This is a genomic window from Streptococcus sp. F0441 (assembly GCF_000314775.2).
In the GTDB taxonomy this organism is placed as follows: Bacteria; Bacillota; Bacilli; order Lactobacillales; family Streptococcaceae; genus Streptococcus.
On sequence record NZ_KB373321.1, the window covers coordinates 1175876 to 1233546 of the forward strand.

Annotated in this window: 56 protein-coding genes and 1 tRNA gene (2 of these 57 running past the window's edge); 19 read left to right on the top strand and 38 right to left on the bottom strand. The window is 41.0% G+C overall.

The window, feature by feature from the left end:
• The 7 genes from HMPREF9188_RS05655 to HMPREF9188_RS05685 form a co-directional block, all read left to right on the top strand.
• Nucleotides 1-389: the 3' portion of a CYTH domain-containing protein gene (locus HMPREF9188_RS05655; RefSeq protein ID WP_009730198.1), read on the top strand. The gene continues 181 nt to the left of window position 1, outside the view; only the last 389 of its 570 coding nucleotides appear in the window; its start codon lies beyond the left edge, outside the window; its stop codon occupies nt 387-389.
• A 67-nt stretch (nt 390-456) separates the two neighbouring features.
• Nucleotides 457-1416: a ribose-phosphate diphosphokinase gene (locus HMPREF9188_RS05660; protein ID WP_009730199.1), complete on the top strand. Its 960-nt coding sequence runs from the start codon at nt 457-459 to the stop codon at nt 1414-1416.
• A 9-nt stretch (nt 1417-1425) separates the two neighbouring features.
• The gene (locus HMPREF9188_RS05665) at nt 1426-2568 is read left to right on the top strand and encodes a cysteine desulfurase family protein (RefSeq protein ID WP_009730200.1); all 1143 of its coding nucleotides are present in this window, start codon (nt 1426-1428) and stop codon (nt 2566-2568) included.
• Complete coding sequence (locus HMPREF9188_RS05670) at nt 2546-2893, top strand: DUF1831 domain-containing protein (protein ID WP_000863520.1); 348 nt, start codon at nt 2546-2548, stop codon at nt 2891-2893. Before HMPREF9188_RS05665 ends, HMPREF9188_RS05670 begins: the two co-directional genes overlap by 23 nt.
• Nucleotides 2894-2899: 6 nt before the next feature.
• A complete protein-coding gene (locus HMPREF9188_RS05675; RefSeq protein ID WP_009730201.1) occupies nt 2900-3109 on the top strand; it encodes a DUF4649 family protein in 210 nt (69 codons plus the stop codon).
• Between the two features lie 88 nt (nt 3110-3197).
• Nucleotides 3198-3842, top strand: coding sequence for a redox-sensing transcriptional repressor Rex (locus HMPREF9188_RS05680; protein WP_009730202.1), 645 nt, complete (start codon nt 3198-3200; stop codon nt 3840-3842).
• A gap of 15 nt (nt 3843-3857) precedes the next feature.
• Nucleotides 3858-4547, top strand: coding sequence for a gamma-glutamyl-gamma-aminobutyrate hydrolase family protein (locus tag HMPREF9188_RS05685; protein ID WP_009730203.1), 690 nt, complete (start codon nt 3858-3860; stop codon nt 4545-4547).
• Here HMPREF9188_RS05685 and radC read toward each other — a convergent pair.
• The 4 genes from radC to HMPREF9188_RS05705 form a co-directional block, all read right to left on the bottom strand.
• On the bottom strand, nt 4544-5224 hold the full coding sequence (gene radC / locus HMPREF9188_RS05690; RefSeq protein WP_009730204.1) for a RadC family protein: 681 nt from the start codon (nt 5222-5224) through the stop codon (nt 4544-4546). The genes HMPREF9188_RS05685 and radC overlap by 4 nt on opposite strands.
• 42 nt (nt 5225-5266) lie before the next feature.
• Entirely contained in the window at nt 5267-7558 is a 2292-nt protein-coding gene (gene pcrA, locus HMPREF9188_RS05695; protein ID WP_009730205.1) for a DNA helicase PcrA, read from the bottom strand.
• Between the two features lie 88 nt (nt 7559-7646).
• Nucleotides 7647-8159 (bottom strand): GNAT family N-acetyltransferase, encoded by a 513-nt coding sequence (locus HMPREF9188_RS05700; RefSeq protein WP_009730206.1) that lies wholly within the window; start codon nt 8157-8159, stop codon nt 7647-7649.
• A gap of 71 nt (nt 8160-8230) precedes the next feature.
• Nucleotides 8231-9901 (bottom strand): formate--tetrahydrofolate ligase, encoded by a 1671-nt coding sequence (locus HMPREF9188_RS05705; protein WP_009730207.1) that lies wholly within the window; start codon nt 9899-9901, stop codon nt 8231-8233.
• A gap of 229 nt (nt 9902-10130) precedes the next feature.
• Here HMPREF9188_RS05705 and coaB point away from each other — a divergent pair, with 229 nt between their 5' ends.
• From coaB to HMPREF9188_RS05730, 5 genes are all read left to right on the top strand, one after another.
• Nucleotides 10131-10820 carry a phosphopantothenate--cysteine ligase gene (gene coaB / locus HMPREF9188_RS05710; RefSeq protein ID WP_009730208.1) on the top strand — a complete coding sequence of 230 codons (690 nt, stop codon included), beginning with the start codon at nt 10131-10133 and terminating at the stop codon, nt 10818-10820.
• Nucleotides 10821-10831: 11 nt separating this feature from the next.
• Complete coding sequence (coaC, locus tag HMPREF9188_RS05715) at nt 10832-11383, top strand: phosphopantothenoylcysteine decarboxylase (RefSeq protein WP_009730209.1); 552 nt, start codon at nt 10832-10834, stop codon at nt 11381-11383.
• On the top strand, nt 11367-11930 hold the full coding sequence (locus HMPREF9188_RS05720) for an ECF transporter S component (protein WP_009730210.1): 564 nt from the start codon (nt 11367-11369) through the stop codon (nt 11928-11930). The genes coaC and HMPREF9188_RS05720 overlap by 17 nt, the downstream gene beginning before the upstream one ends.
• A 178-nt stretch (nt 11931-12108) precedes the next feature.
• Nucleotides 12109-12636: an ECF transporter S component gene (locus tag HMPREF9188_RS05725; protein ID WP_000354636.1), complete on the top strand. Its 528-nt coding sequence runs from the start codon at nt 12109-12111 to the stop codon at nt 12634-12636.
• 11 nt (nt 12637-12647) lie between these two features.
• Nucleotides 12648-13163, top strand: a complete 516-nt coding sequence (locus tag HMPREF9188_RS05730) for a transcription repressor NadR (RefSeq protein ID WP_009730211.1) — start codon at nt 12648-12650, stop codon at nt 13161-13163.
• Here the strand turns inward: HMPREF9188_RS05730 and HMPREF9188_RS05735 are convergent.
• The 4 genes from HMPREF9188_RS05735 to HMPREF9188_RS05755 all read right to left on the bottom strand — a co-directional run bounded on the left by HMPREF9188_RS05735 (nt 13160) and on the right by HMPREF9188_RS05755 (nt 17677).
• Entirely contained in the window at nt 13160-13627 is a 468-nt protein-coding gene (locus tag HMPREF9188_RS05735) for an 8-oxo-dGTP diphosphatase (RefSeq protein ID WP_009730212.1), read from the bottom strand. The two genes, HMPREF9188_RS05730 and HMPREF9188_RS05735, sit on opposite strands and share 4 nt — an antisense overlap.
• Nucleotides 13628-13646: 19 nt before the next feature.
• Nucleotides 13647-14081, bottom strand: coding sequence for a hypothetical protein (locus HMPREF9188_RS10620; protein WP_009730213.1), 435 nt, complete (start codon nt 14079-14081; stop codon nt 13647-13649).
• A 577-nt stretch (nt 14082-14658) separates the two neighbouring features.
• Entirely contained in the window at nt 14659-16647 is a 1989-nt protein-coding gene (gene uvrB, locus HMPREF9188_RS05750) for an excinuclease ABC subunit UvrB (RefSeq protein WP_009730215.1), read from the bottom strand.
• Nucleotides 16648-16723: 76 nt separating this feature from the next.
• Complete coding sequence (locus HMPREF9188_RS05755) at nt 16724-17677, bottom strand: CPBP family intramembrane glutamic endopeptidase (protein ID WP_009730216.1); 954 nt, start codon at nt 17675-17677, stop codon at nt 16724-16726.
• A 172-nt stretch (nt 17678-17849) separates the two neighbouring features.
• On the opposite strand from HMPREF9188_RS05755, the gene HMPREF9188_RS05760 reads away from it, so the two are divergent.
• The 3 genes from HMPREF9188_RS05760 (at nt 17850) to zwf (ending at nt 22391) form a co-directional block, all read left to right on the top strand.
• Nucleotides 17850-20015, top strand: coding sequence for an ABC transporter substrate-binding protein/permease (locus HMPREF9188_RS05760; RefSeq protein ID WP_009730217.1), 2166 nt, complete (start codon nt 17850-17852; stop codon nt 20013-20015).
• Entirely contained in the window at nt 20015-20755 is a 741-nt protein-coding gene (locus HMPREF9188_RS05765) for an amino acid ABC transporter ATP-binding protein (protein WP_009730218.1), read from the top strand. The genes HMPREF9188_RS05760 and HMPREF9188_RS05765 overlap by 1 nt, the downstream gene beginning before the upstream one ends.
• Before the next feature lie 148 nt (nt 20756-20903).
• Nucleotides 20904-22391, top strand: a complete 1488-nt coding sequence (gene zwf / locus HMPREF9188_RS05770) for a glucose-6-phosphate dehydrogenase (protein ID WP_009730219.1) — start codon at nt 20904-20906, stop codon at nt 22389-22391.
• A gap of 45 nt (nt 22392-22436) precedes the next feature.
• On the opposite strand, the gene ftsY is transcribed toward zwf, so the two are convergent.
• Genes ftsY through HMPREF9188_RS05785 form a run of 3 tightly spaced genes read right to left on the bottom strand, consistent with a single transcriptional unit; the run spans nt 22437 to nt 25345 of the window.
• Nucleotides 22437-23732 (bottom strand): signal recognition particle-docking protein FtsY, encoded by a 1296-nt coding sequence (ftsY, locus tag HMPREF9188_RS05775; RefSeq protein WP_009730220.1) that lies wholly within the window; start codon nt 23730-23732, stop codon nt 22437-22439.
• Between the two features lie 3 nt (nt 23733-23735).
• Nucleotides 23736-24554, bottom strand: coding sequence for a Cof-type HAD-IIB family hydrolase (locus HMPREF9188_RS05780; protein WP_009730221.1), 819 nt, complete (start codon nt 24552-24554; stop codon nt 23736-23738).
• Nucleotides 24554-25345, bottom strand: a complete 792-nt coding sequence (locus HMPREF9188_RS05785; protein ID WP_009730222.1) for a Cof-type HAD-IIB family hydrolase — start codon at nt 25343-25345, stop codon at nt 24554-24556. Before HMPREF9188_RS05785 ends, HMPREF9188_RS05780 begins: the two co-directional genes overlap by 1 nt.
• A gap of 205 nt (nt 25346-25550) precedes the next feature.
• On the opposite strand from HMPREF9188_RS05785, the gene HMPREF9188_RS05790 reads away from it, so the two are divergent.
• Entirely contained in the window at nt 25551-26246 is a 696-nt protein-coding gene (locus HMPREF9188_RS05790) for a VIT1/CCC1 transporter family protein (protein ID WP_000136040.1), read from the top strand.
• 39 nt (nt 26247-26285) lie between these two features.
• Here HMPREF9188_RS05790 and HMPREF9188_RS05795 read toward each other — a convergent pair whose 3' ends face one another.
• The 5 genes from HMPREF9188_RS05795 to HMPREF9188_RS05815 form a co-directional block, all read right to left on the bottom strand.
• The gene (locus HMPREF9188_RS05795; RefSeq protein ID WP_009730223.1) at nt 26286-28274 is read right to left on the bottom strand and encodes an FtsX-like permease family protein; all 1989 of its coding nucleotides are present in this window, start codon (nt 28272-28274) and stop codon (nt 26286-26288) included.
• Nucleotide 28275: 1 nt separating this feature from the next.
• Nucleotides 28276-29034: an ABC transporter ATP-binding protein gene (locus tag HMPREF9188_RS05800; RefSeq protein WP_009730224.1), complete on the bottom strand. Its 759-nt coding sequence runs from the start codon at nt 29032-29034 to the stop codon at nt 28276-28278.
• Between the two features lie 359 nt (nt 29035-29393).
• On the bottom strand, nt 29394-29666 hold the full coding sequence (locus tag HMPREF9188_RS05805) for a PspC domain-containing protein (protein WP_009730226.1): 273 nt from the start codon (nt 29664-29666) through the stop codon (nt 29394-29396).
• 59 nt (nt 29667-29725) lie between these two features.
• On the bottom strand, nt 29726-30169 hold the full coding sequence (locus HMPREF9188_RS05810; protein WP_009730227.1) for a SprT family protein: 444 nt from the start codon (nt 30167-30169) through the stop codon (nt 29726-29728).
• On the bottom strand, nt 30156-32285 hold the full coding sequence (locus HMPREF9188_RS05815) for a Tex family protein (RefSeq protein ID WP_009730228.1): 2130 nt from the start codon (nt 32283-32285) through the stop codon (nt 30156-30158). Before HMPREF9188_RS05815 ends, HMPREF9188_RS05810 begins: the two co-directional genes overlap by 14 nt.
• A 130-nt stretch (nt 32286-32415) precedes the next feature.
• On the opposite strand from HMPREF9188_RS05815, the gene HMPREF9188_RS10660 reads away from it, so the two are divergent.
• The 3 genes from HMPREF9188_RS10660 to HMPREF9188_RS05830 are packed head-to-tail and all read left to right on the top strand — an operon-like array spanning nt 32416 to nt 34265.
• Nucleotides 32416-32547, top strand: a complete 132-nt coding sequence (locus tag HMPREF9188_RS10660) for an SPJ_0845 family protein (protein WP_000268697.1) — start codon at nt 32416-32418, stop codon at nt 32545-32547.
• Nucleotides 32548-33453 (top strand): permease, encoded by a 906-nt coding sequence (locus HMPREF9188_RS05825; RefSeq protein WP_009730229.1) that lies wholly within the window; start codon nt 32548-32550, stop codon nt 33451-33453.
• Nucleotides 33450-34265 (top strand): TIGR03943 family putative permease subunit, encoded by an 816-nt coding sequence (locus HMPREF9188_RS05830; protein ID WP_009730230.1) that lies wholly within the window; start codon nt 33450-33452, stop codon nt 34263-34265. The genes HMPREF9188_RS05825 and HMPREF9188_RS05830 overlap by 4 nt, the downstream gene beginning before the upstream one ends.
• 91 nt (nt 34266-34356) lie before the next feature.
• On the opposite strand, the gene HMPREF9188_RS05835 is transcribed toward HMPREF9188_RS05830, so the two are convergent.
• The 22 genes from HMPREF9188_RS05835 to lepA form a co-directional block, all read right to left on the bottom strand.
• Nucleotides 34357-34770: a type II toxin-antitoxin system death-on-curing family toxin gene (locus HMPREF9188_RS05835; RefSeq protein WP_009730231.1), complete on the bottom strand. Its 414-nt coding sequence runs from the start codon at nt 34768-34770 to the stop codon at nt 34357-34359.
• Nucleotides 34767-35003 carry an AbrB family transcriptional regulator gene (locus HMPREF9188_RS05840; RefSeq protein WP_000260600.1) on the bottom strand — a complete coding sequence of 79 codons (237 nt, stop codon included), beginning with the start codon at nt 35001-35003 and terminating at the stop codon, nt 34767-34769. Before HMPREF9188_RS05840 ends, HMPREF9188_RS05835 begins: the two co-directional genes overlap by 4 nt.
• Before the next feature lie 362 nt (nt 35004-35365).
• Nucleotides 35366-36292, bottom strand: a complete 927-nt coding sequence (locus HMPREF9188_RS05845; RefSeq protein ID WP_009730232.1) for a bifunctional riboflavin kinase/FAD synthetase — start codon at nt 36290-36292, stop codon at nt 35366-35368.
• Nucleotides 36293-36435: 143 nt separating this feature from the next.
• Nucleotides 36436-39975 carry a chromosome segregation protein SMC gene (gene smc, locus HMPREF9188_RS05850; protein ID WP_009730233.1) on the bottom strand — a complete coding sequence of 1180 codons (3540 nt, stop codon included), beginning with the start codon at nt 39973-39975 and terminating at the stop codon, nt 36436-36438.
• Nucleotides 39966-40664: a ribonuclease III gene (rnc, locus tag HMPREF9188_RS05855; protein ID WP_009730234.1), complete on the bottom strand. Its 699-nt coding sequence runs from the start codon at nt 40662-40664 to the stop codon at nt 39966-39968. Before rnc ends, smc begins: the two co-directional genes overlap by 10 nt.
• 184 nt (nt 40665-40848) lie before the next feature.
• A tRNA-Arg gene (locus HMPREF9188_RS05860) sits at nt 40849-40920 on the bottom strand.
• A gap of 67 nt (nt 40921-40987) precedes the next feature.
• Nucleotides 40988-41974, bottom strand: coding sequence for a GMP reductase (locus HMPREF9188_RS05865; protein WP_000931163.1), 987 nt, complete (start codon nt 41972-41974; stop codon nt 40988-40990).
• Nucleotides 41975-42146: 172 nt separating this feature from the next.
• A complete protein-coding gene (locus HMPREF9188_RS05870) occupies nt 42147-43451 on the bottom strand; it encodes an McrC family protein (protein ID WP_009730235.1) in 1305 nt (434 codons plus the stop codon).
• The gene (locus HMPREF9188_RS05875; protein ID WP_009730236.1) at nt 43438-45363 is read right to left on the bottom strand and encodes an McrB family protein; all 1926 of its coding nucleotides are present in this window, start codon (nt 45361-45363) and stop codon (nt 43438-43440) included. The genes HMPREF9188_RS05870 and HMPREF9188_RS05875 overlap by 14 nt, the downstream gene beginning before the upstream one ends.
• Nucleotides 45364-45514: 151 nt before the next feature.
• A complete protein-coding gene (locus HMPREF9188_RS05880) occupies nt 45515-46294 on the bottom strand; it encodes an L-threonylcarbamoyladenylate synthase (RefSeq protein ID WP_009730237.1) in 780 nt (259 codons plus the stop codon).
• A gap of 25 nt (nt 46295-46319) precedes the next feature.
• Nucleotides 46320-46913 (bottom strand): 3-isopropylmalate dehydratase small subunit, encoded by a 594-nt coding sequence (leuD, locus tag HMPREF9188_RS05885; RefSeq protein WP_000410641.1) that lies wholly within the window; start codon nt 46911-46913, stop codon nt 46320-46322.
• A 9-nt stretch (nt 46914-46922) separates the two neighbouring features.
• A complete protein-coding gene (gene leuC, locus HMPREF9188_RS05890; protein ID WP_009730238.1) occupies nt 46923-48305 on the bottom strand; it encodes a 3-isopropylmalate dehydratase large subunit in 1383 nt (460 codons plus the stop codon).
• Between the two features lie 3 nt (nt 48306-48308).
• Nucleotides 48309-48578, bottom strand: coding sequence for a DUF1294 domain-containing protein (locus tag HMPREF9188_RS05895; protein WP_009730239.1), 270 nt, complete (start codon nt 48576-48578; stop codon nt 48309-48311).
• Nucleotides 48575-49612: a 3-isopropylmalate dehydrogenase gene (gene leuB, locus HMPREF9188_RS05900; protein WP_009730240.1), complete on the bottom strand. Its 1038-nt coding sequence runs from the start codon at nt 49610-49612 to the stop codon at nt 48575-48577. The genes HMPREF9188_RS05895 and leuB overlap by 4 nt, the downstream gene beginning before the upstream one ends.
• 11 nt (nt 49613-49623) lie before the next feature.
• Entirely contained in the window at nt 49624-51186 is a 1563-nt protein-coding gene (locus tag HMPREF9188_RS05905; protein ID WP_009730241.1) for a 2-isopropylmalate synthase, read from the bottom strand.
• Nucleotides 51187-51500: 314 nt separating this feature from the next.
• Entirely contained in the window at nt 51501-52157 is a 657-nt protein-coding gene (locus HMPREF9188_RS05910) for an MmcQ/YjbR family DNA-binding protein (protein ID WP_000461562.1), read from the bottom strand.
• Nucleotides 52158-52200: 43 nt separating this feature from the next.
• The gene (locus tag HMPREF9188_RS05915; RefSeq protein ID WP_009730242.1) at nt 52201-52833 is read right to left on the bottom strand and encodes a copper homeostasis protein CutC; all 633 of its coding nucleotides are present in this window, start codon (nt 52831-52833) and stop codon (nt 52201-52203) included.
• Nucleotides 52834-52926: 93 nt separating this feature from the next.
• On the bottom strand, nt 52927-53286 hold the full coding sequence (locus HMPREF9188_RS05920) for a YbaN family protein (RefSeq protein ID WP_009730243.1): 360 nt from the start codon (nt 53284-53286) through the stop codon (nt 52927-52929).
• A 107-nt stretch (nt 53287-53393) separates the two neighbouring features.
• Nucleotides 53394-55481, bottom strand: a complete 2088-nt coding sequence (gene topA / locus HMPREF9188_RS05925) for a type I DNA topoisomerase (RefSeq protein WP_009730244.1) — start codon at nt 55479-55481, stop codon at nt 53394-53396.
• A 118-nt stretch (nt 55482-55599) separates the two neighbouring features.
• The gene (gene dprA / locus HMPREF9188_RS05930) at nt 55600-56448 is read right to left on the bottom strand and encodes a DNA-processing protein DprA (RefSeq protein WP_009730245.1); all 849 of its coding nucleotides are present in this window, start codon (nt 56446-56448) and stop codon (nt 55600-55602) included.
• Nucleotides 56449-56528: 80 nt separating this feature from the next.
• Complete coding sequence (locus HMPREF9188_RS05935; RefSeq protein WP_000734764.1) at nt 56529-57152, bottom strand: hypothetical protein; 624 nt, start codon at nt 57150-57152, stop codon at nt 56529-56531.
• A gap of 138 nt (nt 57153-57290) precedes the next feature.
• Nucleotides 57291-57671, bottom strand: the end of a protein-coding gene (gene lepA / locus HMPREF9188_RS05940) for a translation elongation factor 4 (protein WP_009730246.1). 1443 nt of this gene lie beyond the right edge of the window; the window shows 381 of its 1824 coding nt (coding positions 1444-1824); its start codon lies off the right edge, out of view; its stop codon occupies nt 57291-57293.

Consider the following 57671-nt stretch of genomic DNA (forward strand, 5'->3'; position numbering starts at 1 on the left):
AATTGACCTTGAAAGTGCCTCAAACTGTAGGAAATATGGAATACAACCAGAAACTAACTCTTCCAGAAGCTGAATCGTACCTAGAAAAACAAAAACTACCTCAAGGGCTCGTTCTAGAAAAGCTCGCTAAGATTGGTATTGAAAGTCATGACTGGCTTGTTTTAGGCTGCCTTTCGACTCTTCGTTATGAAACGAAAACAGAAATCGGCTTAATGGCCTTAGATGAAAGCCACTACTTTGATCATACAGACTACGAACTGGAGCTAGAGGTCACTGATCACGAGAAAGGAAAACGAGATTTTCAACAATTTCTTTCAGAAAATAATATCACTTACCAAAAAGCTCCTTCAAAATTAATTCGTTTTATTAAAAGCATGAAAAAAAGCTGAAATAATCTCCATTTTCTGGTAAAATAATGGAGATAAAATATTTAGAGTTTACAGAGGACGGTCTATAATGTCAGATAGAAACAACATGAAACTTTTTGCACTTAATTCCAATCATGAAATTGCACAAAAAATCGCAGAAACGGTTGGGGTACCTCTCGGAAAATTATCTTCACGCCAATTTTCTGATGGTGAAATCCAGGTCAACATTGAAGAGAGTGTCCGTGGTTACGATGTCTACATCATCCAATCAACCAGCTACCCCGTTAGCAACCACTTGATGGAGTTGTTAATCATGGTCGATGCTTGTGTTCGTGCCAGTGCTCATAGTATCAACGTTGTCCTTCCTTACTTTGGTTATGCTCGTCAGGATCGTATCGCTTCTTCTCGCGAACCTCTCACTGCAAAACTGGTTGCCAATATGCTTGTCAAGGCTGGTGTAAGTCGTGTTCTAACGCTTGACCTCCACGCTGTTCAGGTTCAAGGTTTCTTTGATATTCCGGTAGATAACCTCTATACAATTCCTCTCTTTGCTAAACACTACAGCGATAAAGGGTTGCTGGGATCAGATGTCGTTGTTGTTAGTCCAAAAAACTCTGGCGTCAAACGTGCCCGCAGCTTAGCTGAATATTTAGATGCACCAATCGCAATAATCGACTATGCTCAAGACGATTCAGAGCGTAGCCAAGGTTATATCATCGGTGATGTTGAAGGCAAGAAGGCCATCTTGATTGACGATATCCTAAATACTGGACGTACTTTCTCAGAAGCAGCAAAAATCGTCGACCGCGGAGGTGCTACTGAGATTTATGCCGTATCTAGTCACGGACTCTTTGTAGAAGGAGCTGCTGAGCTTCTTGACACTGCTAACATTAAAGAAATCCTTGTGACAGACTCTGTAGCAACCAAAGAAAGAACTCCGGAAAATGTATGTTATATCACCGCTAGCGAATTGATTGGTGATGCCATCGTCCGTATCCACGAAAGAAAACCAGTTAGCCCACTCTTTGCATATAATAAAAAGGAATAAGGTGATTCTTTGATTTATTTGGACAATGCTGCCACTACTCCTATGTCAGCAGTAGCTATCGCAGAAATGACCAAGGTCATGCAGGAAACCCATGGGAATCCTTCAAGTATTCACAGTCATGGTCGCCATGCTGGCAAATTGCTCCGTGAAGCCCGTCAGGAGTTGGCTCACTTACTTGGAACTAAGCCACAACGAATCTTTTTCACATCTGGCGGTACAGAAAGTAACAATACCGCTATCATCGGCTATTGTCTCCGTCATCAAGAGCGTGGAAAACACATCATCACGACAGCTATTGAACACCATTCTGTCCTTGAGACCATTGATTATCTGGTTCAACATTTTGGTTTTGAAGCGACCATCATCCAACCAGTAAATCAAGAAATCACTGCCCAGCAGATTCAAGAAGCGTTGCGTGACGATACCATCCTAGTTTCTACCATGTATGCCAATAATGAAACGGGCAGTCTCTTGCCAATCGCTGAGATTGGACATATTTTAAAAGAGCATCCTGCTGCTTATCATGTTGATGCTGTTCAAGCTATCGGAAAAATCCCTGTCCATCCAGAAAAATTAGGAATTGATTTCCTCAGTGCTTCTGCTCATAAATTCCATGGACCAAAAGGAATTGGTTTTCTTTACGCTTCGTCTATGGACTTTGATTCCTATCTTCACGGTGGGGACCAAGAACAAAAGAAACGGGCTGGAACAGAAAACCTTGCTGCCATAGTCGGTATGGTTGCTACCCTCAAAGAAGATCTGGATCATCAGGCTGAGCATTACCAAAAACTAGAAAGATTAAAAACTGCTTTTCTAGAAGGAATTGCAGGTCTCAACTACTATCTCAATGAAAGCAAACACCAACTTCCTTATGTTTTCAACATTGGCTTCCCTGGTCAAAAAAATGATTTGCTCTTACTCCAGTTAGACCTTGAAGGAATTTCAATCTCAACTGGTTCAGCCTGTACTGCTGGTATTGTGCAAACGAGCCATGTCCTAGAAGCTCTTTATGGACCCTATTCCCATCGTTTAAAAGAGTCTGTCCGTATCAGTCTTTCTCCCCTTAATACCGAGAAAGAACTGAAACAACTGGCTCAAACCTTAAAAAATATTATTGGAGATTTACCTAATGGCATTCGAAAAAACCATTAAACTACAAAACTGCCGCTACGACTATACACTTAGTCCATCTGTAAAAAAGTTTACACTAAAAGACAATACTTTCTTTGAAACAAAGGTCGGAAACTACGAACTGACTCGTCTACTTGAAAAAGTTCCTAATAGTGGTGAAGGCTTCCTACTAAAAATTATCATCAACAAAGAGCTTACAGGTGTTAAAATTAATATCACTGACAAATCAGGTCTTCGTTTGGTGAATATCTTTAAATCTGAAGAACACCATATCCACCAAGAGAAATTCTACTTCCTCATGGACAGTCTTGTAGAACGCGGAATCTTCACAAAAGAAGAGAGATGATTGGCTATGTTTCGTTTGACTTATAAAGATAGCTATCAAGTAGAACGTACACTTGAATTTGCCGATTACGAAGAGCTTATGCTATCACTATCAGGCTGTGTTACCCTGCCCGACACTCTCCTAATCAGCTCCTTAACACTGAATGATAACGTGATTTATCAAGGATTAGTTGGCGATCTCTACCGTTTTTTATCACAAACTAATTTTTCAGATTAAAACTAAGAATTCTCTTAGTTTTTTCTTGTTTTTGTTGATTTTTTCACAAACTTTCTATAAAATAGAAGCATAGAAAGGTTGTGATTTTGTGAAAGATAAACAGTCTGCTACTATTCCAAAAGCAACAGCAAAACGACTCTCTCTTTATTATCGAATTTTCAAACGATTTAACACAGAAAAAATTGAAAGAGCAAATTCTAAACAAATTGCTGAAGCTATCGGTATTGACTCTGCTACTGTTCGACGTGATTTTTCTTATTTTGGTGAACTAGGCCGTCGTGGATTCGGTTATGATGTTAAAAAACTGATGACGTTTTTTGCTGAACTCCTAAATGATAACTCCATCACCAATGTAATGTTGGTTGGAATTGGTAATATGGGGCATGCTCTTCTTCACTACCGCTTCCATGAGCGCAACAAGATGAAGATTATCATGGCCTTTGACCTAGATGACCATCCAGAAGTTGGCACCCAGACACCTGACGGGATTCCAATCTATGGCATCTCTCAGATTAAAGAAAAGATCAAAGAAGCAGATGTCAAAACTGCTATCCTAACTGTTCCAAGTGTTAAATCACAAGAAGTTGCCAATCTTTTGGTTGATGCAGGTATAAAAGGTATTCTTAGTTTTTCACCCGTCCACCTTCACCTTCCAAAAGATGTGGTCGTTCAGTATGTCGATTTGACAAGCGAACTCCAAACCCTCCTCTATTTTATGCGTAAAGAGGATTAGAAAGCGAAAGCATTTATGAAAAAACCAGTTATTGGGATTACAGGAAATGAAAAAGCTCATCCAGATGATGACATCATGATGAGCTATGCAGCAAAGGGCTTTGTTGAAGGAGTCAAGGACGCTGGCGGAATTCCGATCATCCTACCGATTGGTGATCAAGAAATGGCAAGCCATTACGTCGCTATGATTGACAAACTCATCCTAACAGGTGGGCAAAATGTTGATCCAAAATACTATGGTGAACCAAAGGCTATTGATAGTGATGACTACCACCTTCAAAGAGATATTTTTGAACTAGCACTTATCAAAGAAGCGATTAAGCAAAAGAAACCAATTTTCTCTGTTTGTCGAGGTACTCAGCTTTTCAACGTCGCCATGGGCGGCACGCTTCACCAAGATATTGAGGATCATTGGCAGGACTGTTCAGCCGAATACACGACCCAACGCCTCGTAACGGAACCTGATACCATTCTCCGAGAAATCTATGGAGAAATCTCTCACATCAACTCCTTCCACCACCAGAGCATTAAAGATCTAGCTTCAAATCTTAAGGTTGTAGCACATGATCCTAAAGATGGAATCATTGAGGCTGTGACAACTACGGACGGCTTCCCTTATCTTGGTGTTCAATGGCATCCTGAATTTCTCTTTGAGAACCGCCCCAAGGATAAAACACTATTTGACTATGTTGTTAACGAACTCTAGATTAAATCTGTCTTTTCACGGTAACTAAAGTAATCCGAGTGCGAGACAATTAGGTGGTCTAAGAAAACGATTCCCATCAGCTCACAGGCTTCCTTGACTAGCTTAGTGACATGGTCATCATTTCGACTAGGAGATACAGCACCAGATGGATGATTGTGAACGAGAATCACAGAGGTGGCCATATGCTTAATGGCATAGTGAAGGATTTCCCTTGGTTCAGCAATACTACGTGTCGCAGATCCGATAAAGATGGTTTGCTGATGAATGATTTGATTTTGAGTATTGAGATAGAGCGCCACTAGGTGCTCTTGTTTTTTGTCGCCAAGTTCCTGTTGCATTTTTTTAGCTAGCTTTTGACTACTGAGAATACTTTCCATCTCAAGGGTTTCATGTTTGTGAATGCGATTCCCCAGTTCAATCACTGCTTGTAGTTCAATAGCTTTGATACGTCCAATACCAGACAGACTCTGCAATTCCTGCAGGGTCATTTTTTTCAAATCAGTTAGACTGGTCAAACTGTTCAAGATTTTCTGGGAAATTTCAAAAACATTGGCCTGACGCGTTCCGGTTCTGAGTAGTATAGCTAGCAATTCTTGATTGCTCAGAGCCTCTACTCCTTCTTTAACTAGTCTTTCTCTAGGTAAGAGTGAATCTTCTTGGAATGAAATACTGTACATAAAAATCCTCCTCACTATATTATTCGTGAGAAGGATGAAAAATTAGATTTTTTTCTCAATTGGGGCAACACTGGCTAAGAGTTTTTTCAGACCCACTTCTGGGAAATTGATTTTCAATTCCTGCGTATCGCCACTACCTGAGACTTCAAGGACTGTTCCCTCTCCCCACTTCTTGTGAAGAGCAATGTCCCCAATAGACCAATTTGTCTCGCTAGACGCTGATTTTGCGCCAGCTGCAAATTGACCAAACGGGAGAGCACTTGACTGGATAGAGCTTGGAGCAGCACTGCGTTTACGGTCTTGAAGCGCCTGAGCCAAACTCATTCCTTGACCGAAAACAACGCCACCACTGCTATAAGAAGCCTTGAAACTGGTATTAGCTGGTCGAGCCAAACCTTGATACTCAAGCAAATCCGAGCTAATTTCATTGATGAAACGTGTTGGACGGTTATAGCTTGTACGACCGAAAAGCAAGCGAGAGTTGGCATTGGTCAGATAGAGGATTTTTTCAGCGCGTGTGATACCTACATAGGCCAAACGGCGTTCTTCTTCCAGCTCATCGGGATCCTCAGCTGCTCGACTAAGAGGAAAGACATTTTCCTCCATCCCAATGATAAAGACAACCGGAAACTCCAGTCCTTTAGCTGCGTGGAGTGTCATCAAAGTTACTTCAGATGTCTCCTGACTGCTTGAATCAGTGTCTGCAATCAAGGCCAGATCATTCAAGAAACGACTGAGTTTATCCAAGCCAGTTTCCTCCTCTTGGCTTTCAGGATTATCATCAAATTTTTTGGTAACAGAAAGGAATTCCTCGATATTTTCAACTCGAGCCTTGCTCTCTAAGGTCGCTTGAGCATTGAGAATATCTACATAACCTGTTTTTTCTAGAACAGCCTCAACCAGCTCGGTGATGGTTAATTGGTCCAGTTGCTCCCGCAAATCCAAAATCATATTGGCGAACTCCCAGATAGACTGGGCTGCCTTGCCTTTGACACCTGATAACATGATATTAGCTGAAGCATCTAGCATAGACATGTCTTGCATATTCGCAAAATCACGAATTTTTTCAACAGTTCCTGGTCCGATTCCACGTTTCGGCTCGTTGATAATGCGCTCAAAACTGATATTGTCACTCAAATTAGCAATGAGGTTGAGGTAGGCGATAATATCACGGATTTCCTTACGGCTGTAGAACTTGGTCCCTCCAACCATGGTATAAGGAATATTGGACTTGAGCAGGGCTTCCTCAATAGTACGGGATTGCGCATTAGTCCGATAAAGAACCGCAAAATCCTTGTGGAGGAAGTTTTGAGAGCGACCAAGTTCATCGATGGTTTTTGCTACAAAAACAGCTTCGTCTTGTTCGTCATTTGCACGATAATAAACGATTTGCTCCCCATCGGCATTCTGGGTCCAGAGATTCTTGGGGCGGCGATTTTTATTGTTTTTGATGACGTCGTTTGCGGCTTGGAGAATGGTTTTGGTTGAACGGTAATTTTCTTCTAATAAAACCACCTTGGCGTTAGGGTAATCTTTCTCAAAATCCAAGATATTCTGCATATCAGCCCCACGCCAACCGTAGATAGACTGGTCCGCATCTCCAACTACGCAGATATTTTTAAAGCGTGAAGCCAAGAGTTTGACTAGTTGGTACTGGGCATGGTTGGTATCTTGGTACTCATCAACGTGAATGTACTGGAATTTCTGCTGGTAGTAGGTCAGAACGTCAGGATTCTGATCAAAGAGACGCAAGGTCAGCATAATCAAATCATCAAAGTCAAGGGACTCAGACTGACGAAGCTCTTTTTGATAGGCTGTATAACACTGAGCTACGATTTGCGTGTACATATCTCCAGCTTGGGCAGCATAAGCCACATCATCAATCAGGTCATTCTTAGCATTGGAAATACTTCCCAAGATTGTCCGTTCATTCCATTTCTTCGGATCCAAGTTTAATTGCTTTAGGATTCGTTTCATAAGGGTACGTTGTTCACCAGGGTCTACAATGGTGAAATTACGATTGTAGCCGATATGATCCGCATCGCGACGCAGAATACGAACACACATAGAGTGGAAGGTCGCAATCAGACAGTCTTGAGTTGCTGGATTGAGGCTATATGCACGCTCCTTCATCTCACGCGCAGCCTTATTGGTAAAGGTAATGGCCAAGATATTCCAAGGATTGACCAGCTTTTCATCAATCAAATAAGCGATACGGTGGGTCAAAACCCGGGTCTTCCCAGAACCAGCCCCCGCCATGATCAATAATGGACCTTCTGTCGTTTTTACCGCCTCAGCCTGACTGTCATTCATTCCATTCAATAATGCGTTCATTTTCTCTTCCTTACTCTTGAAGTCAATGTTTCTATTATATCAGAAAACAGGGAAAATATCTTTACCTAGATTGGTTGTGAGTTGAATTCTATTCTCTCATATCATCAGGAGGAGTCAATGACTTTTGCATCCAAACGATATCATGCCATTTTCCAAACTTATAGCCTATCTTAGGGAAATGAGCCACTTGTTCATAGCCCCTCTTTCGGTTAAGAAAAATGCTCCTATCATTTGGCAAAGCGATACAAGCTAAGAAGCGTAAGTAACCCCTAGACACTAGTTCTTCCTCCAGACAGTCATAGAGTAGACTCCCTAACCCTCGACCTTCGGCTTCTTGATGCAAGTAAATTGACACTTCAACTGACCAATCATAAGCTCTCCTATCATAATAGGTGGAAGCATAGGCATATCCCAAAATTTTGCCTTCTTCCTCTAGCACTAGATAAGGATATTTAAGCAAGGTCTTTTGGATTCTTCTTTGAAATTCTTCAACACTTGGCACCTCATATTCAAATGTAATGGCTGTATTAAGGACATAAGGAGCATAAATATCAAGCAGGTCTGGAATATCAGACTCCCCTACTGTTCGAATCTTTGGCATATATTCCTCTCTCTAAAATCGAAAATGAGCTTGGATAGCTTTTCCAAACTCATTTGAATTCAATCAAACTATTAGAACAATCCTAGAACGGTTCCGTCACTTTCAACATCCATGTTGAGAGCGGCTGGACGTTTTGGAAGTCCTGGCATGGTCATGACATCACCTGTTAAGGCAACGATAAAGCCTGCACCCAATTTTGGTACTAACTCACGAATGGTAATTTCAAAGTTTTCTGGAGCTCCAAGTGCATTTGGATTGTCAGAAAAACTGTACTGAGTTTTAGCCATACAGATTGGCAATTTATCCCATCCGTTTTGAACGATTTGAGCGATTTGCGTTTGAGCTTTCTTCTCAAAGTTCACTTTGCTACCACGGTAGATTTCAGTGACAATCTTTTCAATCTTTTCTTGAACAGAAAGGTCGTTGTCGTAAAGACGTTTATAGTTTGCTGGATTTTCAGAGATAGTCTTGACAAGCGTTTCGGCAAGCGCTACGCCTCCTTCTGCGCCATCAGCCCAGACACTTGCTAGTTCAACTGGCACATCAATAGAAGCACAGAGTTCTTTTAAAGCTGCAATTTCAGCTTCAGTATCAGAAACAAATTCGTTAATCGCAACAACTGCTGGTACTCCAAATTTACGGATATTTTCAACGTGGCGTTTCAAGTTAGCAAAACCTGCACGAACTGCCTCCACATTTTCCTCTGTGAGAGCGTCTTTAGCTACGCCACCATTCATCTTAAGGGCACGAAGGGTTGCAACAATAACTACTGCATCTGGAGATGTTGGCAAGTTTGGCGTCTTGATATCAAGGAATTTCTCAGCTCCAAGGTCCGCACCAAAACCAGCTTCAGTGACTGTATAATCAGCCAAGTGAAGGGCTGTTGTTGTTGCCAAGACAGAGTTACATCCATGAGCGATATTGGCAAATGGACCACCGTGTACAAAGGCAGGTGTACCGTAAATTGTCTGAACGAGATTTGGCTTAATAGCATCCTTCAAAATCAATGCTAAAGCTCCCTCAACCTGTAAATCACCAACAGTAACTGGTGTACGGTCATAACGATAACCGATAACGATATTCGCCAAACGGCGTTTCAAGTCCTCAATGTCTGTTGCCAAGCAAAGAATCGCCATGATTTCAGAAGCAACTGTAATATCAAAACCATCCTCACGAGGAATACCATTTAGAGGGCCACCAAGTCCAACGGTCACATGACGAAGTGCGCGGTCGTTCAAGTCCACAACACGTTTCCAGAGAATACGACGTTGGTCAATTCCCAACTCATTTCCTTGGTGCAAGTGATTGTCAATCAAGGCAGAAAGAGCATTGTTGGCAGTTGTGATAGCATGCATGTCTCCAGTAAAGTGGAGGTTGATGTCTTCCATTGGCAACACTTGCGCATAACCACCACCAGCGGCACCACCCTTAATCCCCATTACTGGTCCAAGAGACGGTTCGCGGATAGCAATCATGGTTTTCTTGCCGATTTTGTTTAAGGCATCTGCAAGACCAATAGTAATGGTTGACTTCCCTTCACCAGCAGGTGTTGGGTTGATGGCAGTAACCAAGATCAATTTCCCAACTGGATTGTTCTCAACCGCACGAATTTTATCAAAACTAAGCTTAGCCTTGTATTTTCCGTACAACTCCAAATCATCGTAAGAAATCCCAAGTTTCTCCACAACATCCACGATTGGCTTTAACTCAATGCTCTGTGCGATTTCAATATCTGTTTTCATAGCAAACTCCTCTAACCTCTAATATGATAACTCATTATAACACAAAAAAAGTTTTTTCACATACAAAAAGCTTAGTAAAGTTTATAAACATAAAGTTTTAAGGCCGATTTTAGTCGTCTTTTTTACTTTTTATAAGTTTTTATAGCCAAAAACTATAATCTTGCTGGAAAATTAGAAAAAAACAAACGCTTTCTTTTGATTCTATTTTATTTTTTGGTACAATAGTCCTATGAAAATTTTAGTTACGTCAGGCGGTACCAGTGAAGCAATCGATAGCGTCCGCTCTATCACTAATCACTCGACTGGTCGCTTGGGGAAAATCATCACCGAAGCCCTACTTGCTGCTGGTCATGAGGTTTGTTTGATTACTACTCCTAGTGCTATTAAGCCAGAACCTCATCCCAACCTAAGCATTCGAGAAATTAAGAACACCAATGATCTCCTTTTTGAGATGAAAGAGCGAGTTCCAAATTACCGGGTCTTGATTCATTCAATGGCTGTATCTGACTACACACCTGTTTATATGACGGGGCTTGAGGAGGTTCAGGCTAGCTCTAATTTGGAAGATTTTTTAAACAAGCAGAATCATCAAGCTAAGATTTCTTCAACTGACGAGGTTCAGGTTTTATTCCTGAAAAAAACACCCAAAATCATCTCTCTAGTCAAAGAATGGAATCCTGCCATTCATTTGATTGGTTTCAAACTGTTGGTTGATGTCTCTGAAGATTATCTCATAGAAATTGCTAGAAAAAGCCTTATCAAGAACCAAGCAGACTTAATCATTGCAAATGACCTCACTCAAATTTCAGCAAATCAGCATCGGGCAATCTTTGTTGAGAATGATCATCTTCAAACTGTTCAAACCAAAGAGGAAATTGCAGAACTCCTCCTTGAAAAAATTCAAACCTATCATTCATAGAAAGGAAAGCCATGGCAAATATTCTCATTGCAGTGACAGGTTCCATTGCCTCCTATAAATCAGCTGACCTGGTCAGTTCTTTGAAAAAACAAGGCCATCATGTCACTGTCTTAATGACCGAGGCAGCGAGAGAGTTTATCCAGCCTTTGACACTACAGGTACTCTCACAGAATCCAGTTCACCTTGATGTCATGAAGGAACCCTATCCTGATCAAGTCAATCATATCGAACTAGGTAAAAGAACTGATCTTTTTATCGTTGTCCCTGCTACTGCTAATACCATTGCCAAACTTGCGCACGGTTTTGCGGATAACATGGTGACAAGCACAGCGCTTGCCCTACCAAGTCACATCCCTAAACTCTTAGCGCCAGCCATGAATACAAAAATGTATGACCATCCGGCAACTCAGGCTAATCTAAAAACATTAGAGACCTATGGTTATCAGATTATCTCCCCAAAAGAATCTTTACTAGCCTGTGGCGATCACGGCAAAGGCGCCCTAGCTGACCTGAATACTATATTAGAAAGAATAAAGGAAACCCTCGATGAACAAACGCTCTAACATTGCCCCAATTGCTATCTTTTTTGCAGTTATGCTCGTTATCCACTTTTTGAGCTCTCTCCTATTTAATCTTTTCCCATTTCCAATTAAACCAACTATCGTTCATATTCCAGTAATCATTGCTAGTATCATTTACGGCCCACGAGTTGGAGTTACACTTGGTTTTCTTATGGGGCTATTGAGCTTAACGGTAAATACGATTACAATCCTTCCAACCAGCTACCTCTTCTCTCCATTCGTACCGAACGGAAACATCTATTCTGCGATTATCGCTATTGTCCCTCGCGTTTTGATCGGTCTGACACCTTACTTAGTTTATAAATTATTAAGAAACAGAACGGGTCTCATCTTTGCTGGTGCTCTCGGTTCCCTCACCAACACCGTCTTTGTCCTTGGGGGAATCTTCTTCCTTTTTGGAAATGTCTTCGACGGCAATATCCAAAAACTCCTGGCAACAGTTATTTCTACAAACTCAATTGCCGAGCTTGTCATCTCTGCCGTTCTAACAGTAGCAATTGTCCCACGTCTCGAAACCTTGAAGAAATAAAAAAAACAACTCCACTTTCGTCCTGAAGGTGGAGTTTAGTAGTTAAAACGTAAGAATTAAGTTCCCAGTATTCTTTACCACATTTAATCAAATATTCCTTAAAAACGCTAATGCTTCTTGACTTAACTGATTATTTATTGTACTATACTTGTGTATATACAGATAAATGGAGGTTCTTATGGATATACGGAAAAAAACGCAGTTTATGACCATGACTGCCCTACTCACTGCAATCGCGATTTTAATTCCAATTATTATGCCTTTTAAAATCGTCATCCCACCAGCTTCTTACACTTTAGGAAGCCATATCGCCATCTTTATCGCCATGTTCCTATCACCTTTGATGGCTGCTTTTGTGATTATTGCTTCTAGTCTCGGCTTCCTGATGGCAGGCTACCCTATGGTTATCGTTCTGCGCGCCTTTTCTCACATCGTTTTTGGTATTTTGGGAGCATTTTACTTAAAGAAATTCCCTGAAACCTTGGATAAACCAAAGGCATCTTGGATTTTTAACTTTGTTTTGGGTGTTGTTCACGCTATCGCTGAAGTACTAGCTTGTATCATCTTTTATGCTACTTCAGGGACAAACGTTGAAAATATGTTTTATGTTCTCTTTGTCCTAGTTGGTTTTGGCACAATCGTTCATAGTATGGTAGACTATACATTAGCACTAGCTGTCTATAAAGTGCTTCGAAAACGTCGCTAAAAGGAAAAACTATGACAAAGGATCGCAAACAAGCTCTTCTCAAACTGTTAAAAGAGGCACCAAAAGCTCTCAATGGTCAAACCTTGGCTGAGCACTTTCATGTTACGCGCCAAGTCATTGTACAGGATATCGCTATTCTCCGAGCAGATGGGGCTCCTATCCTATCCACCAATCGTGGTTATATCTACAAAGAAATTGATGCCAGCCCTTACGTTCACAAACTCTTTAAAGTGAAACATGAACTGGAAGAAATCGGTCAGGAACTTCTAGCCATTGTAGATAATGGCGGACGCGTTCAAAATATCTTAATCGATCATCCCGTTTATGGTGAAATTGAAACCCATCTCAAACTCACCTGTCGCCGAGATGTCCAGCACTTTCTGGAACAAGTCGAGAATTCAGACTTTAGACCCCTTTCTGAATTGACAGACGGCATCCATTACCACCTTGTTGAAGCCGAGACACAACAAGACCTCCACTATATTGAGGAGGCCTTGGATCAGTTAGGTTATTTGGTAAAAGACTAGAAAATTTCTTTCTCCCAGCCATCATCTGTACGGTGGCGATAGAAGAACTCAGACTTGTCAGGTGCTTCCATCATTTCCATCAAAGGTAACATATCATAGGCCAGATCCAAGTTTGGAATCTGGTCTTTTTGTACCCAGGAAACTTCTCCTTCGTCTGAGGAACGCAGGCTTCCAGAGAATTCAGTTACCTTGTAACAAAAGACAATATAACGCTCACCTGTGTCTAGTGGCCAATTTTTAATACCGACCAGTTGGGGATTTTGGATAGTCAATCCTGTTTCTTCATAGATTTCTCGAATAACTGACTCTGCAAAGGCCTCTCCATTTTCAACATGACCACCTGGAAAAGCATAACCAGACCAGTGGTTGGTTTCGGGCGAACGATACTGCATGACCACGCGCTGCTTTTCAAGATCTTCAATCAGACAAATATTAGTTAAAATGGTTAATTGTGCTCGAGACATAGGACTCACTTTCTAAAATTTAATTTTCTATCTTGTACTTAACTTTAGACTTTATAATCAAAGGATTAACCAAGTCGTGATATTCATGAGTTTCATGGAGCAAGGATCCTCGGATGATTCTAATTTCATTTTTTTCCTTATTCACATAGTAGTCTAAATTGATAGGCATGGATGAGTCTGGAACTATAGATAAAATAAAGAAAATCACAAACCAGATAAGGAGAGCAAAAAATCCGCTGAGAGCTTGAAAAATCAGATGATGCCATTGAAAGATTCTCGTTTTATAGAAGATAGTCCATGGATGGATAAATAAGGTCAAACAGAGACCAAAGAACCAAATATTCCACAAAAATGGTGTAAAAGCTAAACCAAACAAGCCTAAGATAAAATGAATCAGGACAAATACCAAGAACAGAAGGTAAATAACCCTAAATATAGTTAGATGTTTTAGCATGATTAACTCCTTTTCTTTTCAATATTCTTGGAAATTAAAATGGTTAAAGTAGCCACTAGGAAGAAGAACACATAAGTAAGAATAGGGAACCAAATATAGCGATGATCTAGGGATAAGAGAGAAGGCAGGAGGCCCTTACTATTTTTCCCACCAACTCCTAAAAATAGATGAACTAGTAAACCGATACTATTAAGATAGATAAATAAATCCGCATACCTTTTTATTGTCATCCTTCTCCTAGACAAGTCTAGGAACCAATAGTCAAAGAATTGATATACCAGGCAAAAAAGATTTATATATATTGGAAAACTATAGTTGATATCTCTGTATAGTGAAGGAAGGGGGAGACTTTTAAAAATAAAATTAATACCTAGCCCTATTCCTAAGATTAGACCAAGGACTAGGAAGAAACCTATAATTTTATGAGAATTTAGCCAATGCTGAAAACTTTCTTTCCTTGGTAGATTCTTTTTTGTATTTGAATTTCTTTTATTCATTTTCACCGTTTTCTTCATATCTAGACTACTGAAATAAAGACATAGCAATTTGGCTAATTAAATTTGACTTAAGGGCCTCTCTACTCCATCGCCTTGACTTCCAGCATCATATCACGTATCTGAGCTGCCAATTCAAAGTCAAGCACTTCGACGGCTTCTTGCATTTGTTTCTCTAGTTTCTTGACGAGTTCTTTGCGCTCTTGTTTGTTGAGACTGTTGATATCGACTTCCTTGTCCTCCTCCTTAGCAACTGCCTTGGTTACAGCAATCAGGTCACGGATTTCTTTCTTAATGGTTTGTGGAACAATACCATGCTCTTCATTATAGTCCATCTGGATTTTCCGACGACGGGCCGTTTCATCAATGGCTTTTTGCATAGACTGGGTAACTGTGTCAGCATACATGATGACATGGCCCTCACTATTACGAGCAGCACGTCCAATGGTCTGAATCAATCCACGTTCGTTACGTAGGAAGCCTTCCTTGTCAGCATCGAGAATGGCTACCAAGCTTACTTCAGGAACGTCAATCCCTTCACGAAGGAGATTGATTCCGACCAAGACATCAAAGACACCCAAACGCAGATCACGGATAATCTCCGTCCGTTCCAAGGTCTTGATATCCGAGTGCATGTACTTGACCTTGATACCCATTTCCTTGAAGTAGTCGGTTAAGTCCTCTGCCATTTTCTTGGTCAAAGTGGTAATAAAGGTTCGTTCATTCTTTTCAACACGGGCATTGATTTCACCCAATAGGTCATCAATCTGTCCCATAGTTGGACGGACTTCCACCTCTGGATCCAAGAGTCCCGTTGGACGAATGATTTGCTCGATCACTGTCTCGGTCTGTTCATTTTCATAGTCACCAGGTGTCGCTGAAACATAAACAATCTGATGAACGTGACTCTCAAATTCTTCCCGACGGAGAGGACGATTATCTAAAGCAGACGGCAAACGGAAACCATAATTGACCAACATTTCCTTACGCGAACGGTCTCCATTATACATGCCCTTAATCTGCCCCATGGTCATGTGGCTCTCATCAATCATAATCAAAAAATCATCAGGGAAGAAATCAAGAAGGGTGTACGGTGGCTCTCCTTCGCTTCGTCCATCCATGTGACGAGAGTAGTTCTCAACCCCGTTTGTATAACCCATCTCACGCAACATCTCGATATCATACTCTGTCCGCTGTTTCAAACGCTGGGCTTCTAGTAGTTTACCTTCCTTCTCAAAGACAGCTAACTGCTCCTCCAGCTCTGCCTGAATCTTGGCAATCGCAACTTCCATATGGTCATCATTGGTCACAAAGTGAGTGGCTGGAAAAATCGCCAAATGATCCACTTCTCCCAATACCTGACCTGTCAAAGCCTCTACTTCACGGATACGGTCAATCTCATCCCCGAAAAACTCTACTCGAAAAGCGTGTTCATCACGGGAAGCTGGGAAAATCTCCACCACATCCCCACGAACGCGAAATCTTCCCCGTTGGAAATCAATATCATTGCGTTCAAACTGTATATCGACCAAGTCATTCAAGAGTTTGTCACGAGAAATTTCAAGACCTGGACGGAGACTAACGACGCTATCAGAATATTCCTTTGGCGAACCCAAACCATAGATACAAGAGACAGAAGCCACGACAATGACGTCATTGCGCTCCAGAAGGGCTGAAGTCGCTGAGTGACGGAGCTTGTCAATCTCATCATTGACCGAGCTATCCTTTTCAATATAGGTATCACTCGAAGGAACATAAGCCTCGGGTTGGTAATAATCATAATAAGACACAAAGTACTCAACAGCATTTTCAGGGAAAAATTCCTTGAACTCTCCATAGAGCTGACCAGCTAGGGTTTTGTTATGGGCAATGACCAAAGTTGGTTTATTGACTTTGGAAATGACCTGACTCATGGTATAGGTCTTCCCTGTACCCGTCGCCCCCATCAGAATCTGAGCCTTTTCTCCACCTTCGATATTATCAACCAACTGCTCAATTGCCTGGGGTTGATCTCCTGAAGGTTCGTATTTTGATACTAGTTTAAATTTATTATCTGTAATCCGATTGATCATAAGAATCCTCTCTCCATGTGCTATTCCTATTTTAGCATACTTATAGCATTTTCACGAAGAAAAGGACGGACCTAAGTCACATCCTTTCATTTTCTTTCTTTAATTGATTAGCGAGATAGACAATCAGAAGTAACAAGACTAAACTTGTCATGATAGAACCTTCAATCCCAAAAGATCCTCCTGATAGCCAAACTTGATTGCCTTGTGGTGAAAAGGTCATCAGAGACGTTCCTGACGGTTGACCGCTAACTAAAATGCCAAAAAGATTGCCCTGAGCAAAATTCCAAGCTCCATGAATACCTGCAACACCCCAAACTATATCAGTTTTGAGAAGGTAAAGAGCCATGGCAACTCCGAATAAGAAGAGATTCACTAGAGATAGAGGTGTTAGACCAGAATTTCCCACATGAAGCAGAGTAAAGAATATGCTAGATATGACAACAGCAAGTTTTAGATTGGTTCTTGAGGCCAATTGTGGAAGAAGCCAAGCACGGGACACCACTTCTTCTGCTGTCCCCTGTAAAATCCAAAATGGGATAGTAAAGACGACAAAAGTAAGCGAATAAGGATTCAAGCGAATGGATTCCAAACGATATTGCCCCAAGACCACCAAACCTAACAAGGTCAGAAGAAAAAGTGCCAGACCTAGGCCAAATCCTTTCAGAAGACTGCTAAGGAAATTTTCTCTATAAAATCCCAAGGTTCTAATAGATCTTTTCTCAACTTTTTTAGTCCATCTGAACACAGTGTTGAGAATAAAACCAAAGGACAGCAATGCTAAAATTAAACGAAAGTCACTTGTTTTATCCGTCAAGCTCTGCTGCAAGGTTTGCAAGTAAGTTGCAAGATTTTGACCAGCCTCTCCAAAATTTCTAGCAAGTCCGATGAGAGCTAACAAGCTAATACCATACAAAGTATATGCAACAAACTCTCCTATAAAGACAAAAACAAAGGCTAACAAAGGACTTGTGTAAATATTTAAACTCATTTGGGAAGATTGGAAGTCTTTAAATATTCTTTTATTCTTCATGTTCCCGCCCTCATTTCTTCTATTACATACTATTATTATATCATTTTATAGTAGCAATTCAAGAAGGAAAAGAAAACATAGATGTCATATTTTCTGACACAAAAATATAAAAATTTGCCTTTTCATCCATTTTCTGATATAATGAGAAAATATTCGGAAAAGGAGACTAAAAATGAAGAAAAAAATACTAGCATGTTTGCTCATTTTATTTCCCATTTTCTCACTAGGTATGGCAAAAGCTGATACTGTTAAGATTGTGTCTGATACAGCTTACGCGCCTTTTGAGTTTAAAGATTCAGATCAAACCTATAAAGGAATTGATGTTGATATTATCAATAAAGTCGCAGAAATCAAAGGATGGAACATCCAAATGTCTTATCCCGGCTTTGACGCAGCTGTAAATGCAGTGCAGTCAGGTCAAGCAGATGCCATTATGGCAGGTATGACAAAAACAAAAGAACGTGAAAATGTCTTTACCATGTCTGATACCTATTATGATACAAAAGTTGTCATTGCTACCACAAAGGCAAATAAAATCACCAAATATGAGGAACTTAGCGGCAAAACAGTTGGAATTAAGAACGGAACTGCCGCTCAACGTTTCCTCGAAAGTATCAAAGATAAATACGGTTTCTCTATCAAAACCTTTGATACAGGTGATTTGATGAATAACAGTCTAAGTGCTGGTGCTGTAAATGCCATCATGGATGATAAACCTGTTATCGAGTATGCGATTAACCAAGGACAAGATCTCAGCATCAATATGGATGGTGAGGCTGTTGGAAGCTTTGCTTTTGGTGTCAAGAAAGGGAGCAAGTATGAACACTTGGTTACCGAGTTTAACGAAGCCCTAGCACAAATGAAGAAGGATGGTAGCTTGGAGCAAATCATCCAAAAATGGACAGCTTCTACAACTACGGCAACCCCAACGACAACTACTGCTGCTGGACAAAAAGCTACTCCAGTGAAAAGCAAGTACATTATTGCCAGCGACTCATCTTTCGCCCCATTCGTCTTTCAAAATTCAAGCAATCAATATACTGGTATTGATATGGACCTCATCAAGGCCATTGCCAAAGATCAAGGTTTTGAAATTGAGATTACCAACCCAGGATTTGACGCAGCCATTAGTGCTGTTCAAGCAGGACAAGCAGATGGTATCATTGCTGGTATGTCTGTAACAGATGCCCGTAAGGAAACCTTCGACTTCTCAGAATCATACTACACAGCAAATACGATTCTTGGTGTGAAAGAATCAAGCACGATTGCTTCTTATGAAGACCTCAAGGATAAAACTGTCGGTGTTAAAAACGGAACTGCGTCTCAAACGTTCCTTACTGAGAATCAAAACAAATACGGCTATAAGATTAAAACCTTTGCAGATGGCGCTTCAATGTATGACAGTCTGAATACTGGAGCTATTGATGCTGTGATGGATGATGAGCCTGTTCTCAAATATTCTATCAGCCAAGGACAAAAATTGAAAACGCCAATCGCTGGAACTCCAATCGGTGAAACAGCCTTTGCCGTTAAAAAAGGAACAAACCCTGAATTGATCCAGATGTTCAATAACGGACTTGCGAACCTCAAAGCTAACGGAGAATTCCAAAAGATTCTTGACAAGTATCTAGCTAGCGAATCTTCAACTAACTCTACAAGTACGGTTGACGAAACAACTATCTGGGGCTTGCTTCAAAACAACTACAAACAACTTCTTAGTGGACTTGGAATCACTCTTGCTCTAGCGCTTATTTCATTTGCAATTGCCATTGTCATCGGGATTATCTTCGGTATGTTTAGCGTTAGCCCATACAAATCTCTTCGTGTCATCTCTGAGATTTTCGTTGACGTTATTCGCGGTATCCCATTGATGATTCTTGCAGCCTTCATCTTCTGGGGGATTCCAAACTTCATCGAGTCCATTACAGACCATCAAAGTCCAATTAACGACTTTGTAGCTGGTACCATAGCCCTCTCACTCAATGCTGCTGCTTATATCGCTGAAATCGTTCGTGGTGGGATTCAAGCTGTTCCAGTTGGGCAAATGGAAGCCAGCCGCAGTCTTGGTATCTCTTATGGAAAAACCATGCGTAAGATTATCTTGCCACAAGCGACTAAATTGATGTTGCCAAACTTCGTCAACCAATTCGTTATCGCTCTTAAAGATACAACTATCGTGTCTGCTATCGGTCTGGTTGAACTCTTCCAAACTGGTAAGATTATCATCGCCCGTAACTACCAAAGTTTCAAGATGTATGCAATCCTTGCTATCTTCTATCTTGTAATTATTACGCTTTTGACTAGACTAGCGAAACGCTTAGAAAAGAGGATTCGTTAATGGCAAAACTAAAAATTGATGTAAATGATCTACATAAGTATTATGGAAAAAATGAAGTTTTAAAAGGCATTACAACTAAATTCTATGAAGGAGATGTTGTCTGTATCATCGGTCCTTCCGGTTCTGGTAAATCCACTTTCCTTCGCAGCCTTAACCTTCTCGAGGAGGTAACGAGCGGTCACATCACAGTAAATGGTTATGATTTGACTGAAAAATCAACCAATGTCGACCATGTTCGCGAGAACGTCGGAATGGTCTTCCAACACTTCAATCTCTTTCCTCACATGTCCGTCCTAGAAAATATCACTTTTGCTCCTATTGAACACAAACGGATGATCAAGGCTGAAGCTGAGAAATTGGGAATGGAGTTGCTGGAAAAAGTCGGTCTAGCTGATAAGGCACATGCCAATCCAGATAGTCTCTCAGGTGGTCAAAAACAACGTGTGGCTATCGCACGTGGACTAGCCATGAATCCTGACATCATGCTTTTTGACGAACCAACTTCCGCTCTCGACCCAGAGATGGTTGGAGATGTTTTGAACGTTATGAAAGAATTGGCCGAGCAAGGTATGACCATGATCATCGTAACCCACGAGATGGGATTTGCTCGTCAGGTAGCTAACCGTGTTATTTTCACGGCTGATGGAGAATTTCTTGAAGATGGAACTCCAGACCAAATCTTTGATAACCCACAACACCCTCGACTGAAAGAGTTCTTGGACAAGGTCCTAAACGTATAAAAGGAAACTGTAAGGAAATCCTTACAGTTTTTTAATTGCGTATTGGATTTTTGATTTTTTTGAAAATTATGATAAAATAAAGACTATGAAAATGAGGAAATCTCATCCCTAGTCCAACTAGGAAAAAATATAGAAATTAGGTAGCTAGATGTCATCAAAGGTTATTGTTACAATTTTCGGTGCGAGTGGAGATTTAGCTAAACGCAAACTCTACCCTTCCCTTTTTAGACTCTATAAATCAGGCAATCTTTCTGAGCATTTCGCAGTTATCGGAACAGCTCGTAGACCTTGGAGTAAAGAATATTTCGAATCTGTTGTTGTTGAGTCCATCCTTGATTTGGCAGATAGTACCGAGCAAGCCCAAGAGTTTGCTAGTCATTTCTACTATCAAAGTCATGATGTTAATGATACTGATAATTACATCGCTTTACGAGAATTACAGGCTGAGCTTGATGAGAAATACCAAACGGACCACAACAAACTCTTCTTCCTCTCAATGGCTCCTCAATTCTTTGGAACCATTGCCAAGCACCTCAAATCTGAAAACATTGTTGATGGCAAAGGTTTTGAGCGCTTGATTGTTGAGAAACCGTTTGGTACAGACTATGAAACTGCAAGCAAACTGAATGAGGATCTTCTAGCAACATTTGATGAAGAACAGATCTACCGTATCGACCATTACTTGGGGAAAGAAATGATTCAAAGTATCTTTGCGGTTCGATTTGCCAATATGATCTTTGAAAATGTTTGGAACCGTGAGCACATTGATAATGTCCAGATTACCTTTGCTGAGCGCTTGGGAGTTGAGGAACGTGGTGGCTACTATGATGAATCTGGTGCCCTCCGTGACATGGTTCAAAACCACACTCTCCAGCTTTTATCACTTTTAGCCATGGACAAGCCTGCCAGCTTTACAAAAGATGAGATTCGTGCTGAGAAGATTAAAGTATTTAAAAATCTCCACCAACCAAGTGAGGAAGAATTAAAAGAACATTTTATCCGTGGTCAATACCGTTCTGGAAAGATCGATGGTAAGAAATACATTTCCTACCGTAGCGAGCCAAACGTTAACCCTGAATCTACAACAGAAACCTTTGCCTCTGGTGCTTTCTTTGTAGACAGCGATCGCTTCCGTGGCGTTCCTTTCTTCTTCCGTACTGGTAAACGCCTAACAGAAAAAGGCACTCATGTCAATATCGTCTTTAAGCAAATGGACTCTATCTTTGGAGAACCTTTGGCACCAAATATCTTGACCATCTATATCCAACCAACTGAAGGCTTCTCTCTTAGTCTCAATGGTAAACAAGTAGGTGAAGAATTTAACCTGGCGCCAAGCTCTTTAGATTATCGTACAGATGCTACCGCTACTGGGGCTTCTCCAGATCCATACGAAAAGCTAATCTACGATGTCTTGAACAATAACTCTACCAACTTTAGCCACTGGGATGAGGTGAGCGCTTCTTGGAAATTGATTGACCGTATCGAAGAGCTCTGGGCTCAAAATGGAGCTCCGCTCCACGACTACAAGTCCGGAAGCATGGGACCACAAGCTAGCTTTGACTTACTTGAGAAGTTTGGAGCCAAATGGACTTGGCAACCAGATATCGCCTATCGTAAAGAAGGTCGTTTAGAATAACAAAAATATCCTGCAAGTTAATCTTGCAGGATTATTTACTTTCTATTAAATCAAGCCCTCTAAGAGACCCTTCATAAAGTTTTCAGAGTTAAATTCTCCGATATCATCGATTTTCTCACCGAAACCAATCAATTTTACAGGGATATTAAGTTCTTCACGAATTGCCAGAACGACACCACCACGGGCAGTTCCATCAATCTTGGTCAGTACAATTCCTGTCACAGGGGTAATTTTAGAAAATTCCTTAGCTTGTACTAGGGCATTCTGTCCAGTTGAAGCATCGAGTGCCAGGAAGGTTTCATGGGGTGCTTCTGGAACGACACGCTTGATAATACGACCAATCTTTTCCAACTCGGCCATGAGGTTGTCCTTGTTTTGCAGACGACCTGCTGTATCAATCATAAGAATATCAATACCTTCTGCTACAGCACGTTCCATCCCATCAAAGACCACACTTGCTGGATCAGCTTTTTCAGGGCCTGTCACGACAGGAACATCAACACGACGGCCCCACTCTGCTAGCTGGGCAACGGCTCCAGCACGGAAGGTATCCGCAGCAACCAGCATGACTTTCTTGCCAGCTTGCTTGTAACGATGAGCTAATTTCCCAATAGAAGTTGTCTTCCCAACACCGTTAACACCAACAAAGAGCATAACTGTCAAACCATCTTGGAAATGGATTTGTTCATCGTAATTGCCATCCTTTTCGTAGAGGTCAACCAATTTCTCGATAATGACACGACGAAGTGCGTCAGGCTTCTTAGCGTTTTCTAATTTTGCTTCATAGCGTAGTTCTTCTGTTAAGTTTGAAGCAACCTGCACACCGACGTCGCTCATGATAAGCAGTTCTTCCAATTCCTCGAAGAAGTCTTCATCGACTGAGCGGAAGTTGGCAAAGAAGGCATTCAAACGAGCACCGAATCCTGTCCGCGTTTTCTTAAGACTGCGGTCATATTTTTCCTGAACAGTTTCTTCAACTTGTGGATATTCTTCTACTACTTCAAAAGCTAGCTCTTCTTCAGTTTCTAGAGATTCTTGGTTCTCTTCTTTTAAAAATTCTTCAGGCTCTTGGCTTTGCTCCAATTCATCAGCTTCTAACTCAAACTCCTCTTCCTGAGCAGCTTCCTCAACTGCTTCTGGTTCAATGACCTCTTCTGTCGAGACCTGATGAAGTTCTTCTTGAGCAAGTGTTTCTTCCACTTTGTCCGTCGCTGTTTCTTCGACTGCCGTTTGGTTTTCTTCAACCTCTTCTGACAAATCAAGACTTTCCAGTGCTTCTTTTACAACATCTTCGATTTTTGGCTCTTCTTTTTTTCCGAATAAACGGTCAAATAATCCCATTTTTTAACTCTCCTTTAGCACATATTCTTCAATCGCCCAAGCAACGGCATCCTCATCATTTGTCATGGGGGTTACAAGATTCGCGACTGTCTTGACTTCTGGAACAGCATTTTGCATGGCAACTCCCAGACCTGCCCACTCAATCATAGAAAGGTCATTGGCCTCATCACCACAAGCCATGACTTGACTTTGATCGATTCCCAAGTGTTTAATTAATTTCGCTAAACCTGTTGCCTTGTGGACGTTTTTCGGTGACCATTCCAATAGCATTTCACGCGATTTGAAGATTTCATATTGATCAAACAATTCTGGAGAAATCTGTTGAATCGCTGCATCCAAAGGTTCTTGGGCAAAGGCAGTCACACATTTATTATACGTCATCTGACTAGATAGATCTTCAAAAGCGACAGGTACGAAAGTCAGGGCTGGGTTGAACTTAGCATAGAGACTTTCTTGGTCCGACTGGATTTGATAGACTGTTCCTTCAGAAATGGCATCTAACGGTAGTCCGAGTTTTTCAGTTTCCTCGTACAAGCGTGCCACATCGTCGATTGAAAAGACTGTTTTATCGAGAATCTCCCCCGTATTTTTCTGCACCAGACCACCATTAAAGGTGATGGTGTACTCATCCTCCTGACCGTCAGTCCCTAGCTCATGGAGAAAGAAATCCATAGCCTTCAGAGGACGCCCCGTTGTCAATACGACCTTGATGCCACGGTCACGCGCAGCTTTGAGGACCGCCTTGGTACGATCTGTCAGCTTTTTATCCGTTGTCAGCAAAGTACCGTCCAAATCAAGTGCAATCAATTTAATATCTGCCATTATAAGCCCTCCATATAAGCCATCACTGACTGGTCCTTATGGTGGCCAATCACTGTTTCTGCTAATTCTAAAATCTCTGGTCGCGCATTTTCAGGAGCGATTGGGTGTCCCACAACCTGCATCATGTGAAGGTCATTGAGATTATCTCCAAACGCCATAACCTGATCCATGGTTAGACCAAGTTTTTTTGCTAGCTCAACAACAGCCACACCCTTATCAACGTAGTTCAAGACAATATCAATGGATTCAAAACCAGTTGTCATGGCTTTCACACCAGGAACATTTTCGTTGACCCAGGACTCTCCAGCCTCTATCGTTTCTTCAGTAAAGTTCGTGGTAAATTTAAAAATCTCATCCGTGATATCTTCCAAACTCGCTACTTTTTGAATGTTTTCATTGTAGTGACGGCTAAACATCAGATAGGTCTCATCCACTGTATCCAATACATAACAAGCTTTTTTCCCAGTCAAGAGCATTTTTCTTTCATCAAAATAAGGCGATTTCTTTAAAGCTTCAAAAGTGCTCAAGTAAAAGTCCCGAGACATAGTAGCCTCGTACATATCCTCACCATGAAACTCAACATAGCTCCCATTTTCAGCTATAAAAATCACTTCATCACGCACATCCGCAAACAACTTTTTCAGGGACAGAATACCACGACCTGAAGCCACAGCAAAATAAATCCCCTTTTCTTTGTAGGAAACAAGCAAATTTTTGAGGCGTTCCATATCAAACTGACCCTCTCCATCTAGAAAGGTTCCATCCATATCGGTTGCTACAAGTTTAATCATAAAATCCTTCATACTCCAATTGATAAATCTACCTTCTATTATACCATAGATAAGTTTAAAAAGGTCCAGTACAGTAGGATAGCACTACTTTTTCGGAGAAACTTCAAAAGGCCTAAAAATTAGAATCGTAGAACTTTTTTCAGATAGTTTAAAAAGTTTGTATTCCCCTTCTCTTTTCTCTATAATGGAGAGAAAGGAGATGACTATGACAGAAATAAAACATGAAATTGATGCAAACTTTGCAGGCCGACTCAATATCCTGCGCGCGGGTGTTCTCGGTGCCAATGATGGAATTATTTCCATCGCTGGAGTGGTAATCGGAGTTGCCAGTGCGACAAGCAATATTTGGATTATCTTTTTATCAGGATTGGCGGCTATCCTCGCTGGTGCTTTTTCAATGGCCGGTGGTGAATATGTCTCTGTATCCACTCAGAAAGACACGGAGGAGGCCGCTGTTGCCAGAGAACAGCTGCTCTTGGATAAGGACATTGAATCTGCAAAACAATCCCTCTACGCAGCTTACCTTCAAAATGGTGAGTGTGAAACGTCCGCCCAACTCTTGACCAACAAAGCCTTTTTAAAAAATCCCCTCAAAGCCTTGGTCGAAGAGAAGTATGGAATCGAGTACGAAGAGTTTACCAACCCTTGGCATGCTGCTATCTCTAGCTTTATCGCCTTTGTACTGGGAAGTCTTCCTCCTATGCTTTCCATCACCGTCTTTCCAAGTGACTATCGTATTCCAGCAACTGTTCTTATCGTAGCCCTTTCCCTTCTCGTCACTGGCTATACCAGTGCTAAACTAGGCAAGGCACCTACAAAAACTGCCATGATCCGTAACCTCTGTATCGGACTTCTGACCATGGGGGTAACCTTCCTCTTGGGACAACTCTTTAGTATTTAAGATAAAAGAAATACCTCGACAAGCATCGAGGTATCTTTTTTACATTTGCACAATCTTGCGATAACTTCTTGAGGTAATCATAAAGATTAAAACATAGACGATGAGGAAGATAGCACAGATGGACAAAGTGACAGTCAACATCATGGTCGCATCTAGCACCCCAATGACTTTTAGAATGAGGCTAAGCATATGATAGGCAAAGGCAAGGTGTAGGAAAGCAAAGAGCAATGGGAGGAAGAAAACAGTTAGGACCTGTTTGTTGATGGTTTGCTTGATTTGCTTTTGATCGAGACCGACTTTTTGCAAAATAATGAAGCGTTCACGGTCTTCATAGCCTTCAGAGATTTGTTTGTAGTAGATGACAAGAACAGTTCCCACCATAAAGATGATAGAGAGGAAAATACCGATAAAGAAAACTCCACCAAAGAGAGCACTCACCTGCGCACTGCTATCAGCCAGATTACTTCCGTAAACATAGCTTCCTTCTTTGTTTAATTCTCTATTAAAGTTGTTGACGAATTTTGAATAGTCATCTGCAATTTTAAGCTGCTCTTCCTCGCTATCCGTTACGTTCATACCACCGTAGTATTGATTAAAGATGGAAGAATTAGGATACTGGTCAAGAAAGGCTTTCAAGTCAGGAACAACCAGATAGTTATAGTCCGAAGTTAGAATATTGTACTGATTTGGGACATGTTCAAGAATAAAATCATTTTTGATTTCTTCCTTTATTGTATAGGTCTGGTCATTTAGAGTCAGTTCTTTCTGTCCTTGAAGTGCTTTGTTTTTAGTAAACAATCCGACTTCCTTACCTGAAAGTGCAAGTTTTTGCCCCGTCATATTCTCATAGTCTTTTTGATCAAAGACCATAAAAATAGTTTTCGGTTGAACACGATTTTGACCTTTCTCAAAGATTGTCAATTTCGTACCCTCTTGGTTTGCCACACCAAAGTTACTGTATGTAAGGACTTCTTTCTTTGTGACAGTCAATCCTTTATCGCTAGCATACTGGTCTAGGAGTTTATTTATGTCTTCTTTTTCAACATTCTGTCCTGTAATTCCAAAATCATGTGGATTCATGACTTTCTTGAAAGTTTCAGAGCCTTTAAAGATACTCGTTGCAGCAGACATAGTCACCAAGACCATGGTTGAGAGAATAGCAATCGTCGCTAGACCAACAGCATTTTTCTTCATACGAAAAATGAGATTGGATACGGAAATCATGTTGTTAGGTTGGTAATAGTAACGCTTGTTTTTCTTCAAGATTTGTAGGAAAACTGTGATTCCTGCATTGAAGAGAAGATAAGTTCCCAAAATTACCAACAAGACTGCTACAAAGAAAATCAGAACAGCAGAAAGTGGATTTTCAACTGTAACTGCTAGGTAATAACCAGCTCCCAAACTGATTAGACCTAGAATGGTTTGAAGACCTAAGAAACGTCCTTTTTTCTCACCACTGGCTTTTTCACGAGAGAGCTGAAGAGCATTCATACGGGCGATGCGAAAGGCATTGATAAAAATCAAACCTAGGAAAATAGCGCCAAAAACGATAAGAACTAGGATAAAGACAATTGGTTGGAAAGTCGAAACGAGCTCTACCTTCATTTTCATCAGCTTCAGAAGAAGGGCGAAGATTAGCTTATCAAAGAGAGCTCCTAGGCCGAGACCAGCTGTCAGCGTTAAGGAACCAAAAATAAGAAGCTCCTTAAAAACCATACTGATCAAATGGCGCTTTTCAAGACCCAGCATACCATATATACCCAGCTCTTTGGAGCGGTTCTTCATGACAAAACTATTGGCATAAAGGACAATAATTCCAGAAGCGATGGTAACAACCACCATACCGAGAGCCAGGGTCATAGAGATAGTTTCTCCCCCTCGGATCTTGCCAATGTTAGGATTAAGTGACAAAGAGTAAAAGAGATAGGTGATGGTCACTGCTAAGAGAACAGCAAGGGCAAAGGGATAGTAGAGTTTGCGGTTTTTAATCAAGTTAGATACCGCTAACTTATTGGTTAATCGGAACATACTAATTCACCTCGCTTGCCATAACGGTCAAAGTATCAGAGATTTCTTGGAACATCTGACGCTCTGTCTTATCTCCACGGTAGATTTGGTTGTAAAGAATGCCGTCCTTGATAAAGAGAACGCGCTTGGCCCTGCTGGCTGCTGCGGTTGAGTGAGTTACCATGAGAATGGTTTGCCCGCGCTCATTGATTTCATCAAAAACATCCAAAAGAGCTGCAGATGACTTGGAGTCAAGAGCTCCTGTTGGCTCATCCGCAAGGAGAATTTCAGGTTCAGTGATGATAGCGCGTGCTACTGCTACCCGCTGCTTTTGACCTCCTGAGATCTCGTAAGGATACTTCTCTTGCAATTGGTTGATGCCTAAATTTTCAGCTGTTACCACCAATTTCTTCATCATCTCTGTGATGGGTTTTCGTGATAAAACTAGCGGAAGCAAGATATTGTCCTTAACAGACAGGGTATCTAGTAAGTTAAAGTCTTGGAAGACGAAACCTAACTTCTCACGACGGAAGCTCGAAGCCTGAGAATTTTTAATGGATGCTGTGTCTGTTCCATTTAGGTAAACCTGCCCCCGAGTTGGTTTGTCCAGCATAGCTAGGATGTTGAGTAGAGTAGACTTCCCTGAGCCAGACTCTCCCATGATGGCAACGTAGTCACCCTTTTCCACAGTAAAGTGAATGTCCTTGAGGGCCTCTACTTGGTTGCCTTGGAAACGTGTTTTGTAGATTTTTTGAACGTGTTTTACATCTAAAAGTGTCATGATTTTCTCCTTCTTAATATCCCATCAATTGAAATTGTGCTTGCATCATAGCGCATCCTAGTTGAACACGCTCGATATCTTTTTGACTTGGTTTTCTTCTTTTCTTTTGTATAATTCTTTTCATGGTTTTGCTCCTTTGTTCTTTATGAATCTAGTTTATCGCAAAAAAAGACGGCTTGCCATAACCTAACCTTACAAAAGAGACTTTAATCTTACATTTTTGTAAGATTGAAGAATATCAAGCAATTTCGCTATCAATATTTTACCATAAATGCAAAACAAGAAGAAAACCCTTGTTTTTACAAGGGTCTTACTATGAATATACTTTTGATAAACAAGGTTACTTACTTTTCTATACCTCACCAAAACCAGCCATCATCATCATTGATTGGTTGGGCTTCTTTGATTTTTCGTGGTCCTGTTCCGTACATTTCGGCTTCAATGTCTTCCTTAGTTGGTAGGATAGAGGCAAGGATGATGTAGATTATCACTCCGACTCCAAAATTTGCTACGGTAAAAATGGCGAAGAGAAAGCGGACTAGGGTTACATCAAAATTCCACTTGTCTGATAGACCAGCTAAAACTCCTGACACCATGCGATTTCGTCTCATTTTATAAAATTTTGTATTCATGATTGTTTCCTCTTTCGGTATTCTTACAACTAGTATAGCATGAAACGGAACCAAGAACATCAGTCCTTAGGCCGATTTAAAATGACGAGTTTGCCACGGCAGATGCCACAGCGATAGCGTTTCGTGTCAATCTTCCTCTTTCGTTGATAGGATTGCTGGCAGGATTGACACTGATAGACTAGGTAACTACTTTGGGCTCTCAAAGGTGGTACAAAGCGCAGTCCATCCACTTCTTTCAAAAGTTCCTTAAAATCTAGATCCTTATGTCGATAACCCTTTTTCTGAAAATAAAGGTGGTAGTGACAGAGTTCATGACGTACGATTTTGCGAAAGACTTCCAATCCTAGTTCGTTATAAACCTTGGGATTAAAATCCAAATGACCATCTTTGGGGAAAAATCGTCCACCTGTCGTTCGCAGACGAGAATTCCACTGAGCTTGGTGCGTGAAAGGTCTACCAAAGTCTTCTAGGGAAACAGACTTAACATACTCAGTCAGATTCATCTGGAGCTAAGAGCGACAGATTAACTTTTTCACGTTCAGTATCGATTTTCTTGACCCAAACCGTTACCAAATCTCCGACCGACACCACTTGGCTGGGATGTTTGATAAATTTACGACTCATATGGGAAATATGAATCAAGCCATCCTCGTGAATCCCGATATCAACGAAGGCACCGAAGTCAACGACATTCCGTACCACACCTTCCAACTTCTGGCCGACTTTTAAGTCTTTGATATCCAAGACATCTTGACGGAGAACTGGAGCATCAAAAGAATCACGGAAATCGCGACCTGGTTTGAGAAGGTCAGCAATAATATCTTTAAGGGTTTCTGGGCCAAGTTCTAGCTCTTGCGACACCTCCTTGACTGAAAGGGACTTCAGCTTATTTTGTGCCTCTTCATTCAAGTCCTTAATATCCAAGCGTTTGAAGAGCTCCTTAACCGCAGTATAGTTTTCAGGGTGAACTCCTGTATTATCAAGAATATTGCTACTTTCAGGGATACGGAGGAAACCAGCAGCCTGCACAAAGGCTTTGGCACCTAGGCGAGGGACCTTCTTAATTTGAGCGCGTGAAGTGATTTTTCCTTCTTCCTCACGGTATTTGACGATATTTTCAGAGATAGTTTTATTGAGTCCAGCTACATGGGAGAGAAGTGCTGGGCTGGCTGTATTGACATTGACACCGACCTGGTTAACCACCGTATCAACGACAAAGTCCAGACTTTCAGACAATTTCTTCTGACTGACATCGTGCTGATATTGCCCGACACCGATTGACTTAGGATCGATTTTGACCAATTCAGCAAGGGGATCTTGCAAACGTCGAGCGATAGAGATAGCAGAGCGTTTTTCAACGGTTAGTTCTGGAAATTCCTGACGAGCTAGTTCACTAGCAGAATAGACCGAAGCGCCACTTTCATTGACGATAACATAGCTGACTTCTGGAAAATCTTTCAGAACTTCCGCTACAAAGGCTTCACTTTCCCGACTGGCCGTCCCATTTCCGATAGCAATAATTTCCACACTGTATTGACCAATCAAGTCTGACAAATCTTTCTTGGCTTCTTCAATCTGACGAGCTGATGCTGGTTTTACTGGATAAATGACTTGGGTCGTCAGCATTTTACCCGTCGCATCAACGACAGCTAGCTTGGCGCCTGTACGAAAGGCGGGGTCAAATCCTAGAACCACGCGCCCTTTCAGCGGAGCAACCAAGAGGAGATTGCGCAGGTTGTCAGAAAAGAGTTGGATAGCTCCTTCTTCTGCTTTCTCAGTCAATTCTGTCCGAATGCGTCGTTCGATAGCAGGCAAGACCTTTTTCTTAACTGACTGTTGAACAACTTCATCTATATAGGCATTTTTCACCTTGAAACGGGCAGCAAAGAAAGCTAGAATACGATCTGTCGCGTGCTCAAAACCGACTTTTAAGACGCCTAGCTTCTCCCCACGATTGAGAGCCAAGGTACGATAGCCCTGCATATTGCCAACTGTCTCTGAAAAATCGTAATATATCTGAAAAACTTGTTTTTCATCGAGATTTTCATCCTTGATTTGCGAAGTGATTTTAGAGTGTCTCAACACTTCCTGATAGGTCAGTGAGCGCAAGGTCACATCTTCAGATAAGGCTTCGACCAAGATATCAACTGCACCAGCCAAGGCTTCTTGACCAGTCGCAAATCCTTCACAGACAAACTTCTCAGCTTCTTTCTCTAATCCATCTACGTTTTGCAAGATCAAGCGAGCAAGAGGAAAGAGTCCAGCTTCACGAGCAATGGTTGCCTTGGTCCGACGCTTTTCCTTATAAGGAAGATAGAGTTCTTCAACGTCTGCTAATTTTTCAGCTGCCAAAATAGCTACTTCCAATTCCTTGGTTAGCTTGCCTTGTTCTTGAATCTTAGCCAAGACAGCTTCCTTGCGGTCATTAAGATTTGTCAGACTTTTATCCAAGTCGATAATGGCCTTAATCGCCACCTCATCCAGACTACCAGTCATGTCCTTTCGATAACGCGCGATGAAGGGAATTGTCGCTCCTTCAGCCGTCAAACTAAGAACGGTATCAATTTGCTTTAAGGTTACTCCCAAATCTTGGGAGATTTTTTCATATTTTTTGTCCATATACCTATTATACCATAAGGAACTGCTCTTGTTTTGCCTTACCTGTTTTTGCATCTTTGATTATCAAAATAATCCCATTTCCACAAAATAATAGTATAATAGAGGTAGAATGTAGAAAAGAGGTAGGCCCATGGCTGTTAAATTTACAAAAACGGATGACTTGGACAAGATGTTTGAAGAATTCGCCAAACTTCCTGACTTAACACAAGTCACTTTCCCAGATGACAAAAACAAAAAAGAAAAAGTTGAGAAGAAAAAATAGATGACTGTTTTCCAATCTCTTCCTCCTAGCATCTTACAAGCAGGGGCTATTTTTCTCTCCATCATGATTGAAGCCCTTCCTTTTGTCTTGATTGGAAGTCTTATTTCGGGATTGATTGAGGTCTATATCACACCTGATAAAGTTTATGAGTTTCTTCCTCGCAATCGTTGGGGAAGGATCTTTTTTGGTACCTTCATTGGCTTTCTCTTTCCATCCTGCGAGTGTGGAATCGTTCCGATTATCAATCGTTTTCTGGAAAAGAAAGTACCCAGCTACACAGCGGTTCCTTTTCTGGTGACTGCTCCCATCATCAATCCTATCGTTCTTTTCGCTACATATTCTGCCTTTGGCAATTCAATAAAATTTGCCTTCTTGCGAGCTCTGGGAGCTATTGTGATTGCTTTGGTGCTTGGGATTTTCCTAGGATTTTTCTGGAAGGAACCCATTCAAAAAGAAAATCCTATTTCTTGTCATGAGCATGACTTTTCACACTTGAATCCTGCTAGAAAGGTCTTTCAGGTCTTTATACAAGCTATTGATGAGTTTTTCGATATGGGCCGTTACTTGGTCTTTGGCTGTCTCTTTGCGGCCATTGTTCAGGTCTATGTCCCAACTCGGATCCTGACCTCTATCAGCGCAAGTCCAATACTTGCGATTCTCTTGCTCATGTTTCTAGCCTTTCTCCTCTCTCTTTGTAGCGAGGCGGACGCCTTTATCGGTGCTTCTCTCCTCTCGAGCTTCGGCCTAGCGCCAGTCCTTGCTTTTCTCATCATTGGCCCCATGCTTGATATCAAAAATCTCCTCATGATGAAACACTATCTCAAAGCGCGCTTCATCTGGCAATTCATGGGCATCGTGACAGTGCTTGTCTTGCTTTATTCTTACATGATAGGGGTGATGCTATGATCCGATTTTTCATTTTACTGGGTTATTTTGCCCTAACTCTGTATCTGCAGCTATCTGGCAAGCTCAGTCACTACATTAACCTCCACTATTCCTATCTAGTCTATATCTCAATGGTCCTTTCTCTTCTGTTGGCTCTGGTTCAATTCTATATCTGGATCAAGAAAATCAACTCTCACAGCCATTTGGAAAGTCGTCGAGCTAGACGAATCAGTATCCTGTTACTGTCACTACCTCTGTTGATTGGGGTTGCCTTTCCGACAGTAAGTTTGGACTCGAGAACTGTATCTGCCAAAGGTTATCATTTCCCACTTGCTGAGGGAATCAACACAGCCATTCAGGCAATCGAAGGAACATCCAGTCAATACCTTAAACCCGATACCAGCACCTATTTTTCTAAATCTGCTTATGAAAAGGAAATGAGGGCTACAGCTGATAAATACCTCTCCCAGGCAACAATTCAAGTCACTGATGAAAACTATATGGAGGTCATGGAAGTTCTCTATGACTACCCTCAAGAGTTTGAAGGAAAGAAAATCGAGTTTACAGGCTTTGTTTATAACGATCCTAGCCATCCAGATAGCCAGTTCCTCTTTCGCTTTGGCATCATCCACTGTATCGCAGACTCTGGAGTATATGGACTCCTGACCAAGGGGAACTCACGCCAGTATCCTGACAATACCTGGATTACCGCCAGAGGAACCCTGACCCTCCACTATCATAAAGAACTCAAACAAAAACTCCCAACACTGGAAGTTGAGAGTTTCACAAAAGTAGACAAACCAGAAAATCCTTATGTCTATCGTGTGTTTTAATAAAAAGAGACAATATTAGAGTTTCTGCATTACAGAATTCTAATATTGTCTTTTCATTTTTTCTTATGCTCTTTCAATCCAGCATACTATCTTACTTTTTGACCTTTTCTCTGACAGAATGTTCAGAAACCCATTTAGAATAGCTTATCATTTTTTCATCAGTTAAAGCTTCTACCGCTATAGTCACGCACATATCAACCGCTTCTTCCACGGAAACAGAAAGGTGATAACCATTTAATTGTAAAAACTTCACCAAAACAAAGAAGGCTGTTCGTTTATTGGCGTTTGCAAAAACATGCTTCTTTATCAATTGGACAAATAATATTGTTGCTTTATCAAAAATTGTTGGATAAAGAGGCTTGCCAAAAACAAATTGTTCTGGTAAATTCACAATCATATTTAACGCTGAAGAGCTAACTGTTTGAATTTGCTCCTTTGGAGAATACCGTTGAATTGCTAAAGCATTGATTTTTTCAATTTGCTTTTCTGTTAGATAGACTGTCATTTTTCCACCAAAGCTTTGAAAACATCGTCGTATTCATCAAAAATTGTATCCAATTTTAAGTTAAAGGCATCATCAGAAACATAAGAGACCTGATGATCCAATTCCTCAGGAGTAAAGATAATTTCGCCACTTGGTAACAATTTTGCTTCATATTTAACACCACTTGGAATATTGAATTCGCTTGGAATCGTAATGGTGATTGAATTTCCTTGTTTTCTTGTTTTTACGACCATCTGATTTCCTCCTTTGAAGTATTATAACAAATAATTACGGTAATTACAATGATAGTGTAAAAGTGCTATTTCATCTCAGATCTTAACCAGAATACTCAGCATAAGTGATTTTTTCAAGGTTTCCAATTCTTCCATAGGTTTTTGAATTGCCAATTGTGATTTTGCTCTTTCTATCATATATTCAATATTTGTTAGAGGATTCTCGTTTCCTCCATTCTCTTTTCTTTGGTTTTTTTAAGTTATGAATATCACTATTTTAACAGATTTTCAATCAACCTTCAATTATGTTTCTCTCTATAAAAATTTCTTTCAAAAATAAAAAAAAAGCAAACACAAAATAGGGTTCACTTTTTTAAACTTTTCTACTCTCCATCCTTCCAGTTCCGAGCAATCTCTTCGTCTTTCTGGAGTTGGTCTACCAGTTCCTCTACGGAGTCAAATTTGACCATATCTCGGACACGGTCCAGCCAGTAGACCATGACTGTCTCACCGTAAATATCGTCTGAAAAGTCGAAAATATTGACTTCAAAACGTGGTTCTTCTCCATCAAAGGTAACATTTTTTCCAACACTTGCCATGCCACGATATCTCTGACGCTGCACTTCCACATCGACTACGTAAACACCGTCCGCTGGCATGTAAGTTCGGTCTCTTAGGACCAGATTGGCTGTTGGATAACCAATAGTCCGCCCACGAGCATTTCCATGAACGACCATCCCACGAGATGGGAGTGGTGTGCCGAGCAGATGCTTGACTTCCTTGACATCTCCATCAAGAATAGCTTGACGAATCCGTGTAGAACTAATCTTGCCCTTTTCGTCCTCAACCGGAGGAACAATGATGATCTCTCCATCAAAATAATCCTTCAGGTCATCCGCAGTTTTCTTGTCTGAACCAAAGGTGTAATCAAATCCTGCTACGATAATGGATGGTTTTAAAGCTCTAACATAGGTATCAAAGAATTCTTGACCTGTTAAACTAGCAAATTTGCTACTAAAGTCAAGTAAGAAAAGAGCCTCTACCCCATGCCACTTCATCTTGTGCTCCCGTTCCTCATGGTTGACAATATGAAGCATGAGCTCAGGTTGGTAAGGTTGTAAGGCAAGTTTTGGCGACTCCGTAAAGGTCATCACGACAACTGGCAGATAGTCCTTCATCGAAGCCTTGCTGGCCACTTCAAAAAGTTTCTGATGCCCCTTGTGGATACCATCAAAATAACCTAGTACAAGGACTGTTTTTCCCGGTACTGCAATGTCTTTTTCGTTCTTAATAGGTACTGTTGTAATCATGAAACTATTATATCATAGAGCAAGTCTTTTCGCTAAGAGGAAATCCCAAATGTCGTTTTTTGCGTCTGAACTGACCTTGATAGACAATTCAAGTTATGAGTTTTAAAAAATAGCACCTCCTAAGAGATGCTATCGTTTAGTAACTAGTCTACTGTCTCTTCCAAGTCTTTTAACTTAACTGAAACAATCTTAGACACACCTGATTCTTGCATGGTAACTCCATAGATAGAATCCGCTGCCGCCATCGTTCCCTTACGGTGGGTCACTACGATAAACTGGCTATCCTTGTCAAATCGATTGAGGTAATCCCCAAAACGTTTAACATTGGCTTCATCAAGTGCCGCCTCTACCTCGTCCAAGATAACAAAAGGAATAGTTTTGACTCGGATAATTGAGAAGAGCAAAGCCAGAGCCGATAGGGCTTTTTCACCACCACTCATGAGGTTGAGAGATTGGATTTTCTTACCTGGTGGTTGGACAGAAATCTCCACACCAGCTGTTAAAAGATCGCCCTCAGTTAATATCAAGTCTGCCTGACCTCCACCAAACATCTGTCTAAAGGTCACTTTAAAGGACTCACGAATAGCTTCAAAGGTTGATTTGAAGCGTTCCTTAACCTCATCATTCATCTCTGTGATGGTCTCAAGGAGCAGGTTTTTCGCAGACAAAATATCATCTCGTTGGCTATTTAGGAAATCCAGACGGTTGTGAACTTCTTCGTACTGGTCAATAGCATCCAAATTGACTGGACCCAGTGAGCGAATAGCCTTCTCCAAATCCTTAACCTCTTGCTCTGCCAGATTGAGATTTTCCAGTTCATGAGCCTTTTCTAGAGCCTCTGTGTAGCTGATTTGGTACTGGTCAGTTAATTGAGCTTGTAGATAGCGTAAGCGTTCGCTGACCTTTTCTTTCTTAGCTTCAGCACGTGTTTGCTTTCGAATCCACTCTTCATTCTGCTGACGAGCCTGGTCCAAATGGCTGGCAATATCATCCAGCTGACCTTCGATATCATCCAACTCAAACTGCTTACGAATCAGACCTTGTTGAAGATTGGCTTTTTGAGTTTTGGCCTCTTCCTCCTGCTGGCTTAGTAAAGCCGTATCCACTTTCTCAAGATTATCAACCTTTTCTTGGAGGAGACGCTGGATTTCCTCTTGCTCGATATCCAGATTATCCAGTTCCTTACCTAAGCGTTCAATATCAGTAACTCCGTACCGCTTTTGTCCTTGCAGTTCGGACTTAAGCAAGCGCGCTTGAGAGATCTGTTCCTGCAAGTTTTGATAACGTTCTTGAATTGCGTTTTTGTTAGACTTAATTTCTTCAATCTCAGTTTCCAGATTTTGCTTTTCTCTGGCAATAGTAGCAAGGCGCTCTTGGCATTTTTCCTTGTCCGCTTGCCAATCTCCTTCAGATAGGCGATTTAATTCCTCTTCTTGAAGTTTCCAAAGCGTTTCTAACTCTTCCACTTGCTGATTGGTTTGTTGATAAGCAAGATACAAGCCTTGCTCATGGATACGAGCTTGCTCACCCTGAGATTTGATGGCTTCTAATCTTTCTGTTAATACTACCATCTCGTCTTGCAAGGTCTTCAAACTCGCCTCTTCTGACCGCAAGTCAGCTTCTTCTTCAGCAATTTCTTTTTGTAATTGCTCTAGTTCTGGTTTGATGAAAATACTGTTATTTTGACGATTGGCACCACCTGCATAGGAACCACCTGTACGCAACTCTGTCCCATCCAGTGTCACCATACGAACCTGATAACGAACTTGACGAGCTGCGGCACGCGCATGTTCTACGGTATCAAAGATAGCCGTTGTGGCTAGCAAGTTTTTGAAAATGGCTTCTAGTCTCTTATCAAACGACACCAACTCATCTGCCATTCCCAGAAATCCTGGACTTGCTGCGATAGCATCTTGATTCTGACTAGAAATCGTACGAGCCTTGATAGTCGTCAATGGAAGAAAGGTCGCACGACCAGCTCTGTTACGTTTTAGGAAATCAATAGCCTTAGTTGCTGCGTTTTCATCTTCTACGATGATGTGCTGACTGCTTGCTCCAAGCGCAATTTCTAGGGCAGTTTGATAATGCACATCAAAGGTCAAATGTTCACTGACTGCACCAATGATCCCACCAAGACGGTCTTTTTCTTGGAGAACACTCTTAACACCCGCGTAAAAGTTGCTATGATTTCTAAGGATATTCTCTAAACTTTGGGCTCTAGCCTGCTTGTTTTTGAGACTATCCAGACGGTCAAAGAGTTGGCTCTGCTGGGCTTGGAAAGAAACTTTCTGTTCCTCTTGTTCCTTGGCACTAGCTTGGTAGTCTACCAATAATTTCTGAACCTGCTCCTTGGCTGTTTCAAGCTCATCCTTTTGCTGATTAGCCTTCTCTTTAGCTGTAGCCAGCTGTTCTTTCAGTTTCTCAAGTTGATCTGCTTGTTTTTGAGAGAGTTGACGGCTGTTCTCCAGTTCATTCTCTATTCGTGTCAACTGGTTTGAGACATCCGCTTCTTCTTGTAAAAGCGCCACAAAACGTTCACGCAAGAGCTCAATCATCTGGTCAGGATCATCTGAAAAAGCTAGCAATTCTGCCTCTAAACGATTGAGTTCCTTGTTATTCTCAGCTAGACTTTCCTCTAGCTGAGCCAGGTTTACTTCTTTTTCAGCCTTCTCTGTACTTAGAGTCTTTCTCTTATCTTCCAAAGCAGTCAAACGGGCTTGCGCTTCTTGTTGATTGAGGGCTGCCTGCTCGGACTCCAGTTTTGATAAGGCTAATTTTCTCTCTAAATCACTTATCAGATTCGTTAGATCCATCAAACTTCCTTGGTCTTTGGACATTTGAGCTTGGAGATCTTGGCGTTCCTTTTTAAGACTTTGATTTTCTTCTTCTAACTCTTCACGTTTTTGATAATAACTAGTCAAAAGTTCCTGAACCTGAGATAGTTCTTCTTCTGTCAGTTCTAGTTCAGCCTTGTTTTCCTTGATTTGGGCAACCAGTACATCCAAGTAAATAGCCTTACGTTGACCATCCAGGTCGAGAAACTTACGAGCATTCTCAGCTTGTTTTGCAAGAGGCTTGATTTGATTGTCCAACTCATAGATAATATCCTCTAAGCGGTCTAGGTTGTCTTGAGTTTGCTGTAGTTTGCTTTCTGTTTCTTTTCTACGAGTCTTGTACTTTAAAACTCCAGCAGCTTCTTCAAAAATAGCTCGGCGTTCTTCAGGCTTGGAGTTGAAAATCTCCTCAACCTTCCCTTGGGAAATAATAGAGAAGGAATCCCGTCCCAGACCTGTATCTAAGAAAAGGTCATGTACATCACGTAGACGGACTTTCTTGCCATCAATTCGATACTCACTATCTCCACTACGATAGATATGGCGTTCTACCTTAATGACTTGCCCTGCATCCTTGATAAAGCCATCTTCATTGTCCAAGGTCACGATAACAGAGGCATAATTGAGTGGTTTGCGACTTTCTGTTCCAGCAAAGATAACGTCAGGCATCTTACCACCACGAAGGCTCTTGATACTGGACTCTCCCAAGGCCCATCGCAGACTTTCTGTGATATTTGACTTTCCAGATCCATTTGGCCCAACGACAGCTGTCACACCTTGGTCAAAGACAACCCTGGTCTTGTCAGCAAAGGACTTGAATCCCTGGATTTCAATTTCCTTTAAATACATGAATCAGGCCCTTTCTCAACGGCATTTTTTGCGGCCTCTTGCTCTGCCAATTTTTTAGAACGGCCTTGACCTTTTCCGATACTCTTGCCCTCAACTAGAACTTCTACATCAAAAACCTTGTCATGGGCAGGTCCCGTTTCAGATGTCACCTGGTAGCGAATATCCACATCTCCATTGACTTGGAGCAACTCTTGCAGATGTGTCTTGTAATCCTTAATCATTTCAAAGTCACCTGCTTCAACCTTGGGAATCATGACTTGATAGATGAACTCTTTTACCCTAGCAACATCCTTGTCTAAAAGCAACGCTCCCAGAAAGGCTTCAAAAGCATCTCCAAGAATGGTATCACGATTACGCCCACCAGACTTTTCTTCCCCTTTCCCTAGCTTGATAAACTGATCAAACTGGCAATCACGCGCAAAACCAGCCAAACTCTCCTCACGGACAATCATAGCACGGAGTTTGGACAAATCTCCCTCTGGTTTCTTAGGATATTTTTTATACAGATATTCTGAAATCAATAATTGCAGAACAGCGTCTCCTAAAAATTCCAAGCGCTCATTGTGTGAAATTTTTAAGAGGCGGTGCTCATTGGCATAACTCGTATGAGTAAAAGCCGTTTCCAATAAATTCTTGTCTGCAAATTCGATTGCAAAACGCTTCTTTAGTACAGTTTGTAATTCTTTCATACCAACCTCTTTCTAACTGATAACAGTCTCTTTCATTATATCAAAAAAAGCCCCCTGAGTCACTTTAAAACGGAACTAGAGAGGAATTGAGCATTTTTTAGAAGATAATTTTCAATTTTAGGGGAAAATTTGGAGAGAGATAAAGAAAAAAGCCTTATTTAAAGGCTTTCTTAGACTATTTGCATCCACCCTGAGGGAATCGAACCCCCATCTCAAGAACCGGAATCTTACGTGATATCCATTACACTAAGGGTGGAAACTTGTCTTATTATAACAGAAATTTGCTCTAATAACAAGTTTTTTATGGGTGGAGTATGTGTCCATTAGTGGGATGCATCACCATTCCAGATAGAGTTTTTCACAATCACATAATCAACGTGCTTGAGATCAGCAACCTTGCGTCCACCTGCGTAGGAAATGGCACTTTGCAGATCCTGCTCCATCTCAGTAAGGGTATCTTGCAAATGTCCTTTGGCAGGAAGTAAGATGCGTTTTCCTTCCACATTTTTATAAGCTCCTTTTTGGTATTGAGAAGCTGAACCATAGTATTCTTTGAACTGTTCGCCGTCGACTTCAATTGTTTTCCCTGGGCTTTCGATATGTCCTGCAAAAAGGGAACCAATCATGACCATGCTAGCACCGAAACGAATAGACTTGGCAATATCGCCATGAGTACGAATCCCTCCATCAGCAATAATCGGTTTGCGAGCCGCTTTAGCACACCAGCGAAGTGCTGCCAACTGCCAACCACCTGTGCCAAAACCAGTCTTGACCTTGGTGATACAAACCTTACCAGGACCGATTCCAACCTTGGTAGCATCCGCACCAGCATTTTCCAGTTCACGCACAGCTTCTGGTGTCCCAACATTCCCAGCAATGACAAAAGTATCTGGTAATTCCTTCTTGATGTGCTGAATCATAGAAATCACGCTATCCGCATGACCATGAGCAATGTCAATCGTGATGTATTCCGGAGCATCAGCCTTGAGCTGGCTAACAAAGTCATACTCGTAATCCTTAACACCAACAGAAATGGAAGCAATGAGCCCTTGATCGTGCATGCGTTTGATAAAAGGAATGCGCCCCGCTTCATCAAAACGGTGCATAATGTAAAAGTAACCGCCTTTAGCAAGTTGTTCTGCTACGTTCTCATCCAAAATCGTCTGCATATTTGCTGGCACAACAGGTAGTTTGAAAGTGTGATTTCCAAGTGTGACACTTGTATCCGCCTCTGCACGGCTTTTAATCACACATTTATTGGGAATCAATTGAATATCTTCGTAATCAAAAATTGGAAATTCATTTAACATATCGATGTCTCGTTTCTTTTGTAATGACCTACCTATGCCTTCGCATCACTACGTCTTTTCCGACGTTTCCTTGATTTATTATAAATCAAAGTACAGTTTTTGTCAAATATTTGTAATAATCACATTATATCGTTCGGAAATTACTTATATAAATAGCAAAAAAGTGAAGAGATTACCTTCTCTCCACTTCTTCATCAATAATCGCTTTAAAATTTTCTTCTGAATTTTCCATCATTTTACAAAATGCACTATAGAATGAGGCATTCTGAGGGATTCGAATAGACCACTTCTTCACTTGAGCTCCATAACCAGCTACTTTTCCTATTTCACTATTTACTGACTGCTCCATACTAGGAAAAATCAGTCCAGCTTTCTCAGCTTTTAAAATATAAGAATAGGAAATCAGCTGGAATAAGTCCTCACGGTTGATTCCTTTTTCAGTATCTTCAAGTTTTTTATATTTTGCATCTAGAACTATTTTTAACTCTTTATGATAAAAATCTGGAAATACTTTTCTTTCACGATTAGAAAATACTGAAATTCCGTCCGTCTTATCCTTATTTCGTGGATGTATGAAATCTTTTGGCAACAGGGTGTAAATATACTCTTCCCAGAGCCAGGAAACATCAAAAAGAATACCATGGATTTTTTGTTCCTGATACCCTAGACCGTGCTTTTCTTGGCTTAGGATCATAAGACAAAGTTCTTGTAACTTTCTGTACTCGTGAAAGTATGCATGACGTATAGGTTTAGATTGATTTCCCCGAATAATCTTAGCACGATCAGCTAGTTTATAAGATGGGGTTACTCGCACGATTTCTGCCATATTTTCACGATTACTATCGAGTAGTGCTCCAAAACTTTTTTGAGTCTTTATGTACTCAAGCGTATGCCGAATCAACTGCATGAGGGGATTATCATAGGTGAACTCCCTCGTTGTGTAGGCAACATTTCCCATAAAAGGAAGATTTTTCTTAAGATGATTTCCAACATCTATCACCCCCTTTACATGACTATCGTTATGAGAAAATCTTTGGTATTCCTTATACAGACCTTTTCTGAGAGCTACTTGCAGATATTTTGGAAAGAGGTAAATCAAGAACTGATAAAGTTTATCCTCTTGAGATAGTCCAACATCCAAACTAGTCAGATTCATATTGAGAACCTTTTGTAAAAGATAATGCAAAAAATAGTCATCACCATTAATCGAAAAACGCGAGGAAATCGTTAATCTTTCCTGACCATATCCAAGAAAACCAATCACGTTTCCTGTCTTGATTTCCTGATTAACTGTTTCCAAAATCTTTTGGTCCTTATCTAAATCAGGAGAATTCATCAAATCATTTGGAAAAATAAAAATACTGTCCTCTCTAGAAAGGTTATCTAGTGTTATATCAAGGAGTGCTTGACTTAGTTTGGGATATTCTGCGACAAAATCTTCTTTAGCAATTCTATGCTGATTATCAGTTATCCGCATTATCATCACCAGTATCTTGCTGATCTGTTCGCTCGTTATTTGTCAGCTCAAATGCTTTTTTCAATGTTTCCAGAGTTTCAAATTCCTCATAAGAACCACGTAAATAATCTTCCAAAAGTGGTTTGAGATAATCAGACCAGAGTAATTCATAGTTAAAATCTACATCCTTCAATTTAAGGAAATAACTTGGTCCGATATGGTAATGACTGTTTAATTCCTGAATATTTTCGATAGCAGTATTCAAGTTCCTTAGTCGGATTTTAGCTTCTTCAGCATCTTCACCTAGTTCTTGATCTAGAATATAAAGTTGACTTTCAGCCATAACTTCAACAAAACGGAAACGACGACGCATAGCAAAATCAAAGGTATCCACCGAACGATCAATATCATTCATAGTTCCGATGATGTAAACATTTTCGGGGATATAAAACTTTTCATCCGTCTCATGTAAATTAGCATACTGGGTAGAAACACTTCCCTTTTCACCACGATAGCCAGGGTCAATAGAGAAAAAGAGTTCACCAAAAATCTTAGAAATCTCACCACGGTTGATTTCATCAATGATGAAAACGAATTTCTTGTCTGTGTCAATTTCTGTTGGGGAAACATAGTCTTTCAAACCAAATCTCTTTCTCAATGTTTCTAGGATAGTTTTTCCACCACTTTTGTAGTATTCTTGCTTATTATAATTTTTATCTTTATACAACTCGTAAACATATTTGCGAGGTAGTGACCATCCTGGAACACCACTATCATAATTTACTGACAAATTTTGTCTACTATTAACAGATAAGTAAGATGTTTTTGTTATATATTCTTTTTCTTCAGCAACATTTATATATTCTAAGTAAGAATCCCAAGCCTCATCAAAATTATCTTGTCCTCCAATCAATTGGGCTTCTTTTGCTTTCTGACAAAAATCTTTAAAAATACCGTCCTGTAGCCTAAACTCAATAGCTCCATCGCCATTTGATACCGGTCTCAAACCCTCTACAAAATCCGTATAATCATAAGATGGGTGAAACTGTACAAAGCCGATTTGATCTTCATTACCACCCGTTAGCTCTGCCGCAATTTCTTTAGCAAGATAAGTTTTTCCTGTGCCAGGAGCACCACGGAGGATGAGGTTTTTGGATTGTAACAAGATATTACTCAAGGGATGATGAATATTATTTTGTTCAGACATTTCTTTCTCTCCTTGCTTATTATCACTGTCTATAAAATCTTTTGAATATTCAAATAAAATACTACCCAACATTGAAGATTCTAGTTCAGGATATGTTTTAGAAAACAGTTTACAAATCTCATGATTCTGACGATAGGGCCCTCCTTGATTGCTTTGGGGAATCAACCTATTCCAAAATTCATTCTGGCTATTCATATTTACTCCTAAAAAAGAAGGATTCTCAGAATAAATACAAAGTAGTTTTGTTACCACTGCAGAACGCCTAATAAATTCATTCTTTGACTGTTTCATGTCAAAGATAGGATTATTGAAATCCAACATTCTACCAGCTTGGATGATCTCATACAAATCCGATTTTAATTTGTTAAATCGGCCTTCTAGTTCCGATTCTGGAATGATTTTATTTGCTTGATTCTTATAGCTTTTGGTATCCTCATTCCAATAAATACCAAATTTTGAAGAACCTCCTCCACCAATCCCCATAAATAATGATTGGTACTTTCCTGTCTCAAGAGCATAGCAAAAAGAATTACTTTTAGCACCTTTCCCAATGACATATTCATCGATAGACATGGTTAAAATTCTATCAAGTGGCCATTCTTTAAGAAATTCTTCACGTAATTGTTCATTGTGAATACTATATTTAAATGCATCTTCTCTTAATCTTATTTTATTTTCTTGATACCAAGCATAAAAATCTTCCAAGCTAACCTTTCTTTTATCCATCAATCTTACTCCTTTTATAATAATGTTCGAATAAAAAACTATATATTTCATATATAGAATATCATATCCTATATAAAAAGAAAAGAATTTCTAAAGAAAAAGCCTAGAGTAGAGGGTTTTATTCCCTCATACCACTAGACTCTTTTTTATCTTAATAATACTCTCCCTGACGGTAGTCCCATGAATTAAAGGTATCTGACAGGTGCATCATGATTTTATCTATGTCAAGCCCTTTACGGATAACGACTGGTGCTGGTGAGATTGAACGTGCTCCACCTTGTTCTGGGATGAGATTGCCGTCTTTATCAACCATAGACACCATCACGCCTTGCTCGTAGCGAGTTTCGATTGTTTTGTCAGGTTGGATGGATGCCACGTAGTCGTCTGCCTCGATGACAAGGTCCACTGCTCCTTCGATACGTTCTCCGATTCCTTCTACCTTACCACGGTTTCCTTTTCCAGATGGGTTGGCAGATGAGGCATAAACCATCTTGCCTTCTTCCCAAAGTTTGGCAGCCAGTTGTTCACCAGCTTTACCAAATTTGATGACAAAACAGCTAGTACCACGAACGTCTGTCATGAGTTCTTCACGACCATCCCCGTAAGCTTTGAGTTTTTTAAAAGCTTCTGGTTTCCAAGGAAGAATACAACCAAGTAGAATGTCTTCGTTCCAATGTTTTTGGTAGAAGGCTTCAATTTCAGGATTGAGTTGTGCTAAAGCACGAAGCTCGTCCATGCTACCACAAAGTACAACACCTGGTTTGTTACGGTTACGCTCTTTAGCTTCAAATTTGCGTTCAAGACCTGCCTTATCGCTCGTCATGATGATGTAACCAACTTTGGTAGGGCAAACGATACATCCGCCTTCACCTTTTAAAATGTCATAGCCTTCTTGAGAAAGTGTTCCCGTCCATTGAATGTGTTTTGTCATAGTTCTATTTCCTTTTCTATTTATTCTATTCCTGCCAGTAGGCTGGTCGTTGTTTTTCATAGGCAGCAATCAAGTCTTCATACTGCAAAGTAATTCCGATATCATCCAAACCATTTAATAGCTTGTGTTTCCATTCACTATCGATTTCGAAAGTGAATTCTCCAACTGGTGAGATGATTTTCTGTTGTTCCAAGTCTACAGTTACCTGGTCGGTTGGTTTGAGTTGGGCTAGCTTTTCTCTAACCTCCCTAGGCTGAACAATGGGCAACATGCCATTATTGAGTTCATTATTGTAATGAATGTCACCAAAAGACCCTGCAATCACGACCTTAAAACCGTAGTCTGCTAGAGCCCAAGCCGCGTGTTCTCGGGACGATCCTGCGCCAAAGTTGTCCCCTGAGATAAGAATACTGGCTTTACGATATTCAGGTCGGTTAAAGACAAAATCTGGATCCTCTGTGTAGTTATCGTCCAGATAACGCCAAGCATACATGAGGTACTTACCAAAGCCTTTCTTATCAATTAACTTGAGAAACTGCTTGGGAAGGATTTGGTCAGTATCAATGTTATCATTCATAAGAGGAACGGTCGTTCCCGTATAAACTGTAAATTTCTCCATATCCTCTCCTTACTGGACCTCTGGCATTTGCCGAACATCTACGAAGCGCCCTGCGATAGCCGCCGCTGCTGCCATGGCTGGACTGCAGAGATGGGTCTTAGCTCCAAATCCTTGTCTGTCTTCAAAATTGCGGTTACTGGTTGAGGCACAGTGGACCCCATCAGGGACCTTGTCAGGATTCATCCCTAGGCACATAGAGCAACCTGGGTCCCTCCACTCAAAGCCAGCGTCTAAGAAAACCTTATCCAAGCCCAACTTCTCAGCAGCTCGTTTCACAGGACGAGAGCCTGGTACTACGATTGCTGTTAGATTGGGAGCAATTTTCTTCCCTTTAACAAATCGCGCAGCCAGTTGTAAATCGCTGAGACGAGCATTGGTGCAAGAGCCGATAAAGATATAGCCTAGCTCAATATCCTCTGGCTTTTGACCAGGCTCCAAGTTCATGTAATGATAAGCTCGCTCATCATTCATATCCTTAATTTCTGGGAAGCTACTGTCAAAGTCAACCCCCATAGCAGGATTGGTTCCCCAGGTTACCATAGGAGCCAAGCCCGAGACGTCCATCTGGATAACTTTATCATAGACAGCATCCTCATCACTGACAAGGGTTTTCCAGTCAGAAACAGCCTCCTCAAAAGCTTCTGGAACACATTCTCGTCCCTTGAGATAGTCATAGGTGGTCTGATCCGGATTCATGATCCCCATCTTAGAGCCAAACTCGATGGACATATTGCAGATGGTCATTCGCTCTTCCATGCTCAGTGCATCAATCGCTTCCCCACGATATTCCACAACATAGCCAACACCACAGGCGACACCGTACTTGGCAATCAAGGCGAGAATGTAATCCTTGGAATAAACTCCTTTTTGAGGAACTCCAATGAATTCTACTAACATTTTCTTGGGTTTGACCTGCCAGAGTGTCTGGGTAGCAAAGACATGCTCAACCTCACTAGTCCCAATCCCAAAGGCGATGGCTCCGAAAGCTCCGTGTGTAGCCGTATGGCTGTCTCCACAGACGATGAATTTTCCTGGTTGAGTTCTTCCAGTTTCTGGTCCAACCATGTGAACGATTCCCTGCTTTTCAGAACCGTGGGCTGCATGTTCAATCCCAAACTCCTTAACATTTTCAGCTAGTTTGTCAATTTGCGCTTTAGAAATCACATCTCGAATATCATAGATATTGACCGTCGGGACATTGTGGTCAAAGGTTCCAAATGTCAAGTCTGGTCGTCTCAATCTGCGACCTGTATCTCGCAATCCTTGAAAAGCCTGAGGACTGGTCACCTCGTGAATATAGTGTTGATCCACATACATGAGTTGGGGCTGCCCCTCTTCTCCTGTGATGACATGGCGGTCCCATAATTTATCAAAAATCGATTTTCCTGCCATCCATTACCTCCAAATAAAATATAAGGCTACTAATGTGATCACCATCCCGAGAAACCAAACTGTTTTAAAATACCATTTTCGAGTCTTATGGTGAAAGGTGATTCCTGCCAACCAAGCACCAAATCCACCACAGACAAGTGCTATAGTCAAGAGAATTTTCTCTGGTATCCGCCAAAAACCTCTCCTTGCCTTGGATTTGTCAATGCCATAAATCAAGAAAATCAGCAAATTCCAAATCAAGAGGACAAGCGTGATTCCTTCATTTATCTTCATAATCTTTCAATGATGGCTTCTGTCATTTCCTTGGTTGAAGCCTGTCCTCCTATATCTCTTGTTAAAATGCCAGCCGCTAAACTAGCTTCAACAGCACGCTCGATACGCTCCGCATCCTCATAACGTCCAAAGCTGTCTCTCAGCATCATGGCAACTGACAAAATCATAGAGATAGGATTGGCAATTCCTTGACCTGCAATATCAGGTGCCGAACCATGAATAGGTTCGTAGAGGCTTGGACCTTTTTCAGAATGACTAGCTGACGGCATAACACCAAGTGTGCCAGATAGAACGCTTGATTCATCAGATAAGATATCTCCGAAAAGATTCTCTGTCACGATGACATCAAATTTAGCTGGATTGGTAATCATGAGCATAGCAGCTGAGTCTACCAACTGGTGTTCCAAAGCTACATCTGGGAAATCCTCTGTAACTTCCTCAGCTACTCTGCGCCAGAGTTTTGATGTCGCTAGAACATTTTGCTTATCTATACTAGTAACGATTTTTCTCCGACTTCTTGCGATTTCAAAGGACTTGCGAATAATCCGCTCTACTTCCTCATAGCTGTAGTCGTTGATATCACGCGCTTTGCGCTCTTCAAGGATATGATCTCCAAAGTAAATCCCACCTGTCAACTCACGCACCACGACAAAGTCTACACCAGTAATTCGTTCCGGTTTGAGAGGTGACAAATGCTTGAGACTGTCAAAAATCTTAACAGGGCGAATATTAGCATAGAGATTGAGTTCCTTCCGAAGAGCCAGCAAGCCTTGTTCAGGCCGAATCACTGCCCCATCATACTGAGGACTACCGATAGCCGCAAGGAGAATAGCATCTGCTTCTCTACATGCCTTGAGGGTTTCACCAGGTAAGGGATGCCCCACAGCATCAATACCCGCACCTCCAAAGGGGCGTCTGTCTATCTCATAGTCAAAGCCTGTTTTTGAAGCTAGAGCTTCCAGAACCGCTAAACCAGCTTCCATGATTTCTGGACCGATTCCATCCCCTGCTAGAGCTACTATTTTCTTTGTCATAGCCTTCTCCTTTACACACTAGGCATGTCTCGGTAGGAAACGCTGCGCCCCATCTCACCTGCATTCTCTTTTTGAACAAAGGTATTGGCATTGATATAGGCAATAGCGGAAGCCTTCAATACATCGAAATCAAGACCTGCTGCGTTAAAGATGGTTTCGGTATCTCTGTTTTCAACAGTGACCAAGACACGAGCTTGGGCATCGATACCATCTGTTACTGCGTCAATAGTATAGGACACCAAGCGGACAGATTGGTTAAAGAATTTATCGATAGCGTTAAAGATTGCTTCAACGGAACCTTGCCCTGTCGCATTGAATTCGACTTTCTCACCATCCATATTTGCTAGGCTAACGAGAGCTTCAATGTCATTATCTGCATGAGTTTGAAGTTGTAAATCATCAAAGTGGAAGCCTTCTGGGTTTTCAACCATGGTACCAGCGACCAGAGCTCGAATATCTGCATCTGTGATTTCTTGTTTCTTATCGGCCAACGCCTTGAACTTAGCAAAGAGTGGTTTGATATCCTCTTCTGTATAATCTAGGGCCAGTTCTCTTAGTTTTTCAACAAAGGCATGGCGACCAGACAATTTACCAAGCGGAAGACTATTACTCTTAACCCCGACCAATTCAGGTGTGATAATCTCATAAGTGAGAGGATTTTTAAGGACTCCATCTTGGTGAATACCAGATTCATGAGAGAAGGCATTGCCACCAACGACGGCCTTGTTTTTAGGAACTGGAATACCAGAGAAGCGAGAAACCATTTCTGACGTATTCATTGTTTCATCCAAAACAATATCACTAGTTGCTTGGAAGAAATCCTCACGAATCTTCAAAGCAACAGCTACTTCTTCAAGAGCAACATTACCTGCGCGTTCACCGATACCATTAATAGTTCCCTGGACACGTCCAGCACCGTGTTTAATTGCTGTCAAAGTATTTGCAGTTGCCATACCGAGATCATCGTGACAGTGGACACCAAAGACAACTTTATGATCTGATTTAATATTTTCGGTCAAGTGATCAAAGATGCGTGCAAACTCTTCTGGAGTCGTAAAGCCAACCGTGTCAGGGATATTGATATAAGTTGCCCCAGCGTCCACTGCTGTCTGCACAACTTGCAAGAGGAAATCCAACTCTGTTCTAGTCGCATCTTCAGGAGAGAATTCGACGATTTCAAACTTAGAACGTGCATAAGAAACATGCTCCTTAATAGCTTCTAAAATCTCTTCCTTGCTCTTATTGAGCTTATACTTGCGGTGAATCGGACTGGTAGCGATAAAGACATGAATTTGTGGATACTTGGCATCCTTAAGTGCCTCATAACAAGCATCAATATCAGATTTTACAGAACGAGCTAATCCTGTCACTGCTGTTTTTTTCATGGTTTTAGCAATTTCTTGAACGGCTATAAATGAATCTGGACTAGCAGCCGGAAAACCAGCTTCAATTACAGAAATTCCCCATTTCTCCAGCTGTCTTGCAATGGAAACTTTTTCCTTTATTGAGAAGTTAACACCAGGTGTTTGTTCCCCATCACGAAGGCTTGTATCAAAAAATTCAACTTTACGCATATGATTTCCCCTTTTCCAAATGTGGTTTTAAAAAAACATCTCGCTTAGAAACCCAAGCGAGATGTTGATTAACTCCCGCTTGGTAAGCCAAACAGGACTAATGCTTTTGCACTAGCCCGAGTACCTCAACAACAAAGTAAATTGGTTAAACTTAGCTGTTTTCATGTTTGACTTTCTCCTTCGTTTGATATCTTGTCTAGTATTCTAGCATAGCTAAAAACACTTGTCAAGAAAAAATCCATTATTTTCTGAAAATTTCTTCAGTAAAGAATATTTTGCTAATTGAAAGCATTTGAAAACTCAAGCGAATTTCCCTATTTTTTCACGGATAAGTTCCAACTTCTTTCTATCAATTCCAGTACCATTTCATCTGACAAAGTATCATCAAGTGCCAGACTAAGCCAGTAGCGTTTGTTCATATGAAAGGCTGGATAAATGCCTTTTTTTGAAAGCAAATCGGCTACTTGGTCGTGTTTAAGGTTAACTGCTTCGACTAGCCCTTCTCTGCCCTTTTCCAGCTTATCCCATGGGATTCTCATCACAACAGCATACCACTTTTGATTGTCTTCATGTCTTAACACTGCTGTATCAGGCGATTTTTCCCACAAATACTCCAACTGATTACCATACTTTTCCTGAACTTTAGTCATGATACGCTTAGTCTGAGGACAGATAAAATCCTGAACATCAAAGCAAACCTTCCGAATCTGGTAAAGAATCTCCAAACAAGCCTCACGGACACTTCCGACAAAACTTCCCCTCATGCTTTCCATGTGGACTTGAGGATAGAGGTCACCAGTCTCCTTATCAAAGACCTGAAAACTCACATTATCCGTTGTGATGGACACATTCATGACAAAGTCGCCATCCAAAATCTGGCGACTATAGTTCCAGACTTCCCCATTTTCTACAAAACCATAGGCATGAGCTTTTTCTTTATTAAACTGATAGGATTTAAAAATTTCAAACATAAGTGAAAACTGCTACCGAAAGCTAGCAGTTCCTTTCTATTTTTTAAAAGACAACCTTAGTTCCATGCAATTGTGTCACGCCCAGCTTGTCAATAAAGGTTTGACGGTTGTCCAAGTCAATCCCCCCACCTGGTAAGATTTCAATTTTACCAGCTGCATGTTCCAAAATTCTGTGATAGTGTTCAAAACGTTTCTCTAGCGAGTCCCCAGACACACCAGCACGAGTTAAGATACGAGTGACACCAGCTTGGCTGAGCCAGTCAATGGCCTCTAATTGCTCTTCATCACTCAATTCATCAAAGGCCATATGGAAGACAATCTCCATTCCTTTAGATGCGGCAATCAGCTTCTCCAGATTAGCTTTATCCAACTTCTTATCAGCAGTTAATGCTCCAAAAACGACTCCTTGACTTCCAGCCTGCGCAATCAAACGGATGTCTTCCAGCATAATTGCTATTTCAAAATCAGTATAGACAAAATCGCCACCACGGGGACGAATCATAGTCATAATGGTCGTATCGTAGTTAGATGCCAGTTCAACCGCTGCCTTGGTCACTCCATAGCTAGGTGTTGTTCCTCCTACTGCTAGATTGTCACAAAGTTCGATTCGACGAGCTCCAGCCTGCATCGCTTTTTCAAGCAAGGTCACATTTTCAGCACAAAATTCGTAAATCATTTGATTCTCCTTGATCTTTTCTTTAAATTTATTATATCATATTATTTTAAATATACTTTCATTTTTATCAAGGCAAATACCTACTATTTTTATCTATTCTTTGTCAGGAATGACTTTAAAGAGATAGTAGGTGATAAAGATGGTCAAGGCTCCCAGACCGATTTTGACTGGCAAAAGAGGGGCAAAATAAATAGAAATCCCCATCAAGATATAGATAGATACGATGATTTTTTTCTTTCGTTCACGCGCGATAGACTTGGTCTCGCGAAAGTCAGCAACATAAGTCTGATAGAGCTTGGTGTGATACAGCCAGTCTTCAAATCGCTTTGAAGACTTGGAAAAGCAAGCGATCGATAGCAAAAGGAAGGGCGTTGTTGGCAAGAGGGGCAAGGCTACCCCAACAATAGCCAAGGCTAAAGAAATAAAACCAATACCAAGGTAAATAATACGCATGTCTTCTCCTAATTGAAATAATCTTCTACTAGTTTCCCACAAAGTGAGGAAATTTGTCAAGCATCAACAAAAAAAGAGCCTGAAATTCATTTTCAGGACTCTGCATTCTATTTAATTTTTTCCTCTTCGTAGTCGCCATTACTACATACAACCTGTTTACCACCACCACGGACCTTTTTCTCCACAAGGAAATGCCCGCATTTTGGACAGTCTCGTCCAATTGGTTTGTCCCAGGAAGTAAATTCACATTCTGGGTAACGATTGCAACCATAGAAGATACGATTGCGCTTGGTTTTGCGTTCGATGATTTGTCCTTGATGGCAGCTTGGACACTCGACTCCAATCTCTTTGACAATCGCTTGTGTGTGACGGCAGTCAGGGAAATTGCTACAAGCATAGAATTTACCAAAACGACCGAGCTTAATCACCATCGGACTGCCACAAACCTCACAGTCAAATCCAGCTGGCTCATCCTTGATCTGGATTTTTTCCATTTCAGATTCAGCCTTGGCTACTTCTTTAGAGAATGGTTTGTAAAAGGCGTCAATAACACGTTGCCACTGTTCTTTACCAACTTCGACATCATCCAGTTTTCCTTCCATCTCAGCTGTGAAGGTCACGTTTACGATATCTGGGAAGTATTCAACGATGAGCTTATTGACAATTTCTCCCAACTCAGTTGGTTCAAATCGTTTGGCTGCCAGACGAACATAATAGCGTTTCTGGATGGTTTCAATGGTCGGAGCGTAGGTTGACGGACGTCCAACACCATTTTCTTCCAAGGTCTTGATAAGAGTCGCTTCCGAATAGCGAGCAGGGGGTTGAGTGAAATGTTGTTCTGGCTTGCTATTAACCTGCTTGACCACATCTCCAACAGCCATATCTGGCAACATCTTGTTTTTGTCAGAGTCATTGTAGATAGCAAGATAACCATCAAACTTAACCTGGCTACCATTTGCCACAAACTGGACTCCATTTTGAGAGAGCTTGACAGCCATGGTATCAAAGATAGCGCCTGTCATCTGGCTCGCTACAAAACGGTTCCAAATAAGGGTATAGAGCTTGAGCTGGTCTTTGTCCAAGTACTTAGCGATGCTTTCTGGAGTATTAAAGACGCTAGATGGACGAATGGCTTCGTGAGCATCTTGAGCACCTGAGGCATTTTTGACCTTGCTACCATGCTTGGAATACTTGCTGCCAAAACGATCGTTGATGTAGCTTGCCGCTTCATTTTGAGCCACAGGACTGATACGAGTCGAGTCTGTACGCATATAGGTAATCAAACCTTGTACGCCTGTACCGATATTGATTCCTTCATAGAGCTGTTGGGCAACCATCATGGTCTTACGAGTACGGAAATTGATTTTGTTGGCAGCATCCATTTGCATGGTTGAGGTCGTATAAGGTAGGGGCGCATTGCGTTTGCGCTCCTTCTTATCTACCTGATCCACTGTATAATCTTTACTCGTTAGATGGGACAAGACTTCTTTGACCTCTTCATTGGTGGTCAATTTCATCTTTTTGCCATTCATACCATAGAAAGAAGCTTGAAATTGCTTGGTTCCCTTCTTAAAGACACCATCAATTGTCCAGTATTCTTCTGGTTGGAAGGCATTGATTTCATTTTCACGATCAATAATGAGCTTAAGGGCAACAGACTGAACGCGTCCTGCTGATAAGCCCTTCTTGACCTTTTTCCACAAAATTGGCGAAATCGAATACCCTACCAAGCGGTCTAAAACTCGACGAGCTTGTTGGGCGTCGACCAAGTCCATATCAATCTTGCGAGGTTCTTTAAAGGCATTTTTTACAGCGTCCTTAGTAATTTCATTAAAGACTACACGGTTGGCATCATTCTCGTCCAAGTTGAGAATGTGAGCCAAATGCCAGGAAATCGCTTCTCCTTCACGGTCCGGGTCACTTGCCAGAAAGACTTTATTGGCCTTTTTAGCTTCTTTTTTCAGATCATTGATGAGAGGACCTTTTCCTCGGATATTGATATACTGTGGTTCATAGTTATTTTCAATGTCGACTGACATACTGGATTTCTTCAAATCACGGATATGCCCGACACTGGCTAAAACCTTGTAGTTTCTGCCTAGATATTTTTCAATCGTTTTCGCCTTAGCAGGCGACTCTACGATGACTAGATTTTTTTTAACTGTTGATTTTTTCTTCTTTGTTGCCGTAGCCACACTATCACACCTTTTCAAAGTAATAAACTTTATAAAGTGTAAACCATTTTTCTATAGCTGTCAAGACCTAAGTCTTATATATAAGAAGAAAAGTTTATCTGAGTGAACAAATTTCTCCTTAAAATTCAAACTCAGCCAGCACATCCTGACCACTTGTGACCAGTTTTGCTCCCTCTTGGATCAGGTGGTGACAGCCATCTGAATAGCCATCTAAAATGTTTCCTGGAATGGCAAAGACATCACGTCCTTCCTCCATAGCACGCTCACAGGTGATGAGGCTCCCTGAACGCACCCTTGCCTCTGCTACAATAACCCCACGACACAGTCCTGCTATGATACGATTTCGAGCTGGAAAATGAAATTTCAGAGGTTGCTCGCCAGGTCCATATTCACTGAGAACCAGATGGTCATTGCCAATGTAGTCTTGCAAACGTTTATTGGCTTTAGGATAAAACACATCCAAACCTGTTCCAATCACTGCAATAGTTTTTCCACCATTTTGGAGTGCAGCCATATGAGCAGCCGTATCAATCCCTTTGGCCAAACCACTGACCACGATTAACTCGTTTTCCAAACCTTGAATGACCCTCTGAACAGACTTTGCTCCTTGACTAGAACATGAACGACTCCCTACAACAGCAACCTTTGGAAACTTTAACAAGTCTAGATTCCCTTTATAAAACAAGAGTGCTGGAGCATCATAAATCTCACTCAAATCCCAAGGATAACAGTCATCAAGAATCGAGAAGGATGGAAATTTTTGGAACTCCTTCTCCAACTGTGCATCATCTATCTGGAAATAGCGTTCCATAAAGACAGCAGGATTACGACACCCCGATAGTTCTGCAATATCACCTAGCAAGAGCTCCTGATCTACAGTCTCATCGTATTCAAGAACAGTTAAAATTTGTTGATTTGTCAGCCCAGCTTTTCTCAATTTGTAAATCTCATAGTTTGTGATCTTCATATACAACTCCATTTCTTTTTCTACTCATCTATCTATTCGTAAAAAAATAAAAAGAAGACCAAGGATCTTCTTTTTTTCATTTATTCAGATTTAGTAGTTGACCAGCTACTTTCAACCATCGGTAAGATTGTTTTTAAAGTTTCCCCATCCCCTTCAAGTGAAACATAGCGGATTTTACCATCATTTGATCGGAAAACCCAGGTAACGAGGTATTTCCCTGACTTAGCAATTGCATTGACAACATAGGCTTCATAACCTCCAATGGTCGATTTGGAGCCCCAAACCTTACTGAAATCAGAGCTTTGTTCTTTGGAAGTTAAAATACTAGATGAGACAGTCACAACATCCAGTTTAGCATATTCTTCTTCGCTGATATTAAACTGCTCAGCCTTGAAGGTATTCAGCGTAACAATGTTGATATCTGTTCCATCGCAATACTGTATATCATTTCCACCTTCTACTTCATGGAATCGAACCCATGATTTGGGTACCTTGACAAAACCATATTCATTCGAACCGATGATTTGAGTCTCTTCCTTCTTCGCTTCGGAAACAGTAGAGCTAGAGCTACTCGTTTCCTGACTGCTAGAAGAACTAACAGCCGCAGTCGAACTTTCTTCGGTTGCTGTTTGCGATTTATTAGAGCATGAAGCTAGAAAAACACTAGCAGTAACAACAGTTCCTAAAATTAATAATTTTTTCATCCTACCACCTTTCCATCTGCATTATAAGAAAAATAAGAACTTCTGTCAAATTCTAACCTGATCTATTTTGTCAGTTGATGATTTTACTCGCTCTCATTTAAAGTAAAAACTCTTGAATAATCTTCAAGAGTTTTATTTCTATTCTTCATCCATGCTTAAGACGCTAAGGAAGGCTTCTTGTGGGACTTCTACTGATCCGATAGCTTTCATCCGTTTCTTACCTGCCTTTTGTTTTTCAAGGAGTTTGCGTTTACGAGAAACGTCACCACCGTAACACTTGGCAAGTACGTTCTTACGAAGGGCCTTGATATCAGTACGGGCCACAATCTTGTGCCCAATTGCTGCTTGAATTGGAACCTCAAATTGTTGACGAGGGATGATTTTTTTGAGCTTATCAACGATGAGTTTCCCACGTTCATAGGCAAAGTCTTTGTGGACGATAAAGCTAAGGGCATCCACCTTGTCTCCATTGAGAAGGATGTCCATTTTAACCAGCTTAGATGGGCGATACTCTGACAA

What these genes read in the sequence shown, in the direction of transcription:
- pcrA (WP_009730205.1), bottom strand. Translation starts at nt 7,558, where the DNA reads ATGAACGCATTATTGAATGGAATGAATGACAGTCAGGCTGAGGCGGTA.
- leuD (WP_000410641.1), bottom strand. Translation starts at nt 46,913, where the DNA reads ATGGAGAAATTTACAGTTTATACGGGAACGACCGTTCCTCTTATGAAT.
- uvrB (WP_009730215.1), bottom strand. Translation starts at nt 16,647, where the DNA reads ATGATCAATCGGATTACAGATAATAAATTTAAACTAGTATCAAAATAC.
- dprA (WP_009730245.1), bottom strand. Translation starts at nt 56,448, where the DNA reads ATGAAGATCACAAACTATGAGATTTACAAATTGAGAAAAGCTGGGCTG.
- HMPREF9188_RS05780 (WP_009730221.1), bottom strand. Translation starts at nt 24,554, where the DNA reads ATGGCAGATATTAAATTGATTGCACTTGATTTGGACGGTACTTTGCTG.
- HMPREF9188_RS10660 (WP_000268697.1), top strand. Translation starts at nt 32,416, where the DNA reads ATGGCTGTTAAATTTACAAAAACGGATGACTTGGACAAGATGTTTGAA.
- HMPREF9188_RS05905 (WP_009730241.1), bottom strand. Translation starts at nt 51,186, where the DNA reads ATGCGTAAAGTTGAATTTTTTGATACAAGCCTTCGTGATGGGGAACAA.
- smc (WP_009730233.1), bottom strand. Translation starts at nt 39,975, where the DNA reads ATGTATTTAAAGGAAATTGAAATCCAGGGATTCAAGTCCTTTGCTGAC.
- HMPREF9188_RS05795 (WP_009730223.1), bottom strand. Translation starts at nt 28,274, where the DNA reads ATGTTCCGATTAACCAATAAGTTAGCGGTATCTAACTTGATTAAAAAC.
- ftsY (WP_009730220.1), bottom strand. Translation starts at nt 23,732, where the DNA reads ATGGGATTATTTGACCGTTTATTCGGAAAAAAAGAAGAGCCAAAAATC.
- HMPREF9188_RS05755 (WP_009730216.1), bottom strand. Translation starts at nt 17,677, where the DNA reads ATGAAGAATAAAAGAATATTTAAAGACTTCCAATCTTCCCAAATGAGT.
- HMPREF9188_RS05875 (WP_009730236.1), bottom strand. Translation starts at nt 45,363, where the DNA reads ATGGATAAAAGAAAGGTTAGCTTGGAAGATTTTTATGCTTGGTATCAA.
- HMPREF9188_RS05705 (WP_009730207.1), bottom strand. Translation starts at nt 9,901, where the DNA reads ATGAAAACAGATATTGAAATCGCACAGAGCATTGAGTTAAAGCCAATC.
- HMPREF9188_RS05725 (WP_000354636.1), top strand. Translation starts at nt 12,109, where the DNA reads ATGGATATACGGAAAAAAACGCAGTTTATGACCATGACTGCCCTACTC.
- zwf (WP_009730219.1), top strand. Translation starts at nt 20,904, where the DNA reads ATGTCATCAAAGGTTATTGTTACAATTTTCGGTGCGAGTGGAGATTTA.
- radC (WP_009730204.1), bottom strand. Translation starts at nt 5,224, where the DNA reads ATGTACAGTATTTCATTCCAAGAAGATTCACTCTTACCTAGAGAAAGA.
- HMPREF9188_RS05865 (WP_000931163.1), bottom strand. Translation starts at nt 41,974, where the DNA reads ATGTTAAATGAATTTCCAATTTTTGATTACGAAGATATTCAATTGATT.
- leuC (WP_009730238.1), bottom strand. Translation starts at nt 48,305, where the DNA reads ATGGCAGGAAAATCGATTTTTGATAAATTATGGGACCGCCATGTCATC.
- HMPREF9188_RS05835 (WP_009730231.1), bottom strand. Translation starts at nt 34,770, where the DNA reads ATGACAGTCTATCTAACAGAAAAGCAAATTGAAAAAATCAATGCTTTA.
- HMPREF9188_RS05735 (WP_009730212.1), bottom strand. Translation starts at nt 13,627, where the DNA reads ATGTCTCGAGCACAATTAACCATTTTAACTAATATTTGTCTGATTGAA.
- HMPREF9188_RS05660 (WP_009730199.1), top strand. Translation starts at nt 457, where the DNA reads ATGTCAGATAGAAACAACATGAAACTTTTTGCACTTAATTCCAATCAT.
- HMPREF9188_RS05685 (WP_009730203.1), top strand. Translation starts at nt 3,858, where the DNA reads ATGAAAAAACCAGTTATTGGGATTACAGGAAATGAAAAAGCTCATCCA.
- HMPREF9188_RS05920 (WP_009730243.1), bottom strand. Translation starts at nt 53,286, where the DNA reads ATGCGTATTATTTACCTTGGTATTGGTTTTATTTCTTTAGCCTTGGCT.
- HMPREF9188_RS05830 (WP_009730230.1), top strand. Translation starts at nt 33,450, where the DNA reads ATGATCCGATTTTTCATTTTACTGGGTTATTTTGCCCTAACTCTGTAT.
- HMPREF9188_RS05670 (WP_000863520.1), top strand. Translation starts at nt 2,546, where the DNA reads ATGGCATTCGAAAAAACCATTAAACTACAAAACTGCCGCTACGACTAT.
- HMPREF9188_RS05825 (WP_009730229.1), top strand. Translation starts at nt 32,548, where the DNA reads ATGACTGTTTTCCAATCTCTTCCTCCTAGCATCTTACAAGCAGGGGCT.
- HMPREF9188_RS05910 (WP_000461562.1), bottom strand. Translation starts at nt 52,157, where the DNA reads ATGTTTGAAATTTTTAAATCCTATCAGTTTAATAAAGAAAAAGCTCAT.
- HMPREF9188_RS05800 (WP_009730224.1), bottom strand. Translation starts at nt 29,034, where the DNA reads ATGACACTTTTAGATGTAAAACACGTTCAAAAAATCTACAAAACACGT.
- HMPREF9188_RS05805 (WP_009730226.1), bottom strand. Translation starts at nt 29,666, where the DNA reads ATGAATACAAAATTTTATAAAATGAGACGAAATCGCATGGTGTCAGGA.
- HMPREF9188_RS05730 (WP_009730211.1), top strand. Translation starts at nt 12,648, where the DNA reads ATGACAAAGGATCGCAAACAAGCTCTTCTCAAACTGTTAAAAGAGGCA.
- HMPREF9188_RS10620 (WP_009730213.1), bottom strand. Translation starts at nt 14,081, where the DNA reads ATGCTAAAACATCTAACTATATTTAGGGTTATTTACCTTCTGTTCTTG.
- HMPREF9188_RS05810 (WP_009730227.1), bottom strand. Translation starts at nt 30,169, where the DNA reads ATGAATCTGACTGAGTATGTTAAGTCTGTTTCCCTAGAAGACTTTGGT.
- HMPREF9188_RS05870 (WP_009730235.1), bottom strand. Translation starts at nt 43,451, where the DNA reads ATGCGGATAACTGATAATCAGCATAGAATTGCTAAAGAAGATTTTGTC.
- HMPREF9188_RS05935 (WP_000734764.1), bottom strand. Translation starts at nt 57,152, where the DNA reads ATGAAAAAATTATTAATTTTAGGAACTGTTGTTACTGCTAGTGTTTTT.
- rnc (WP_009730234.1), bottom strand. Translation starts at nt 40,664, where the DNA reads ATGAAAGAATTACAAACTGTACTAAAGAAGCGTTTTGCAATCGAATTT.
- HMPREF9188_RS05700 (WP_009730206.1), bottom strand. Translation starts at nt 8,159, where the DNA reads ATGCCAAAGATTCGAACAGTAGGGGAGTCTGATATTCCAGACCTGCTT.
- HMPREF9188_RS05760 (WP_009730217.1), top strand. Translation starts at nt 17,850, where the DNA reads ATGAAGAAAAAAATACTAGCATGTTTGCTCATTTTATTTCCCATTTTC.
- HMPREF9188_RS05765 (WP_009730218.1), top strand. Translation starts at nt 20,015, where the DNA reads ATGGCAAAACTAAAAATTGATGTAAATGATCTACATAAGTATTATGGA.
- HMPREF9188_RS05720 (WP_009730210.1), top strand. Translation starts at nt 11,367, where the DNA reads ATGAACAAACGCTCTAACATTGCCCCAATTGCTATCTTTTTTGCAGTT.
- HMPREF9188_RS05915 (WP_009730242.1), bottom strand. Translation starts at nt 52,833, where the DNA reads ATGATTTACGAATTTTGTGCTGAAAATGTGACCTTGCTTGAAAAAGCG.
- coaC (WP_009730209.1), top strand. Translation starts at nt 10,832, where the DNA reads ATGGCAAATATTCTCATTGCAGTGACAGGTTCCATTGCCTCCTATAAA.
- HMPREF9188_RS05675 (WP_009730201.1), top strand. Translation starts at nt 2,900, where the DNA reads ATGTTTCGTTTGACTTATAAAGATAGCTATCAAGTAGAACGTACACTT.
- HMPREF9188_RS05845 (WP_009730232.1), bottom strand. Translation starts at nt 36,292, where the DNA reads ATGATTACAACAGTACCTATTAAGAACGAAAAAGACATTGCAGTACCG.
- HMPREF9188_RS05785 (WP_009730222.1), bottom strand. Translation starts at nt 25,345, where the DNA reads ATGATTAAACTTGTAGCAACCGATATGGATGGAACCTTTCTAGATGGA.
- HMPREF9188_RS05790 (WP_000136040.1), top strand. Translation starts at nt 25,551, where the DNA reads ATGACAGAAATAAAACATGAAATTGATGCAAACTTTGCAGGCCGACTC.
- HMPREF9188_RS05895 (WP_009730239.1), bottom strand. Translation starts at nt 48,578, where the DNA reads ATGAAGATAAATGAAGGAATCACGCTTGTCCTCTTGATTTGGAATTTG.
- HMPREF9188_RS05880 (WP_009730237.1), bottom strand. Translation starts at nt 46,294, where the DNA reads ATGACAAAACACATTCAATGGACGGGAACACTTTCTCAAGAAGGCTAT.
- HMPREF9188_RS05815 (WP_009730228.1), bottom strand. Translation starts at nt 32,285, where the DNA reads ATGGACAAAAAATATGAAAAAATCTCCCAAGATTTGGGAGTAACCTTA.
- HMPREF9188_RS05840 (WP_000260600.1), bottom strand. Translation starts at nt 35,003, where the DNA reads ATGGTCGTAAAAACAAGAAAACAAGGAAATTCAATCACCATTACGATT.
- coaB (WP_009730208.1), top strand. Translation starts at nt 10,131, where the DNA reads ATGAAAATTTTAGTTACGTCAGGCGGTACCAGTGAAGCAATCGATAGC.
- leuB (WP_009730240.1), bottom strand. Translation starts at nt 49,612, where the DNA reads ATGACAAAGAAAATAGTAGCTCTAGCAGGGGATGGAATCGGTCCAGAA.